At 67.3% G+C, this 57,328-nt stretch carries 52 protein-coding genes (2 of these 52 running past the window's edge); 19 read left to right on the top strand and 33 right to left on the bottom strand.

Features of this window, described 5'->3' with window-relative positions; translation table 11 throughout:
* A protein-coding gene (gene recD / locus JWS14_RS09425; protein ID WP_206012996.1) for an exodeoxyribonuclease V subunit alpha crosses the window boundary here: on the top strand, positions 1-1,344 show its 3' portion. It extends 525 nt beyond the left edge of the window; 1,344 of the gene's 1,869 nt are visible here — the last part of the coding sequence; its start codon lies off the left edge, out of view; the stop codon is at positions 1,342-1,344.
* Here recD and JWS14_RS09420 read toward each other — a convergent pair.
* From JWS14_RS09420 to JWS14_RS09405, 4 genes are all read right to left on the bottom strand, one after another.
* Positions 1,262-1,792 (bottom strand): DoxX family protein, encoded by a 531-nt coding sequence (locus JWS14_RS09420; protein ID WP_206012995.1) that lies wholly within the window; start codon positions 1,790-1,792, stop codon positions 1,262-1,264. The two genes, recD and JWS14_RS09420, sit on opposite strands and share 83 nt — an antisense overlap.
* An 18-nt stretch (positions 1,793-1,810) precedes the next feature.
* Positions 1,811-2,302 carry a DUF4188 domain-containing protein gene (locus JWS14_RS09415; RefSeq protein WP_206012994.1) on the bottom strand — a complete coding sequence of 164 codons (492 nt, stop codon included), beginning with the start codon at positions 2,300-2,302 and terminating at the stop codon, positions 1,811-1,813.
* A 131-nt stretch (positions 2,303-2,433) separates the two neighbouring features.
* Positions 2,434-2,922, bottom strand: coding sequence for a pentapeptide repeat-containing protein (locus JWS14_RS09410; protein WP_206012993.1), 489 nt, complete (start codon positions 2,920-2,922; stop codon positions 2,434-2,436).
* A gap of 128 nt (positions 2,923-3,050) precedes the next feature.
* Complete coding sequence (locus JWS14_RS09405; protein WP_206012992.1) at positions 3,051-3,440, bottom strand: excalibur calcium-binding domain-containing protein; 390 nt, start codon at positions 3,438-3,440, stop codon at positions 3,051-3,053.
* 302 nt (positions 3,441-3,742) lie between these two features.
* On the opposite strand from JWS14_RS09405, the gene JWS14_RS09400 reads away from it, so the two are divergent.
* On the top strand, positions 3,743-5,530 hold the full coding sequence (locus JWS14_RS09400) for a TerD family protein (protein ID WP_206015957.1): 1,788 nt from the start codon (positions 3,743-3,745) through the stop codon (positions 5,528-5,530).
* A gap of 7 nt (positions 5,531-5,537) precedes the next feature.
* On the opposite strand, the gene JWS14_RS09395 is transcribed toward JWS14_RS09400, so the two are convergent.
* Together JWS14_RS09395 and JWS14_RS09390 are read right to left on the bottom strand one after the other, a co-directional pair.
* Positions 5,538-6,464, bottom strand: a complete 927-nt coding sequence (locus JWS14_RS09395) for a polysaccharide deacetylase family protein (protein ID WP_206012991.1) — start codon at positions 6,462-6,464, stop codon at positions 5,538-5,540.
* Positions 6,465-6,486: 22 nt separating this feature from the next.
* Positions 6,487-7,980, bottom strand: coding sequence for a purine-cytosine permease family protein (locus tag JWS14_RS09390; RefSeq protein WP_206012990.1), 1,494 nt, complete (start codon positions 7,978-7,980; stop codon positions 6,487-6,489).
* 108 nt (positions 7,981-8,088) lie between these two features.
* On the opposite strand from JWS14_RS09390, the gene JWS14_RS09385 reads away from it, so the two are divergent.
* The 5 genes from JWS14_RS09385 to JWS14_RS09365 all read left to right on the top strand — a co-directional run bounded on the left by JWS14_RS09385 (position 8,089) and on the right by JWS14_RS09365 (position 16,893).
* The gene (locus JWS14_RS09385) at positions 8,089-9,594 is read left to right on the top strand and encodes a PucR family transcriptional regulator (protein ID WP_206012989.1); all 1,506 of its coding nucleotides are present in this window, start codon (positions 8,089-8,091) and stop codon (positions 9,592-9,594) included.
* 297 nt (positions 9,595-9,891) lie between these two features.
* On the top strand, positions 9,892-11,226 hold the full coding sequence (locus JWS14_RS09380) for an MFS transporter (protein WP_072940358.1): 1,335 nt from the start codon (positions 9,892-9,894) through the stop codon (positions 11,224-11,226).
* Positions 11,227-11,290: 64 nt separating this feature from the next.
* Positions 11,291-12,511, top strand: a complete 1,221-nt coding sequence (locus JWS14_RS09375; RefSeq protein ID WP_206012988.1) for a M24 family metallopeptidase — start codon at positions 11,291-11,293, stop codon at positions 12,509-12,511.
* Positions 12,512-12,585: 74 nt separating this feature from the next.
* Positions 12,586-13,398 (top strand): IclR family transcriptional regulator, encoded by an 813-nt coding sequence (locus JWS14_RS09370; RefSeq protein ID WP_206012987.1) that lies wholly within the window; start codon positions 12,586-12,588, stop codon positions 13,396-13,398.
* A gap of 66 nt (positions 13,399-13,464) precedes the next feature.
* Positions 13,465-16,893 carry a serine/threonine-protein kinase gene (locus JWS14_RS09365; RefSeq protein WP_206012986.1) on the top strand — a complete coding sequence of 1,143 codons (3,429 nt, stop codon included), beginning with the start codon at positions 13,465-13,467 and terminating at the stop codon, positions 16,891-16,893.
* On the opposite strand, the gene JWS14_RS09360 is transcribed toward JWS14_RS09365, so the two are convergent.
* The 10 genes from JWS14_RS09360 to glyA form a co-directional block, all read right to left on the bottom strand.
* A complete protein-coding gene (locus JWS14_RS09360; RefSeq protein ID WP_206012985.1) occupies positions 16,862-17,554 on the bottom strand; it encodes a hypothetical protein in 693 nt (230 codons plus the stop codon). The two genes, JWS14_RS09365 and JWS14_RS09360, sit on opposite strands and share 32 nt — an antisense overlap.
* 1 nt (position 17,555) lies before the next feature.
* Entirely contained in the window at positions 17,556-18,938 is a 1,383-nt protein-coding gene (locus tag JWS14_RS09355) for an L-serine ammonia-lyase (RefSeq protein WP_206012984.1), read from the bottom strand.
* Positions 18,935-19,354 (bottom strand): glycine cleavage system protein H, encoded by a 420-nt coding sequence (locus JWS14_RS09350; protein WP_072940372.1) that lies wholly within the window; start codon positions 19,352-19,354, stop codon positions 18,935-18,937. The genes JWS14_RS09355 and JWS14_RS09350 overlap by 4 nt, the downstream gene beginning before the upstream one ends.
* Before the next feature lie 152 nt (positions 19,355-19,506).
* The gene (locus tag JWS14_RS09345; RefSeq protein WP_206012983.1) at positions 19,507-20,166 is read right to left on the bottom strand and encodes an aminotransferase class IV; all 660 of its coding nucleotides are present in this window, start codon (positions 20,164-20,166) and stop codon (positions 19,507-19,509) included.
* A complete protein-coding gene (folP, locus tag JWS14_RS09340) occupies positions 20,163-21,059 on the bottom strand; it encodes a dihydropteroate synthase (protein WP_206012982.1) in 897 nt (298 codons plus the stop codon). Before folP ends, JWS14_RS09345 begins: the two co-directional genes overlap by 4 nt.
* An 89-nt stretch (positions 21,060-21,148) precedes the next feature.
* Positions 21,149-21,742 (bottom strand): sarcosine oxidase subunit gamma, encoded by a 594-nt coding sequence (locus JWS14_RS09335; protein WP_206012981.1) that lies wholly within the window; start codon positions 21,740-21,742, stop codon positions 21,149-21,151.
* Complete coding sequence (locus JWS14_RS09330; protein ID WP_206012980.1) at positions 21,735-24,611, bottom strand: 2Fe-2S iron-sulfur cluster-binding protein; 2,877 nt, start codon at positions 24,609-24,611, stop codon at positions 21,735-21,737. Before JWS14_RS09330 ends, JWS14_RS09335 begins: the two co-directional genes overlap by 8 nt.
* The gene (locus tag JWS14_RS09325) at positions 24,608-24,886 is read right to left on the bottom strand and encodes a sarcosine oxidase subunit delta (RefSeq protein WP_074933911.1); all 279 of its coding nucleotides are present in this window, start codon (positions 24,884-24,886) and stop codon (positions 24,608-24,610) included. Before JWS14_RS09325 ends, JWS14_RS09330 begins: the two co-directional genes overlap by 4 nt.
* A 30-nt stretch (positions 24,887-24,916) precedes the next feature.
* On the bottom strand, positions 24,917-26,170 hold the full coding sequence (locus JWS14_RS09320; protein ID WP_206012979.1) for a sarcosine oxidase subunit beta family protein: 1,254 nt from the start codon (positions 26,168-26,170) through the stop codon (positions 24,917-24,919).
* Complete coding sequence (gene glyA, locus JWS14_RS09315; RefSeq protein WP_241031303.1) at positions 26,170-27,492, bottom strand: serine hydroxymethyltransferase; 1,323 nt, start codon at positions 27,490-27,492, stop codon at positions 26,170-26,172. Before glyA ends, JWS14_RS09320 begins: the two co-directional genes overlap by 1 nt.
* 113 nt (positions 27,493-27,605) lie before the next feature.
* Here glyA and JWS14_RS09310 point away from each other — a divergent pair, with 113 nt between their 5' ends.
* Positions 27,606-28,277 carry a GntR family transcriptional regulator gene (locus JWS14_RS09310; protein ID WP_206012978.1) on the top strand — a complete coding sequence of 224 codons (672 nt, stop codon included), beginning with the start codon at positions 27,606-27,608 and terminating at the stop codon, positions 28,275-28,277.
* A 69-nt stretch (positions 28,278-28,346) separates the two neighbouring features.
* On the opposite strand, the gene purU is transcribed toward JWS14_RS09310, so the two are convergent.
* Entirely contained in the window at positions 28,347-29,195 is an 849-nt protein-coding gene (gene purU, locus JWS14_RS09305; protein ID WP_072951716.1) for a formyltetrahydrofolate deformylase, read from the bottom strand.
* A gap of 144 nt (positions 29,196-29,339) precedes the next feature.
* Entirely contained in the window at positions 29,340-31,802 is a 2,463-nt protein-coding gene (locus tag JWS14_RS09300) for a GcvT family protein (RefSeq protein WP_206012977.1), read from the bottom strand.
* Positions 31,803-32,000: 198 nt separating this feature from the next.
* Between JWS14_RS09300 and JWS14_RS09295 the strand changes: the two genes are divergently transcribed.
* Positions 32,001-32,801, top strand: a complete 801-nt coding sequence (locus JWS14_RS09295) for an IclR family transcriptional regulator (protein WP_072943993.1) — start codon at positions 32,001-32,003, stop codon at positions 32,799-32,801.
* A gap of 33 nt (positions 32,802-32,834) precedes the next feature.
* Here the strand turns inward: JWS14_RS09295 and JWS14_RS09290 are convergent, their stop codons facing one another.
* Together JWS14_RS09290 and JWS14_RS09285 are read right to left on the bottom strand one after the other, a co-directional pair.
* Positions 32,835-34,013, bottom strand: a complete 1,179-nt coding sequence (locus JWS14_RS09290) for an NAD(P)/FAD-dependent oxidoreductase (RefSeq protein WP_206012976.1) — start codon at positions 34,011-34,013, stop codon at positions 32,835-32,837.
* On the bottom strand, positions 34,013-34,375 hold the full coding sequence (locus tag JWS14_RS09285; RefSeq protein WP_072943997.1) for a bifunctional 3-phenylpropionate/cinnamic acid dioxygenase ferredoxin subunit: 363 nt from the start codon (positions 34,373-34,375) through the stop codon (positions 34,013-34,015). Before JWS14_RS09285 ends, JWS14_RS09290 begins: the two co-directional genes overlap by 1 nt.
* A 172-nt stretch (positions 34,376-34,547) precedes the next feature.
* Between JWS14_RS09285 and JWS14_RS09280 the strand changes: the two genes are divergently transcribed.
* The 6 genes from JWS14_RS09280 (at position 34,548) to JWS14_RS09255 (ending at position 43,351) form a co-directional block, all read left to right on the top strand.
* Positions 34,548-35,345 (top strand): IclR family transcriptional regulator, encoded by a 798-nt coding sequence (locus tag JWS14_RS09280; RefSeq protein ID WP_095865907.1) that lies wholly within the window; start codon positions 34,548-34,550, stop codon positions 35,343-35,345.
* 462 nt (positions 35,346-35,807) lie between these two features.
* Positions 35,808-36,968 carry an aromatic ring-hydroxylating oxygenase subunit alpha gene (locus JWS14_RS09275; protein WP_072944001.1) on the top strand — a complete coding sequence of 387 codons (1,161 nt, stop codon included), beginning with the start codon at positions 35,808-35,810 and terminating at the stop codon, positions 36,966-36,968.
* Positions 36,965-38,590: a BCCT family transporter gene (locus tag JWS14_RS09270; RefSeq protein WP_206012975.1), complete on the top strand. Its 1,626-nt coding sequence runs from the start codon at positions 36,965-36,967 to the stop codon at positions 38,588-38,590. The genes JWS14_RS09275 and JWS14_RS09270 overlap by 4 nt, the downstream gene beginning before the upstream one ends.
* The gene (locus JWS14_RS09265; RefSeq protein WP_206012974.1) at positions 38,587-40,107 is read left to right on the top strand and encodes an aldehyde dehydrogenase family protein; all 1,521 of its coding nucleotides are present in this window, start codon (positions 38,587-38,589) and stop codon (positions 40,105-40,107) included. Before JWS14_RS09270 ends, JWS14_RS09265 begins: the two co-directional genes overlap by 4 nt.
* Positions 40,108-40,163: 56 nt before the next feature.
* Entirely contained in the window at positions 40,164-41,732 is a 1,569-nt protein-coding gene (locus JWS14_RS09260) for an APC family permease (RefSeq protein WP_206012973.1), read from the top strand.
* Complete coding sequence (locus JWS14_RS09255; protein WP_206012972.1) at positions 41,729-43,351, top strand: GMC family oxidoreductase; 1,623 nt, start codon at positions 41,729-41,731, stop codon at positions 43,349-43,351. Before JWS14_RS09260 ends, JWS14_RS09255 begins: the two co-directional genes overlap by 4 nt.
* On the opposite strand, the gene JWS14_RS09250 is transcribed toward JWS14_RS09255, so the two are convergent.
* Positions 43,332-44,435 (bottom strand): alpha/beta hydrolase family protein, encoded by a 1,104-nt coding sequence (locus JWS14_RS09250; protein WP_206012971.1) that lies wholly within the window; start codon positions 44,433-44,435, stop codon positions 43,332-43,334. The genes JWS14_RS09255 and JWS14_RS09250 overlap by 20 nt on opposite strands.
* A 102-nt stretch (positions 44,436-44,537) precedes the next feature.
* Between JWS14_RS09250 and JWS14_RS09245 the strand changes: the two genes are divergently transcribed.
* The 3 genes from JWS14_RS09245 to JWS14_RS09235 all read left to right on the top strand — a co-directional run bounded on the left by JWS14_RS09245 (position 44,538) and on the right by JWS14_RS09235 (position 47,233).
* Positions 44,538-45,410, top strand: a complete 873-nt coding sequence (locus tag JWS14_RS09245) for an LLM class F420-dependent oxidoreductase (RefSeq protein ID WP_095865902.1) — start codon at positions 44,538-44,540, stop codon at positions 45,408-45,410.
* A gap of 191 nt (positions 45,411-45,601) precedes the next feature.
* Positions 45,602-46,690, top strand: coding sequence for a DUF2207 family protein (locus JWS14_RS09240; protein ID WP_206012970.1), 1,089 nt, complete (start codon positions 45,602-45,604; stop codon positions 46,688-46,690).
* 18 nt (positions 46,691-46,708) lie between these two features.
* Positions 46,709-47,233 carry a hypothetical protein gene (locus JWS14_RS09235; protein ID WP_206012969.1) on the top strand — a complete coding sequence of 175 codons (525 nt, stop codon included), beginning with the start codon at positions 46,709-46,711 and terminating at the stop codon, positions 47,231-47,233.
* 8 nt (positions 47,234-47,241) lie between these two features.
* Here the strand turns inward: JWS14_RS09235 and JWS14_RS09230 are convergent, their stop codons facing one another.
* Both JWS14_RS09230 and JWS14_RS09225 read right to left on the bottom strand, forming a co-directional pair.
* Positions 47,242-47,787, bottom strand: coding sequence for a dihydrofolate reductase family protein (locus JWS14_RS09230; RefSeq protein WP_206012967.1), 546 nt, complete (start codon positions 47,785-47,787; stop codon positions 47,242-47,244).
* Between the two features lie 30 nt (positions 47,788-47,817).
* Positions 47,818-48,666 carry a helix-turn-helix transcriptional regulator gene (locus JWS14_RS09225; protein WP_206012966.1) on the bottom strand — a complete coding sequence of 283 codons (849 nt, stop codon included), beginning with the start codon at positions 48,664-48,666 and terminating at the stop codon, positions 47,818-47,820.
* A 95-nt stretch (positions 48,667-48,761) separates the two neighbouring features.
* Here JWS14_RS09225 and JWS14_RS09220 point away from each other — a divergent pair, with 95 nt between their 5' ends.
* A complete protein-coding gene (locus JWS14_RS09220) occupies positions 48,762-49,724 on the top strand; it encodes an LLM class F420-dependent oxidoreductase (RefSeq protein ID WP_206012965.1) in 963 nt (320 codons plus the stop codon).
* A gap of 77 nt (positions 49,725-49,801) precedes the next feature.
* Here the strand turns inward: JWS14_RS09220 and JWS14_RS09215 are convergent, their stop codons facing one another.
* From JWS14_RS09215 to JWS14_RS09170, 10 genes are all read right to left on the bottom strand, one after another.
* The gene (locus tag JWS14_RS09215) at positions 49,802-50,053 is read right to left on the bottom strand and encodes a WhiB family transcriptional regulator (protein WP_241031302.1); all 252 of its coding nucleotides are present in this window, start codon (positions 50,051-50,053) and stop codon (positions 49,802-49,804) included.
* A gap of 32 nt (positions 50,054-50,085) precedes the next feature.
* Positions 50,086-51,285 carry an NAD(P)-dependent malic enzyme gene (locus tag JWS14_RS09210; protein WP_206012963.1) on the bottom strand — a complete coding sequence of 400 codons (1,200 nt, stop codon included), beginning with the start codon at positions 51,283-51,285 and terminating at the stop codon, positions 50,086-50,088.
* A gap of 67 nt (positions 51,286-51,352) precedes the next feature.
* Entirely contained in the window at positions 51,353-51,892 is a 540-nt protein-coding gene (locus JWS14_RS09205) for a DUF5134 domain-containing protein (RefSeq protein ID WP_095865896.1), read from the bottom strand.
* A gap of 32 nt (positions 51,893-51,924) precedes the next feature.
* Entirely contained in the window at positions 51,925-52,362 is a 438-nt protein-coding gene (locus tag JWS14_RS09200; protein ID WP_072944023.1) for a carboxymuconolactone decarboxylase family protein, read from the bottom strand.
* 47 nt (positions 52,363-52,409) lie between these two features.
* Positions 52,410-53,318 (bottom strand): alpha/beta hydrolase, encoded by a 909-nt coding sequence (locus JWS14_RS09195; RefSeq protein ID WP_206012961.1) that lies wholly within the window; start codon positions 53,316-53,318, stop codon positions 52,410-52,412.
* Positions 53,319-53,365: 47 nt separating this feature from the next.
* Entirely contained in the window at positions 53,366-53,776 is a 411-nt protein-coding gene (locus JWS14_RS09190; RefSeq protein WP_206012959.1) for a cupin domain-containing protein, read from the bottom strand.
* A 12-nt stretch (positions 53,777-53,788) separates the two neighbouring features.
* On the bottom strand, positions 53,789-54,610 hold the full coding sequence (locus JWS14_RS09185; protein WP_206012958.1) for a MoaF C-terminal domain-containing protein: 822 nt from the start codon (positions 54,608-54,610) through the stop codon (positions 53,789-53,791).
* A 63-nt stretch (positions 54,611-54,673) separates the two neighbouring features.
* Positions 54,674-55,936 (bottom strand): cytochrome P450, encoded by a 1,263-nt coding sequence (locus JWS14_RS09180; RefSeq protein ID WP_206012956.1) that lies wholly within the window; start codon positions 55,934-55,936, stop codon positions 54,674-54,676.
* 24 nt (positions 55,937-55,960) lie between these two features.
* Entirely contained in the window at positions 55,961-56,977 is a 1,017-nt protein-coding gene (locus JWS14_RS09175) for a PDR/VanB family oxidoreductase (RefSeq protein WP_206012954.1), read from the bottom strand.
* A 294-nt stretch (positions 56,978-57,271) separates the two neighbouring features.
* On the bottom strand, positions 57,272-57,328 hold the 3' end of the coding sequence (locus JWS14_RS09170; protein WP_206012953.1) for an ATP-binding protein. 2,265 nt of this gene lie beyond the right edge of the window; only the last 57 of its 2,322 coding nucleotides appear in the window; its start codon lies beyond the right edge, outside the window; the stop codon is at positions 57,272-57,274.

Here is a 57,328-nt window from a genome sequence, read left to right as displayed (position 1 = left end):
CCGGATCGGCAACGGATCGCGGCCGCGGTCGCGGCCACGCAATGGACGTCGGTGGTGGTCGGCGGACCCGGAACGGGCAAGACCCACACCGTCGCCCGGGTGCTGGCGTTGCTGACCAGGCAGCCCGGGCCGGGACGGCGTATCGCGCTCGCGGCACCCACCGGGAAGGCCGCGGCGCGGTTGCAGGAGTCGGTGCGCGAGCAGGCCGACGCACTCGGATTGCCGACCGAACTGAAGGCGATGACACTGCATCGGCTGCTGGGCTGGCAGCGTGGACGCGGCAGCCGCTTCCGTTACAACGCGAACAATCACCTGCCGTACGACGTGATCGTGGTCGACGAGACGTCGATGGTGTCGCTGACGATGATGTGCCGGCTCCTCGAGGCCGTCCGCCCGGACACACAATTGGTACTCGTCGGGGACCCGGATCAGCTGACGTCCGTCGACGCGGGCGCGGTCCTGGCCGATCTCGTCGCCAGGCCGGTGTCGGGCACCGAGAATCCGGTGCTCGCCAGGATCGTCGGCGACGACCTCGACGCCGCCGACGACCCACTCGAAGCCGCCCTGAGTGCGGGCGAACGGGACAGGTTGCGGGGCGGAGTGGTCCGGCTCAGCCGCGGGCGGCGCTTTGGCGGCGCCATTGCCCAGCTTGCCGTCGCGGTGCGGGAAGGCGAGCCGGACGAGGTCGTGGAGATCCTGTCGCGCGGTGCCCCGGAGGTGTCGTTCCACGGACCCGAAGATCTGGGCGCACTGCGGGCGGACGTGGTGGCGACGGCCGCCGCGGTCACGCGTTCCGCGGAATCCGGCGATGCCGCTGCTGCACTTCGACATTCGGAGGAGCACCGGCTGTTGTGCGCGCACCGGGAAGGTCCGTACGGCGTGCAGCGGTGGGCGCGGCAGGCGATGGAGTGGATCGGGGAGTCGACGGGGCAGCGACTGGACCCGGATCGCTGGTATCCGGGCCAGCCGCTGATGGTGACCGCCAATGATCACGAAACGAAGATCTACAACGGCGACACCGGGGTGATCGTGCGTCGGGACGACGATGAGCTGTTCGCCGCATTCGTTCGGGGCAGCGAACCGTTCCTGTTGCATCCGACGCATCTGTCCGCGGTGCAGACGGTGTACGCGATGACGATTCACCGCAGCCAGGGCAGCCAGTACGACACGGTGACCGTGGTGCTGCCCGGCGCGGCGTCTTCGCTGCTGACCCGCGAATTGCTGTATACCGCGATCACGCGTGCGCGAAAGCACGTGCGGATCATCGGGACCGAGGATGCGGTGCGGGCGGGAGTGCAGCGCCGGGTGCTGCGAGCGAGTGGGCTGCGGAGGGCGATTCCGTAGCCCGGCCCCGCACGGACGAGATCACGACGGCGACGGTCGCCGACAGGAACACGACCTGCAGAAGTGTGCGGGGGATCAGCGCTTCGAACGGTCCCGTCGACAGGCCTTCCGCGGCGGCGTACACGTTCGCCGGGAACATCAGGATCAGCAGGGCGGTGAGGCACCCGGCCGCCCACGGCGCGGTGCGCCGGATCAGCAGTCCCGCGGCGCCGGCCAGTTCGAGCAGACCGGTCAGGGTCACCAGCAGGCCCGGGTTCGGCAGGGACGGCGGAACCATGGCGACGAGTTCCGCCCGCAGTCCGAAGAAGTGGGCCATCCCAGTCAGTGTGAACATGGCCGCGAGCCCACCCCGCAGGGCGACAGGCCACGGCCGGAACCGGCGCACGCCGGCCGCGCCCGCGGCGAGCAGTGCCAGAGTGACGGTGACGAGGGCGATCAAGGGTTCCATGCCAGTCTCCTGAATCGATCAGTGTTCGTGGGTGTGACCGCTGCGCGACAGCCGGTCGCGGGCGGCGCTGAACTTCCGTGCGACGGGCACACGGGTGGTGGCCCGGGCCAGGCCCATCACCGGTGTGCCGACATAGATCGACTCGGCGCGGTCCACCGGATAGGTCTCGTGCCAGACGCCGACGGCACCGGGCGCCTTGCGGGCCCGCCGGTTGAACGCGGCCCAGGCCGGGCGGTGCTTCGCCTCACTGTCACTGGCGTAGGCGTACAACTTGTCGACGGAGTTCCAGTACTGAATCACCGTCGGTCCGCGCCCCTCGAATGTCAGACGGTAACCCAGCAGACCCGAATCGGGGTCCTCCGAGAGTTCGCGCAGCATCTTCGGCATCGCGACGAGAGTGGGCAACCACAGGTCGGGCCGCCACGGCCGGTTGATGGTCATCCCGATCAGGAAGACCACCAGTTCGCCGTCGTAGTGGTGCGTCGAACGGGTGGGTTCGATCGTCGTCATCTGACGCCTCCCAAGGTTGGATATTAGAACTATCTAATAATGGATAGTGTCAGTATCCAATGTCAAGGGTGCGGGCACACGAAAAACCCGGACCGCGCAGAGCGCGACCCGGGTGGCTGGTACGGAGTGGATTACGGCAACGGGACCTGCGGTGTCACCGGCACGACCGCAGCGAGCGCGCGCTCGTGGGCGTCGGTGGACCATTCGGGTTCGGTCGTGATGTTCAGGTCCCCGACGATCGTGCCGAAGAGGTCGATGTCCGTGCTGTACAGGATCACCGCGTTGCGCTGCGAGTCCGTGAAGTTCGTGCCGGTGATGTTCGCGTCACTCAGGTCGGCGTGCGACAAATCCGCGGCCGCGAAGTTGGTGCCGGTGAGGTTCGCCCGCTCCATGTTCGCGCCCGCCAGGTCGGCGAAGCTCAGGTTCAGGCCCGCCAGGTTCGCGGAACTCAGATCGGCGCCCGGGCAGGTCGTGCGGTCCTCGGGGCTCGGATTCGCCACGATCCTGCAGCCGTTGATCTCGGTGAGAACGTCCGCCCCGGCCGTGCCTGCGCCCGCAGAAAGTGCGGCACCTCCGGCCAGCGCGACCGCGCCCAGTGCCCTGAAATATGTCCTGCCCATGCCGGACCGCCCCCTCGCGTAGAACCTCAACCGTCATCGCCGAACTTAGTGCCGGCCGCCCTGCGCCGCACGGGGAACGGCGACACCGGCACGTTGAAGCGTAGACGGGTGGAGCGGTCGGTGATCGGCTACTCGCAGGCGATGCCGTCGTTGTCGCGGTCGAGGTGCGACGCGTAGCCGTCCTGTCCGCGGTAGATCGGAGCGACGCCGGCGTTGCGGGCCTCGGTGCAGTTCTTGTAGCCCGCCCGCGGTGCGGGGGCCTGCGGTGCCGGAGCCACCTGCGGCGCGGGGGCTGCCTGCGGAGCCGGTGCGACCTGCGGTGCGGGAGCGGGTGCTGCCGGAGCGGCGGGTGCGGGCGGCAGGAGTGGGTTCACGGCGTCGGCCGATCCGCTCGGAATCAGGGACGCGATCTCCGGGGGAAGGAAATCGAAGATTGTCGCCGCCTGCGCGGAAGGTGCGGCCGCCATCGATATGGCGGCACAGCCGAGGATGCCGAGAACTAGCCGTCGAGCCTTCATATTTACCTCGTTCAGGGGTGGGGCAGGGCTTCCGCGGAATGGTCGAGAAATGCCACGGCGGCCAACTCATTCGGTGTAGTGGGAATAGTAGCCAACGGGTAACGAACTACGAAAGTCGTTGAAGCGCAATGTTCCTCTGTGTCATTCACGCGAATGACACAACCCTCGACCTGTACTTGAACAGAAAACTACCGAGAAGTTCGGATCAAGCACGATATGAGCCGGAGATATCCGTGTCGTCGATCAGAACGGTGAGAAACGCGCTCTATAGTCGCTCTGTGCTGTCATCTGCCTCCTCGACCATGACCCGGCCGGTGCGATTGCCGACAGGGCACCGCTGGCTTGTCGTAGACGTCGAGACCTCCGGTCTTCGTTCGTCCACGCACAGAGTGCTCAGCGTCGCGGCGTTGGCATTGCGTGAAGACGGTTCGGTGGAGCGAGAATTGGTGACTCTGCTCAACCCGGGCTGCGACCCGGGGCCGGTTCATATCCACAATCTCACGCCACAGCGTCTGGCGGGGGCACCTCGCTTCGAAGAGGTCGCGAAAGATCTGCTGGAGCTTCTCGACGGTCGGACGCTGGTCGCGCACAACGCGTCGTTCGATTACGGCTTCCTCGATGCCGAGATACGGCGGGCGGGGATGACGATGCCGACGCGGCAGCGGCTCTGCACCCTTGCTCTGTCGCGACGCCTCGAGATCGACGTCCCCAACCACAAGTTGTCCACTCTGGCTGCGCACTGGAAGGTTCGTCAGAACCGGGCACACGACGCCTACGACGATGCCCTCGTGCTGACGGAGGTCTTCGCGCACAGCGCCTCGCTGGCAGAGTCTCTCCGACTGCCTCTGCCTGTCGTCGGCTGCGCCGATCGGCGGGCGGTGTACCCGGATCGGATTCCGCGCGTGGAGTCTCCGTGGCGGAATCCGGGTCGACTCGACCCCGGGACCGGACTGGTCCAGGGCATGAAACTGGTCATCAGTGGCAGTACGGATGTTCCCCGTCTTGCGCTCGCCGCACGGCTGGCAGCCGCCGGCCTGGACGTCATGAATTCGGTCAGCCGCCAGACGAGTGTCGTCGTCTGCAACGATCCGCATTCGTCGAGTGCAAAGGCGCGGCGCGCCGTGGCGGACGGGATCCCGGTCCTGACCGAGTCGCAACTCGGCGAGATGTTGCAACATGTGATGCCGGGTGAGCCGAAGGCGGCCGCCACACCGTCCGAAGGCCGGAAGTATCGACCTCCGGAAACTGTCGCCTCCGAGAAACCCTGGCACGGAAGGAGAGTACTCATCGTCGGTGGCTCGCATTCGGACTCCGTTCTGATGCGCTCCCGAATCGTGCAGCTGGGTGCCAAGCCGTCGGTCAATCTCTCCGCGGGAGTCACCGATGTCCTCGTTCTCGATGGTGGCGAACTCGATCCCCGCATGGACCGAGTCTCGGCACGTCAGCTGCCGCTGCTCACCGCCACCGATGTGAACACCGCACTCGACCCGGCGGCACCACGCGACGAGGTGCCGCAAGTCGAGGCGGTGGCGTCCCTCGAACCGATCCGACCACAATGGGTTGCGCCGTTGCTGGCACGCGGAGAGGTGATCGACCTGCCGCCGCAGACGACGTCGCTGACGGTCAACGCGTCGTGGCGCGCCCATGTCGAGGGCGACGCGTTCGACGTGGATGTGGTTGCGCTTCTTCTCGGCGAAGACGGCCGAGTCGGTTGCGACGAGGACTTCCTCTTCTACAACTCGCCGACGAGCGCGGACGGCACTGTGGAATTGTCCTGCGACGGCAGCAGCGAGCAGGGAGTTCGGATCGAATTGACTGCCCTGCACTCCGACTACCAGTGCGTGTCCGTATCCGCGGCGATCGGAGGCGATCGTACTTTCGGCGAACTCGGTCCGATCTCGGTGACCGTGGATGCTCCGGACCACACAATCGCAACGTTCGTACTGGACGCCGGCACGACCGAACGGACGATGCATTTCGCCGAGATCTACCGACGCGCCGGGCGGTGGCGCCTCCGCGCGGTGGGTCAGGGGTATGAATACGACCTCGCGACGCTCGCCACCGAGTACGGGGTGATGGTCGACGATTGAGGATCCCTCACCGTTCGGACCGGAGTGTGGCGCGGGCCGGGGGCGTCCGTCGGATTTGCACGTCGGGGAAGGTGGGGATCTCGAATCGGGTGTGGGTGAAGGGTTCGGTGCAGACGCGCTGGGCGTGTGCCGCGATCTCGCCGAGGGTGGTCACCCACATTCCGTCCATTGCCTTGACGTTCTCGACTAGCCGTTCCAGTGCTGCTGCTTTGGAGGGCCGTCCGGAGATGAACGGGTGGTTCGTGAGGACGAAGCACCCGCCTTCGGCGTGCTGGGCCTCCGCTTCCAGGGTCCACATCTCGAGGACCTTGGCGGGACTTTCGATGACGCCGCTGCCGGTGACACCCGGGTAGAACGCGTATTGCTCCCAGTCGTCGAGTGCCCAGTCGACGGGAATTTCGATCAGGGTCCGTCCCGATTCCGGGTTGGTCGCCATCAGGTAGGGTTCGTCGCCGTCGAGCAGGCTGGAGTCGTAGACGAAACCTCGTTCGGCGAGGAGTTCGGGTGTGTGCCAGTTCATTTCCCACCAGGGTGCGCGATAGCCGACGGGGCGGATGCCCGCGACCTCTTCGAGCGCGTCGAGTCCCCGGTCGAGGTAGCGTGCCTCGGTGGCCGCGTCGAGGCCCTTCATGGGTTCGTGCAGATACCCGTGGTGTCCGACCTCGTGGCCGCCGTCGATGATGGCGCGAACCGTGTCGGGATAACACTCGGCGGTGAATCCCGGCACGAAGAACGTCGCATGCACGCCCTGGCGCTCGAGCAGTCGCAGAATGCGGGGGACGCCGACGCGGGGCCCGTAGGACTGGTGGCTCATCAGCGACATTCGGTTCGCCGAGGTGGGATCGTGGGCGAGGACGCAGGATTCGGCATCGACGTCGAAAGTGAAGGCGGCGGCTGCGGTGTGGCCCTGCGGCCATGTGAAGTCGTTGTTCACGAGTGCTCCTGGTGTTAGGGGGTCAGTTGCCGGTGAGGACGTCGAGGGAGTCGGTGGTCGCGGCCGATCGTGTCGGGGATTGACCGGTGATGCGGTAAGGGCGGTGCGCGCGGGGGCCGAGGACTGCGTAGAGGGCGGCGGCGACTCCGCCACCTGCCAGCCAGGACAGGTCGAGCCCGCCGAGGGCGCGTGCCGCGAAGCCCTGTGTGAGGCTCGTGGCGCCGTACATGAACAGCCACGTCGCGGCGATTCCGGCGACGAAGCATCCCATCGTGGTCCAGTTGACGTCGGGCAGTCGGCGAGATCCGATCGGGTCGAAGAGCCGGCGTGCGTCGATCTGTCGTTTCTCGACCCGGAAGTAGTGGACGAGCATGATGCCTGCCCAGCTCGCGATCCAGGCCACGATCGCCGCCAGCCACGTCTCCAGCACGGTGGCCAGGCTCGATTGGAAGATGAAGAAGACGACCACGACCAGGGCGAACATGCCGACCAGCAGGTTCAGCTTCCGGCGGTGCACCTTGATGTCGAGGGCCTGCGCGGCGACCGAGAACGTGTAGATGTTGAGGATGTTGGTGGCGATCGGCCCGTGAATGACGAGGAACAGCACCGGCAGCGCCAGCGCGCCGAAGTTCGACACGATCAGCTCACCCGGATCCACGGAACCGTTGGTCGTGGCGAGGCTCGCGCCGAGCACTCCGAGCCACACCACGGGAACGAACTGACCGAGGGTGCTGGTCAGGTACAGCTTGCGCCGCGACACCGTCCGGCTCACGAACCGTGAGTAGTCGCAGGCGTAGGTGAACCATGTGATTCCCCAGCCGATTCCGATCACGGTCATCACCGTCGACATGGCCGCGATCCGGGTGCCGCCGTGCAGGACTTCACCGGTGGGCCCGGCATACGACCAGTCGATGTCGAGGTGGAACCAGGCGACGACGGACATCAGAACCAGTACCGCCAGCGTCGGGGGAACGGTCCAGCGCTCGAATGCGGCGATGACGCGGTACCCGAACCATGCGATGGTCACCTGGATCGTCATGATGACCGCTCCGACGAGGACCTTCGCTGCCAGGTTCCGCTCGTGCGGGTCGACGAGGTCCAACTTGCCGAGCAGTGCCATGACCAGGTCGAGGACGATCCAGGTGTTCACGGCGCACCACCCGACGGCCAGGCAGGCCTGGATTGCGGCCGGCAGATACGCGCCGCGCCGGCCGAACGCCGCCCGCGACAACACCATGCCGGTGACGCCGGTACGCTGGCCGAGGAGAACGAAAACGCCGAAAAGTGCCATGCCGACGATGTTTCCGGCGACAAGAACGATGAGCGTGTCGCGGAGACCGAGTCCGAGACCGATGCCGAGAGCGCCGAGAACCCAGTTGATGGGCGCGATATTCGCCCCCGCCCAGATCCAGAACTGGCCGGAGACACGCGTCGTGCGTGCTTCCTCGGGGATGGGTTGCAGTACTTCTTCGAAGTCGTGGATGTGAGGACTGTCGGTGGGAATGTTCTTGACCATCGGACTCCCTTTGTGAGGCCATGTGGGCTTCCCATCTTCCGGTGCGTGACCCACATCACACCATTTACACTTTGCCAATAAAATCGGGTTGTCAACGAACGGAATGTCATGTCGCTGTCGTTAGCCGACGTCCTCGCGCACCCGAGCCTGGCTGCCGGACGCCCCGTCGTTCGCGTCGGCGCCCAGCTTCTGACGCAACCGGTGCGCTGGGTGCATTCGAGCGAAGTCATCGACATCGCGCACCTTCTTCGCGGCGGCGAACTGCTGCTGACCGCAGGGTTCGCGCTCGCGTCCGCCGATCCGGACCGACTGCGGCGTTACGTGCGTGAATTGTCGGCTCGCCGCGTCGCCGGAGTGGCCATCGAGACCGGGACGCAACTGCCGCGGATCCCCGCAGAACTGATCGAGGAGGCGTCGGCGGCGGGGTTGCCGGTGGTGGAGTTGCGGGGGGTCGTGCCGTTCGTCGAGGTGGCCGAGGCGATCAACGGCCTGCTGGTCAACGAATCGGTGCAGCGACTGCGTCGTGGTGACGCCGTCGCGCACGCGTTGTCGGAGGAACTGGCGCGCGGTGGCGGTCCCGACGAGTTGCTTGCGGTGCTCGCGCGACTCCTGCCCGGCGACGTGACCCTGCTCGACGCGGCCGGCGACGTGATCGCGGCCCTCGGGGACGGGATCTCCGCTCCCGCTGCAGATTCGGGGCTGTTCTCGGTACCGGTGGCGGTTCAAGGTGTCGGCGTCGCGACGCTCGTGGTGTCTCCGGACGACCCGGCCGATCACGTCACCGCGGAGGCGATCGTCGAGCGAGCGCCGGCAGCGCTGGCGATCTCGCTCCTGCGATCCTTTCCGCCGTCGGCCTCGGTCCGCGCCGCGCAGGCGTTGCTGCGGATCGCCGGCCAGCCGAATCCTGCGCCCGAGCGTCTCGTTGCGGCGGCCCGCGCGGCGGGGCTGGCCGACGGGGTGTCGTACGTCGGGGTCGTCGGCCGTTCGGTCGACGGTCCGGTGGCTCTCGCCGCTGTCGATGCGACGCTGCATCGGTACTCGGCCGGAACGGTGTCGTCCGTGGCCGGCGACGAGTTGCACGCGATCGTCGTTGTCCGGGCCGACGACCGGTCCGGGTCGTGCGCTGCGCTGGTCGCGTCGTTGCGCACGACGTCCCGGGCGGAGCAGGCCCGGGTGGCGGTGGGGCCGGTGGTCACCGGTCTGACCGGATTGCCCGGGACGCTGGCGGAGGCGCGGTTCGTGCTCGACCTCGCGGGCGATCTGGGCATCGCCGACACCGCGGTGGTCGCCGCGGACCTCGTTCTCGAACGCCTGGTCCGGCGGATCGACGATCCTGCGTTGCTGGCCGCGTTCGTCCGGGAAGTTCTCGGGCCGCTGCTCGTGGTGGGTGTGGAACGTGGTCGCCGCCTGATCGACACGTTGGACGTCTACCTGCAGTGCGGGTGCAACAAGACCGAGGCGGCGGCCCGGCTGCACGTGCAGCGCCAGACGCTGTACCAGCGGCTCGAGCAGATCTTCGCGCTGCTCGGCGAGGATCCGACGGGTTCGCCGCGGCTCGCTGCCCTGCACCTCGCGACGCGCCTCTACCTCGGTGGTGTGGTCGACTCGAACTGACAGTCTGCGGGGTTGCGGAACCCACGCAGCGGATCGTCTGTTGCAACAGGGTTGCATTCTTGTGAACTTCACCGGGAATCGCGCACGGAGGTGGCTCGATCTCCGATTTGACGTGTTTACTGCCGTTTCAGGTCCGATTCATCCTCGACAACCCCGATTCGATTGCAATGGCGACGTGATCCGTTGACATGTGACGATGCGCACAATATCGTCACTAATCGAATTGCAGTTGCACTGACAGCAACAAATGCCATTCGTCGCAGTCGGCAGGCGCCGACGCCCCGAGAAGGAGTGGGCATGGCCCAAAACCTCAATTCCCCCTCAGCTGCGCAGCAAACGGACGAGGCCGGCGCGGTGAACCCCTCGCCCCGAGTGCTCCGGCGCGTCGTCGCTGCGAGCTTCGTCGGCAACTTCGTCGAATGGTTCGACTACGCCGTATACGGTTACCTCGCAACGGTTATCGCGGTGGTCTTCTTCCCCGAGGCCGCGCCCACGACGGGCCTGCTGGCCACGTTCGCCGTCTTCGCTATCTCGTTCGTCATCCGCCCGATCGGCGGCCTGGTCTGGGGTCACTTCGGGGACAAGATCGGCCGCCGCACCGCGCTGTCGCTGTCGATCCTCATCATGTCGGCGTCGACGTTCTGCATCGGCCTGATCCCCGGCTTCGATCAGATCGGGTACGTCGCGCCGGTCCTGCTGCTACTCGTCCGCATGGTGCAGGGATTCTCGGCCGCCGGCGAGTACGCGGGCGCCTCGGCGTTCCTCGCCGAATACGCCCCGGACCGCAAGCGCGGCCTCTTCACCAGTGTCGTGCCCGCGTCCACGGCCGCCGGACTGCTGTTCGGATCGCTGATCGCGGCACTGCTCACCGCGGTGCTCTCGACGGAACAGATCAACGGGTGGGGCTGGCGGCTGCCGTTCCTGCTCGCGGCGCCGATGGGTCTGATCGGCCGCTACATCCGGTTGAAGCTTGAGGACACCCCGAAGTTCCAGGAAATGGAACAGAAAGTGGAGGCCAACGCGCCGCTGTCGATCCTGTTCACCCATCATCGACGTGCGATCGTCATCGCGTTCGGGGTCACGTGCCTCAACGCGGTCGGCTTCTACCTGATTCTCAGCTACATGCCGACCTACCTGTCGGAGGTGTTGAACGTCGGGCACACGGCCTCGTTCGTCGCCGCGTCGATCGCCCTCGCCTGCTACATCGTCTTCATCTTCGGGATGGGTGCGCTCTCGGATCGATTCGGCCGCAAGCGAGTTCTCATAGGCGCGTCGATCTGCTTCGCCGTGTTCACCGTCCCGTTGTTCAGCGTGCTCGGGGCCGTCGGGATCGTGGGTGTCGTCGTCATCCAGATCGTGCTGTGCGCGTTCCTCACCATGAACGACGGCACCCTCCCGACCTTCCTGTCCGAGATCTTCCCCACCCAGGTCCGCTACAGCGGGTTCGCCTTCAGCTTCAACACCGCCAATGCCCTGTTCGGCGGCACCGCGCCGTTCGTCGCCACCCTACTGATCGAGATCACCGGCAGCCCACTGGCGCCCGCCTGGTACCTCGTCGCCGCAGCCCTCGTCGCCATGGGCTCGATGCTTATGGCCCGCGAAACCTCCCGTAGACCCCTGGCCGACGTCTGACCACCCGTACCTCCCACAGAAATGCGGCATCACGCGATGCCGCCGGCAATTCGAAAGGAACATCATGAACTTGGAGCGCATCAAGAGCATCCCGAACGGCGAGAAGGTCGTTCCCACGTTCTCCCCGGTGGAAATGGACCGCAGGCTCGTCGCGCTGCGTAAGCACATGGCGGACAACGGGGTCGGCGCCGTGCTGTTCACCAGCTACCACAACATCAACTACTACTCCGACTTCCTCTACACCGCGTTCGGCCGCCCCTACGCCCTCGTCGTCACCCAGGACAGCTCGACCACCGTGTCCGCCAACATCGACGCCGGCATGCCGTGGCGGCGCACGTTCGGCGAGAACGTCGTCTACACCGACTGGCGACGCGACAACTTCGAGTACGCAGTGCAGCAGGTGCTGGCGAACCAGGGTATCTCGCGCGGCACGCTCGGTGTCGAGGACGACCACCTCACCCCAGACCTGCGGTCCCGCGTCGCCGCGGTCCTGCCGGGAATGACGTTCACCGATGTCGCCAAGGCCACGATGCGGCACCGCATGGTGAAGTCGCCCGAGGAGATCGAACTGATCAAACACGGCGCCCGGATCGGCGACCTCGGCGGCGAGGCGATCCGCGACGCCGTCACGGAGGGCGTCCCGGAGTACGAGGTGGCGATTGCCGGGTCGAACGCGATGATCCGGGAGATCGCGGCCACCTTCCCGCACGCCGAACTGCGCGACACGTGGGTGTGGTTCCAGTCGGGTGTCAACACCGACGGTGCCCACAACTGGGCCACCAGCCGTCGCGTCGAGCGCGGAGACATCCTGTCGCTGAACTGTTTCCCGATGATCGCCGGCTACTACACGGCGCTCGAGCGCACGCTGTTCTACGGTGAGCCGTCGGCGGAACATCTGCGACTGTGGGAGGTCAACGTCAAGGTCCATCGCCGCGGCCTCGAGCTCATCAAGCCGGGCGCGGTCTGCAAGCACATCGCGGCCGAGCTGAACGAGATCTACGAGGCCGAGGGTCTGCTGCCGAACCGCACGTTCGGATACGGGCACTCCTTCGGCGTGCTCTCGCACTACTACGGGCGCGAGGCGGGCCTCGAGCTGCGCGAGGACATCGACACCGTCCTCGAACCCGGGATGGTCGTGTCGATGGAACCGATGATCATGGTTCCCGAGGGAATGCCCGGTGCCGGTGGCTACCGCGAACACGACATCCTGGTCGTCGGCGAGGACGACGCCGAGAACATCACCCGGTTCCCGTTCGGACCCGAACACAACATCTTCGGCGTCTGACCGGTACGCCGACCCTGCCGCAGGTGTGGCAGGGTCGGCAGAGGTACCAGCCGAGTCGAAGGAGCGCAGCGGACATGAGTGTGGACGACGTCGATCAACTCGGCGATCAGAACGGTGACACGAAGCCGTCGCCGTCGGTTCTGCTCAACGGGCTGCGCGTTCTGGAGGCGTTCTCGATCACCGAACCGGTACTCGGCGTCACCGAGATCGCGCGGAAGGTCGATCTGCACAAGAGCAGTGTGTCCCGGATGCTCGCGACCCTCGAGAAAGCGGGATACGTCGAACGGGAGGAGGGGACCGGGCGGTACCGGCTCGGTCTCGGCGTGATCGGCCTGGCCGGGCCGTTGCTGGCGAACCTCGACGTTCGGCGGGTGGCGCTGCCCGAACTCGAAGGCCTGACGCGGCGGACCGAGGAGACGAGTGCCCTGATGGTGTGGAACGGCCACGAATCCGTCGTCGTCGAACAGGTTCCGAGTCCCAAGCAGGTCAAGCACACGGCCGCGGTCGGCACGCGATACGACACGTATGCGAGTTCGTCGATCCAGGTCTTCCTGTCCGACATGCCGCGCGCCGAGGTGGAGCGGCTGTTCGAACGGCGGCTGCTGCTGGGGCCGGACGACGCCGACTCGGTGGGCGAGTACCTCGACGAACTGGGCGAGATCCGTGATCGCGGGTACGCCGTCAACGACGGCCGGACATCGATCGAGGAGGTCGGCATCTCGGCGCCGGTTCACGACCACCGCGGCGTCCTCGTCGGCGCGGTGATGCTGTCCGCACCACGGTTCCGGGTTCCCCACACCATGCTCGACTCGCTCGGCCGCACCGTCGCCGAGTCGGCCCGCACGGTGTCCGCGCGGCTCGGTGCACCTGCCGCGACGCGCGACTGACGACCCGATCTCCGGGTGTCCCCGCGGACTATCCTGGGTGGAGCGTGTCGGAGGTGGTGCAGGCCGATGGCGAACGACGATCCGTGGGCAACCCAGCGTCAGCCGGAGATCACGTCCGAGCTGGCAGCGGCAGGGTTCGACGATGCCGTGGAAATCGGCCGCGGCGGGTTCGGGGTCGTGTATCGCTGCCTGCAGGAAGATCTCGAGCGCACGGTCGCCGTCAAAGTCCTGACGTCGAACCTCGATCCCGACAACGTGACGAGGTTCGTGCGGGAGCAACGGGCGATGGGCCGGACGTCCGGGCACCCGAACATCGTCGCGGTCTACCAGGTCGGGGTCACCCGGAGCGGTCGCCCGTTTCTCGTCATGCCGTACCATTCGTTCGGTTCCCTCGACGCGCAGATCCGTCGTTCGGGCCCTCTCGGGTGGCAGGAGGTGCTGCGGCTCGGGATCAAGATCTCCGGCGCCCTCGAGACCGCGCACCGCGGTGGGATGCTGCACCGCGACGTCAAACCGGCGAACATCCTGCTCACCGAATACGACGAACCGCAGTTGACCGACTTCGGTATCGCCCGCGTCTCGGGTGGATTCGAGACGACGGCAGGGTCCATCACCGGCTCCCCGGCGTTCACTGCGCCCGAGGTACTCGAAGGCAGGCCGCCGACGGTCGAGTCGGACGTCTACAGCCTCGGGTCCACGCTGTTCTGCGCGCTGACCGGTCATGCCGCGTACGAGCGCCGCAGCGGTGAACAGGTCGTCGGTCAGTTCCTGCGGATCTCCACGCAGGCGGTCCCCGACCTGCGGGACGCCGGAATCCCCGACGACGTGTGCAGCGCAGTCGAACATGCCATGGCCCGCGCGGTCGAGGACAGGCCGGGCGGTGCCGCCGACCTCGGCAACGAGCTCCGCGCCGTCGAGCGTCGCAACGGTGTGGCCGTCGACGACATGTACATCCCGATTCAGCGGGCGCCCGAGCAGCCGCACGATCATGCGGGCGAGTCCACCCCGTCCCGGCGCCCCGGGCTCCCATACAACGTGCGGACGCCGCCGACCCCGCCCGCGCCGGTGACGAAGTTCCGCCCACCCACGACTACCCGGCAGCTCGTGCCTCGCCGCCGGCTGCTCGCCGCTTTGCGCGCGGGACGGGACCGCAGGCTGACACTCGTCCACGCGCCTGCCGGGTTCGGCAAGAGCAGTCTCGTCGCCCAGTGGCGCGACGACCTGGTCGAGGCCGGGACCGCGGTCGCGTGGCTGACCGTGGACCGGGACGACAACAACGTGGTGTGGTTCCTCTCCCATCTGGTCGAGGCGATCCGGCGGGTCCGCCCGGACGTCGTCACCGACCTGGGGCAATCCCTGGAAGAGCACGGGGACGTGGTCGAACGGTTCGTCCTCACGTCGCTGATCAACCGGCTTCACGACAGCGCGCAGGCGCTCGTAGTCGTGATCGACGACTGGCATCGCATCTCCGACTCCGGGCCGATCGAGGCGATGACGTTCCTGCTCGACAACGGCTGTCACCACCTGAAGATCGTCGTCGCGAGCAGGAACAGGTCGGGGCTGCCCCTGAGCCGGATGCGGGTGCTCGACGAACTCAACGAAATAGCCTCCGAAGACCTGTGTTTCGACTTCGGTGAATCACAGAACTTCCTGGCGGACCGGGTGCAGGTTCCGCTGAAGGACACCGAGATCGAGCAACTCCGGGAATCGACCGACGGCTGGATCGCGGCACTGCAGCTGGCCTCACTGTCGTTGCGCGAAGCCGGGAGTCCGGAGAACCTGATCGAACAGCTGCGGACGGGGACCGACGCCATCGGTGAGTATCTCGCCGAGAACGTGCTCGACGCCCTCGAGCCGGACATGCTCGACTTCATGCTCACCACCTCGGTCCCCGACAAGGTGTGCGGCGACCTGGCGTCGGCGCTGGGCGGTGTGCGGGACGGGCAGGCGAGACTCGAGCAGGTCGCCGCACGCGATCTGTTCCTCGGCAGGACGGGGGACGACCGTCAGTGGTATCGCTACCATCACCTGTTCGCCCAGATCCTTCATCAGCGCCTCGAGCGGGATCACCCCGGGCGCATCACCGATCTGCACCGCCGGGCGTACGACTGGTTCCGGGAGCGGCACCTGCTGGGCGAGGCTGTCGACCACATCCTCGCGGCCGGTGAACCGCAGCGAGCGGTGGAACTGCTCGAGGAGGACGACCTCTACCTCCTCGATCGGTCGCAGATGTCGACGCTGCTCGGCCTGATCGGGAAACTGCCCGCCGACCTGGTGGCCGCCAGCCCGCGGCTGCAACTCACCATCGGATGGGCGAACTGCGAACTCCAGCGACTCGAACTCGCGCAGGCCGCCCGAACCCGCGCACTCGAGCAGATCGACGCCGGGGAGATGTCCGAGAGTCGCGCCGCCGAGCTCCGGGTGGAAGCGGATGTCCTGCAGGCCGACATCGAGGCGACCGCCGACCGCATCGAGGGTGTGCGCGAGCTCGTCGCCGAATGCCTCGCCCGTCCCACGGAGTATCACCCCTTCGTGGTGTCGATGGCCGCTCTCATCGAGACGTTCGTGGACACGTGTGAATTCCGGTTCGAGGACGCGTACCGCAGGCAGAGCTGGGCGGCCCCGTACCACCGGCAGAACACGGGGCCGTACTCCGTCGCGTACGGGTACTGTTTTGCCGGGCTCGCGAAGTTCGAACAGCTCGACGTCGGCGGTGCCATGGAGCTGTACCGCAAGGCGTGCCGGCTGGTCCGGGAGGCGGAGAATACGCAGTCGCAGCATGCGCGGCTCACGCGTACGCTTCTCGCCGAAGTCCACTACGAGCAGGGCCGGATCGACGAAGCGGACGAGTTGCTCAACGAGACGTTCGACCCCGCCGCGCTCGGTGGCGCAGCGGATTTCATGATCCGGCACTACTGCCTCAGGGCGCGGATCTTGGCGTTGCGTGGCGATCCCGGCGCCGCGGCACGACAGCTCGACGAGGGGGTTCGGACTGCCGAGACGTTCTCCCTGCCTCGTCTGCGGGCCGCCGTCGACAACGAGCGGGTGCGGATCGGGCTGCCCCCGGCGCCCGGGTTCGTGCCCGTCACGCGCGAGACCCGGCGTACCCCGACGGACGGGCTCGACCTGGCGACGGCGCAGCTCGAGGAAGAGGCGGCCATCATGTTGCTCGAGGCGCAGGGCGATTCGGCGGCCGCGGATCGGGCGTGCGAGTGGGCGAACGACTGGGTGCGGCAACTCGACGGCACCGGGCGGCGCCGGGCCGGGCTGCAGGCGGTCCGGTTGCTGGTGTCGTGCCTGTGGGCGGCCGGACGTCGTGACGAAGCGCAGGCGACGCTTCTTCCCGCGGCAGTGGAGTGCGCTCGGCACGAACTGATCCGATTCCTACCCGACGGCGGCCCGAACGTCGTCGCAGCGCTGTCGGCGCTGCGGGAGAGCGGTCATCAGGGCCTGCCGCGGACGTTCACCGATGCAGTGCTCGCGGCAGTCCACTAGCGCCCTCCGGCGAACAGAGGCGCCACGGTTCCAGCAGGGTTTCGTAGTGTGCCCTGGTGAAATCGTGTGTTCCGACGAGATCCGACACCGCGTGCGCAGCCGCCGCGTCGCGCACGGCGGTCGCGAGATCGGCACGCATCCGCTCGTCCTCGCGCAGGGTCACCCCGTCCATGTAGTGGCGTTCCCACGCGGCGTCCTGGGCGCGGTACCAGGACCTGATCCGGCCGGCTTCCGACGCCGCGTCTCGTGCGCAGATCCAGGCGCCGAGCCGCCGGCGGCCGTCGACGGCGCTGCTCGTCCGCGTCAGTGCTCCGAACTGTTCGTCGACGAGTGCTGCCGCATCGACGGCGTGCCGCACGACGTCCTCCCAGTTCGGACCGAAGGCCTGTTCGCATTCGTCCTCGGTCACGGTGAACGAGTCGAGGGCGGACAGCGCGTCGTCCAGCACATCGAGGCGGAGAAGGTACGAGTCCGGCAGGGCGCTTCGGCTCAGTAACTGGAATGCCACGAACGCGTCGCCGCGCACCGGCGCGCAATGCACGAGAATGTCGAGCACCGACATTCGGGTTTCCGGCGCGTACGCACCGCGCGCCGGAACCGGGTGCTGCCGGATGAAATGAGCGGCGCGGGCCGGGAGAAGTCGAAGTTCGTCTGTGATCATGTCAGCACTCGACGTAGTTGACGGGAACGTTGACGGCGAGACCGCCGGTGGACGTCTCCTTGTACTTCGACAGCATGTCAGCGCCCGTCGAGCGCATCGTCTCGATCACCTGGTCCAGGCTTACGCGGTGGGTCCCGTCGCCGCGCAGGGCCATCCGGGCGGCGTTGATGGCCTTGCCTGCCGAGATCGCGTTCCGTTCGATGCACGGAATCTGGACGAGGCCTTCGATGGGGTCGCAGGTGAGGCCGAGGCTGTGTTCCATGGCGATCTCCGCGGCGTTTTCCACCTGTTCCGGTGTGCCGCCGAGGATCTCGGCCAGTCCTGCCGCGGCCATCGACGCCGCCGAGCCCACCTCGCCCTGGCAGCCGACTTCGGCGCCCGAGATCGACGCCCGCTCCTTGTACAGGGATCCGACCGCGCCGGCCGCGAGGAGGAACCGGACCGCGGTCTCGTCGGGGTCGGCCCGGCCGGCGGGCGTGTAGTGGACGGCGTAGTGCAGGACGGCGGGGATGATGCCCGCGGCGCCGTTGGTGGGGGCGGTGACGATGCGCCCACCCGAGGCGTTCTCCTCGTTGACCGCGAGCGCGACGAGGTTGACCCAGTCCTCCGCGAACGCGGGATCACGATGGGGGTCTTCCTGATCGAGCCGGAGATACCAGTCACGGGCGCGCCGCCGGACGCGCAGCGCACCGGGAAGGAGTCCGTCGCGGGAGATGCCGCGTCGCTCGCACTCGACCATGACGTCGCGGATGTGGAGCATCCGGTCGCGGATCTCCGCGGCCGCGCGGGTTTCGCTCTCGAACTCGAGCATGACCTGGCTGACGCGGCATCCGTGCCGCGCGCAGATGTCGAGGAGTTCCTTCGCGGACCCGAACGACGACCCGCTCGCCGGCGTCGGCCGGTGTTCCGTGCTCTCGGCTTCGGTGACCACGAATCCGCCACCGATCGAGAAGTACGTCTCCCGATGGATTTCCACGTTCCCGGCCGCATAGGCCGTCACCGTCATCCCGTTCGGGTGGAACGGCAGGATCGTCAGCGGATGAAGCACGATCTCGTCCTCGGCCAGCGCGATGTGGTGCGAACCGCCGAGCGCGATGCGCCGCGTGGTCCGCATCGCCTCGAGTCGCTGCTCCATCTCCTCGGTTTCGATCGTCTCGGGCCGATACCCCTCGAGGCCGAGCAGGACTGCGGACATCGTCCCGTGGCCGGCGCCGGTCGCGGCGAGCGAGCCGTACAGGTCGACGCGGACGCCGGTGACGTCCTCGAACGCGCCGAGCGTGTGCAGGTCGGACACGAAACGCGCGGCCGCGCGCATGGGTCCGACGGTATGGGAACTCGAGGGGCCGACACCGACGGAGAACAGGTCGAACACGCTGATGGTCACAGGGTCACCGTCTCGTTGAGTTCGGTCGCGTACTGCGCGGGGGTCAGGAGGCCGTACGTGGACGACGACGGCACCGGCAGGATGGCGAACAACCATCCGGCGTGGAACGGATCTTCGGCGACGAGCGCCGGATCAGCGGTGGCGTCGCGGTTCGTCATCGTGATCAGACCGCCGATCGGGGCGTACACGGTGATGGCCGTCCGCGCCGACGACCAGATCACAGCGCAGGGGGAACCCGCGTCGACAGTGCTTCGCACGGCAGGCAGGTCCACTCCGACCACGTCGATGTCGTCGAGTGCGCGGTCGGTGACGCCTGCGCGCAAGGGGAAATCGGAAAAGTTCGCACCCGGCGTCAGCGCCACCCAGCTGTGTGTGGCCGTATACCGTCGGTCCGAGGGAATCTTACGAGCTCTCATGCCTTTTCCTTTGACAGTCGGGCCTTGCGGTCGCGGACTACTTGCCTGCGATCCAACAGATTCGAGATTGATATATCAGTCAGTGCAATAACGGTAGGTCAGTATGCGGCATGGGTCAAGAGGGGATCGGGAAAACGTTGGGAAATGTGCGGCTACGGCCGGAGCGTCGCGGGCAGCACACCTTTGAGAGAACTCATCACGACGAGAGCCTCGGCACCCCGGAGGTCGCTCGGCGTCAACATGCGCTCGTGCATCAACCCGCGGTCCAGCTGCCACGACCGCTCGACACCCGGCAGACATCCCGACGACAACGGCGGCGTCCACCAGGCGCCGTCGATCCGGGCGGCGAGGTTCGCGATCGTGGTCTCGGTGACATGCCCGAATTCGTTGACCAGCACGACGTCGTCGGCATCGGGATTGCGGTGACGCCTGCGGTCGTACCGCTCGCGCAACGTCGTCTTGTGCCCGAGGAGGATGTCGAGGGAATCGACGGGCTCGTCGTCGAGGACGAGGGATACACAGGCAGGCGCGACCGGGGGAGCGAAGACGTCGACGTCCACGCCGCCGTCGCGGTGCAGGCGCACCCGGACCCGGGCCGCTCCGGCGCACGACAGCTGGTGCGCGAGGTGGCGCCGGACCTCTCGTTCCCCGAACTCGTACCCGAGGACCGCCGCGGAACGGGCCAGACGCGACAGGTGACGGTCGAGATGCCGCAAGCCCGTGCGGGGATCGTGATACATCGTCTCCATCAGCTGAACCTCAGCTGTGTCGATCGTCGCGAGCCCCACTGCGGCGGACACGGAAGTGTTCACAGGGCGGAGTCTCGATTCGGCGCGTGACTGGAGGTGGCGGGACCACGATATACGAGTGCGCGGAGCACCGCGACGGCGTCGACCGTCTCCGCGACGTCGTGGACGCGGAGGATGGCGGCGCCGTTCTGGGCGGCGATGAGGGCTGCAGCGACGGATGCGGCCTGGCGGTGGTCGACGTCGCGGCCGGTGATGGCGCCGAGCATGCCTTTGCGGGAGAGTCCGGCCATGACGGGGAGGCCGATCTCGGTGATCTGCCGGAGTTCGCTGAGTAGTTGAAGGTTGTGGGTGAGGGTTTTGCCGAATCCGAAGCCCGGGTCGAGCAGGATGTGCTCGGACGGGATGCCGGCGGTCAGACACGCCTCGATCCGGGTGAGGAGGAAGCGTCGGACCTCGTGTACGACGTTCCGGTATCGGGGTGCATGTTGCATGGTGGTGGGGTCGCCGAGCATGTGCATGAGGCAAACCGGGACCTGCAGGTCGGCGGCGGTGTGCAGGGCGCCGGGGAGCTGGAGGGCGCGGACGTCGTTGATGAGGGTGGCGCCGGCGGCGACGGCGGCGCGCATCACCTCGGGACGTGAGGTGTCGACGGAGATGGGGACCGTGGTGTGCCGCGCGAGTGCCTCGATGACGGGGATGACGCGGGCGATTTCGTCGGCGACCGGAGGTGGGGTGGATCCGGGGCGGGTGGATTCGCCTCCGATGTCGAGGAGGTCGGCGCCGTCGGCGACGAGTGACAGTGCGTGGTCGACGGCGCGGTGGTGGTCGGTGTAGCGGCCGCCGTCGGAGAAGGAGTCGGGGGTGACGTTGACGATGCCGCAGACCAGGGGGGTGTGGCGGGTGAGGGCGTCGAGCAGCCGGTGGGGGCCGGTGGCGGTGAGAGTGGGGGACGGCATCGGGGTGCACCTCCTTGTGGGTGGAAATCGGCCCCGGGGGACGGCGCCATGTCGTCCCCCGGGGCCGAAGATTGCCTGCGTCGCCGCGTTTATTCGGGGTGAGTTCCGTATTCTTCGGCGGCGTCGATCAGCCACGCCGCGAGGTAGCGGGCGAAGGAGGCTCGTACCAGGATGCGGTAGTCGGTGCCGGTGTCGTCGAGTGCGATCAGCACGACACCGGCGAGTCCGAGCATGGTCTGCACGGCGGTTCCGGGGCGGAACACGGTGGGGTGCAGGTCGATCGAGCAGCCCTTCGCGAGGATGTCGCGGGCGTGCGCTCCGGTGAGCCGGAGGGTGGTGCGCTGTCCGGAGACGTCGATGGCGGCGCCGCCGTGCGGGGTGACCGCGGTGCGGAGTTGGGTTTCGAGGGTTTCGGGTGCCTGGGTGCGGGTGGTGATCAGGAATTCGTCCGGGCCGAGCCAGATCGCGGTGGCGGTGTCCCCGGTGGCGGCGGTGGATGCGGTGGTGGGCAGGTCGACACCGAGGACCGCGGCGGCGGCGGCCGCACCGGGTCCGGTGGGGTCCACCCAGAGGTCGATCATGGTAACGAACGGTTCCTCGGTGATGCGCACCGACTCGGGCAGGTGCGCGAAGGTGTGGTTCCAGCTGTGCAGGGGGCTCAGCGGGGTGAGGGTGTCAGCCATCGCGGCGTGCTCCTTCGGGGTCGACGAGGACGGTGCCGGTGACGTGCACGGCGACCAGGTTTCCGTCCACCGGGACGTGCAGGGTGTCGCCGATTCGGGTGTGGCCGCCCTTGACGAGGGCGAGGCCGAACGGGCGGCCGAGTTCGGCGCTCATATAGCTGGAGGTGACGTGCCCGAGCATCGGGACGGGCGGCGGTGGCAGGGTGCCGTCGGGGCGGTGTTCGATGATCTGCGCGCCCTCGGGGAGGACGGTGTGTTGGTCGAGGGGTAGCAGTCCGACGAACTGTTTGCGCAGCGGGTTCTGGTTTTCCTGCCGGGTGAAGGAGCGTTTGCCGATGAAGTCGGCCTTCTTCTTCGACACCGCCCAGCTCATGCCGAGGTCCTGGGGGGTGACGGTGCCGTCGGTGTCCTGCCCGATGATCGGGTAGCCCTTTTCGGCGCGCAGGACGTGCATGGTTTCGGTGCCGTAGGGGGTGATGTTGTGTTTGTCGCCGGCGGCGATCAGGCGGGCCCAGATGGCGGGGGCGTGCCAGCCGCCGACGTTGACCTCGTAGGCGAGCTCGCCGGAGAAGCTGACCCGGGCGATGCGCACGTGCACGCCGGCGAGGGTGGTGTCGCGCCAGGCCATGAACGGGAAGGCGTCGTTGGTGACGTCGAGGTCGCCGAAGACCTCGCCGATCACGTCGCGGGATTTGGGTCCGACGACGGGGAAGGTGGCCCAGTGTTCGGTGACGGAGGTGAGCCGGACCTGCAGGTGCGGCCATTCGGTTTGGAGCCATTCCTCCATCCAGTCGAGGATTTTCGCGGCGCCGCCGGTGGTGGTGAACACCTGGTAGCGGTCCTCGGCCAGGCGCATGATGGTGCCGTCGTCGATGACCATGCCGTCGACGCCGCACATGAGTCCGTAGCGGACCATGCCGACCTTGAGGGTGCTCATCATGTTGGTGTAGAGCATGTCGAGCAGCACCCCGGCGTCGGGTCCCTGGACGTCGATCTTGCCGAGGGTGGAGCCGTCGAGGATGCCGACGCCGGCGCGGACGGCGGCGCATTCGCGGAGCACCGCGGTGTCCATGTCCTCGCCGGGGTGTGGGTAGTAGCGGGGGCGTTTCCATTGGCCGACGTCCTCGAATACGGCGCCGCGGCCGAGGTGCCAGTCGTGCAGGGCGGTGACCCGTTCGGGGTCGAAGAGGGTGCCGCGGGCGCGGCCGGCGAGGGCGGCGAACGGGACCGGGGTGTAGGGGGGCCGGAAGGTGGTGGTGCCGAGGGTTTCGATCGGGCGGTGCAGGAGTTCGGCGGTGATGCCGGAGGAGATGACCCCGGACGTTTTGCCCTGGTCGTGGGCGGTGCCGATGGTGGTGTAGCGCTTGATGTGTTCCATCGACGTCATGCCGGCGCCGACGGCGCGGGCGAGGTCGGCGACCGTGGCGTCGCGTTGGACGTCGACGAACTGGGTGTCCTGCCCCGCGGGGTCGGGGACCCGCCACAGCACCAGCGGCGGCAGGCCACCGTCGTCGGCAGAATCAGCACCGCCGGAGTTGTCGGCGGTCGATGCCACGTCCGGGGTGGTGAAGCCCAGCGCGCCCAGAATCTCCCGGCCCGCGTTCTGGCCGTCGTGCAGGCAGCCGGGGAGGTCGAGGATGCCGTTGGCGGAGCCGGCGACGGTGACGCCGTCGAGGGTCTCGCCGGGCACGAACGCACCCAGGGTGTCGTCGTACTTCAGCTTGCCGCGGGCCTGGGAGAACAGGTGCACGGCCGGGTTCCAGCCGCCGCTGACGAGCAGGGCGTCACACGCGAGCGGGATCGGGGTGCCGGTGGTGTCGTCGCGGGAGGTGACGAGGGCGTGGCTGACCCGGCCGTTGCCGCGGGTGCCGGACACGACGGATGCGGTGCGGACCGGGATGCCGCGGGCCTCGCATTCATGCTGCCAGCGGGCGGGGGCGGTGTCGCGGGCCTCGACGACCGCGTTGATGCGGACCCCGGCGTCGTGCAGGTCGATCGCCGCCTGGTAGGCGCTGTCGTTGGTGGTGAACACGACGGCCTGGGCGCCGACGGTGACGCCGTAGCGGTGCAGGAAGGTGCGGGCGCCGTGGGCGAGCATGATGCCGGGGCGGTCGTTGTCGGTGAAGACGACGGGGCGCTCGTGGGCGCCGGCGGCGAGGAGGATGTGCCGGGCCCGGATCCGCCAGATGCGTTGCCGGCTGACCGCGGCGGGGGCCTGGCCACCGAGGTGGTCGGTGCGGCGCTGCAGGGCGAGGACGAAGCCGTCGTCGTAGTGGCCGAACGCGGTGGTGCGCTGCAGGTGCAGCACGTCCGGGTAGGTTGCCAACTCGGCGACGGCGGCCGCGGCCCAGTCCAGGGCGGGGGCGCCGTCGATCAGATCGGTGGAGCCGAGGAGGTCGCCGCCGGCTTCGCTCTGCTCGTCGAGCAGCACCACCCGGGCGCCGGCGCGGGCGGCGGTGAGGGCGGCGGCGAGCCCGGCCGGGCCGGCGCCGGCGATCAGCAGGTCGGTGTGGTGGTGGGTGGCGTCGTATTTCGCCGAGTCCGGGATGGTCGCGAGCCGGCCCTGGCCGGGGATGCCGCGGGCGACGAGGCCGTCGAACAACTCGATGGTGGTGGCGAGCAGCATCGGCTCGGGGAAGGGTTCCTCGATCTGCACCAGGCCGCCGGTGTCCTCGGCCCAGGCGGCGGTGATGCCGCGGGGGCGGCCGAGTTTGATGCTGGTGGTGACCTGGTGGATGCCGTTCGCGAGCAGCGCGGAGCCGAGGGTGTCACCGGGGTGACCGGTCAACTCGCGGCCGTCGAAGGTGAAGGTGTGGGTGGTGGTGCGGTCGAGGCGACCGCCCTGGCGGGTGCGGAAGGGTGCGTTCACGATATCGTCGGCTTCTGCTCGGCCACGCGGTAGACGCTGTGGAATCGGTAGGTGGCGGTGTCGCGGACGGCGTTGAACCAGCGCCGGCAACCGGCGGCATGGGACCACCGTTCCGCGAACAGGCCTTTCGGGTTGGCGCGGAAGAACACGAACTGCGCCCACTGTTCGTCGGTCAACGCGGCCGGGTCTTCGGGGTAGTCGACGTGGGCTTGGCCGCCGTAGTGGAACTCGGTTTCCTCACGCGGCCCGCACCACGGGCATTCGATCAACTGCATGCTGACTCCTGGTTGGTGTGCGGGGGTGGGTTAGTGGGCGACGGCGGCGGCGCCGTGTTCGTCGACGAGGGCGCCGGTGACGAACCGGTCGAGGCTGAACGGGGCGATGTATTCGTGCGGTTCGTCGTGGGCGAGGGTGTCGGCCAGGCACCAGCCCAGTCCCGGGGTGGCCTTGAAGCCGCCGGTGCCCCACCCGCCGTTGAGGTAGACGTTGTCGTAGGGGGTGCGGCCGACGATCGGGGAGGCGTCGGGGCAGGTGTCGACGATGCCGCCCCAGGTGCGCAGCAGATGCGCCCGGGCGAAGACGGGGAACAACTCGACGGCGGCGGCCATCTGGCGTTCGATGATGTGGAAGGCGCCGCGTTGGCCGTAGCCGTTGTAGGAGTCGACACCGGCGCCCATCACCAGTTCCCCCTTGTGGGCCTGGGAGACGTAGACGTGGATGGCGTTGGACATCACGATCGTCGGGTGCACCGGCTCGAGGAGTTCGGAGACCAAAGCCTGCAGCGGGTGCGATTGCAGGGGGGTGGCGATGCCGAGCATGTCGGTGAGGGTGGAGGTGTGCCCGGCCGCACACAGCGCGACCTGCCCGGTGGCGATGTCGCCGCGGGTGGTGCGGACCCCGGTCACCTTGTTGCCGTCGGTGACGAAGCCGGTGACCTCACAGTTCTGGATGATGTCGATGCCGGCCTGGTCGGCGCGGCGGGCGAACCCCCAGGCCACGTAGTCGTGCTTGGCGATCCCGGCGCGGGGTTGGTACGTCGCCCCGAGCACCGGGTAGCGGATGTCGGCGGAGATGTTGACCAGCGGGCAGAGTTTTTTGACCTCGTCGGGTCCGACCCATTCGGCGTCGACGCCGTTGAGTTTGTTGGCCTCGACCCGGCGGACGCTGTCGCGGACATCCTGCAGGCTGTGGGCGAGGTTGAGGACGCCGCGCTGGCTGAACAGGATCGGGTAGTCCAGGTCCTCCTCGAGGCCCTCCCACAGTTTCAGGGCGTGCTCGTAGATGCGGGTGCTCTCGTCCCACAGGTAGTTCGACCGGATCAGGGTGGTGTTGCGGGCCATGTTGCCGCCCGCGAGCCAGCCCTTCTCCAGCACGGCGACGTTGGTGATGCCGTGGTTCTTGGCGAGGTAGTGCGCGGTGGCGAGGCCGTGGCCGCCGCCGCCGACGATCACGATGTCGTAGGACTTCTTCGGTTCCGGGTTACGCCACAGAAAGTCCGGGTGATCGGGCAGGTGCGCACCGGGCGGGGTCGCTGCAGTGCCGGAGCTCAGGGTCGTCATCAGTTCGTCTCCGTGAGGTCGGGGTAGAGCGGGAACGCGGCGGCGAGGGCGTCGACCCGGGCCCGCAGCGCGGTCAGGCCGGCCTCGTCGGTGGCCGGGCGCAGCGCGTGGCTGATGATGTCGGCGACCTCGGTGAACGCGGCCTCGTCGAAACCGCGGGTGGCCAGCGCCGGGGTGCCGATCCGCACCCCGGAGGAGATCATCGGCGGGCGGGGGTCGAACGGGACGGCGTTGCGGTTGACGGTGATTCCGACCCGGTGCAGCCGGTCCTCGGCCTGCTTGCCGTCGAGTTCGGACTCACGCAGGTCCACCAGCACCAGGTGCACGTCGGTGCCGCCGGAGACGACGTTGATCCCGGCGGCCCGCGAATCGGTTTGCAGCAGGCGGTCGGCGAGGATCTTCGCGCCGGCCAGGGTGCGCTGCTGACGTTCGGCGAATTCGGGTTCGGCGGCGAGCTTGAACGCGACGGCCTTGCCGGCGATCACGTGCTCGAGCGGGCCGCCCTGCTGGCCGGGGAACACCGAGGAGTTGAACTTCTTCGCCAACGCCGCGTCGTTGGTGAGGATGACGCCGCCGCGGGGCCCACCCAACGTCTTGTGGGTGGTGGAGGTGACCACGTGCGCGTGCGGGACGGGGGAGGGGTGCAGTCCGGCGGCGACCAGGCCGGCGAAGTGCGCCATGTCGACCATCAGGTAGGCGCCGACCTCGTCCGCGATGGCCCGGAACCGGGGGAAGTCGAGCCGGCGGGGGTACGCGGACCAGCCGGCCATGATCAGCTTCGGGCGGTGCTCGCGGGCCAGGCGTTCGACCTCGTCCATGTCGACGAGGTGGTCGTCCTCGCGGACGTGGTACGCGGCGACGTCGTACAGCTTGCCGGAGAAGTTCAGCTTCATCCCGTGCGTGAGGTGACCGCCGTGCGCGAGATCCAACCCGAGAATGCCGTCACCGGGGGTCAGCAGCGCCGCCATCGCCGCGGCGTTGGCCTGCGCCCCCGAATGCGGTTGCACATTCGCGAACCCCGCACCGAACAGGGCGGTGAGCCGGTCGATCGCCAACTGCTCGATCACGTCGACGTGCTCACACCCCCCGTAATACCGGCGGCCCGGGTAGCCCTCGGCGTACTTGTTGGTCAGCACCGACCCCTGCGCCTGCATCACCGCGAGCGGCGCGAAATTCTCACTGGCGATCATCTCCAGGGTGCCCTGCTGCCGCGCCAACTCGGCCCCGATCGCCGCATGCACGGCCGGATCGAGATCCACCAACCGCCGAGTCAACGTCGGGTTTGCTGCCGCCTCGGTGAGGTTTGCGGTGTCCACAGTCATGGTTCGCCTTTCTAGAAGGTCAGTTGACTTCGAACTAATATATCAACTGGAAAGTAGAGTAAGGTCAGGATCGGATAAAGGTCAATAGCTCCGGAAAATCAGGGAGACGAAACATGAGCCTGGCGCATTCCTCGGTCGCGGACACGGCATCGAACGGCGGCACCAACGCTGAACGCGCGTACGAGATCATCCGCGAACGCCTGGTCATGCTCGATATCCGGCCGGGTGAGCCGATCAACGACGACCGCCTCGCCGAGGAACTCGGTTTCGGCCGCACCCCGGTGCGCGAGGCCCTCAAGCGCCTCGAACGCGAACGCCTCGTCGTCGCCTACCCCCGCCGCGGCACCTTCGCCACCGCCGTCGACATGACCGACCTCGCCGACATCTCCGAGATCCGCAAACGACTCGAACCGACCGCCGCCGCCCGCGCCGCGCGCTCCGCGACCCAGGACGCCCGGGCCCGACTCGCCGCGCTCGCCGCCGACATCGCCGAGATCGCCGACACCGAGGACCCCCGCGAGGTGCTGCGCAAGGACGTCCACGTGCACCGCGAGATCTACCGGGCCTCGGGCAACCCGCACCTCGAGGACATCCTCGTCAGCCTCGACGCCCACGCCACCCGCATCTGGTGCCTGTTCCTCGACCGACTCCCCGACGTCGCCAGCCACGTCCGCGAGCATGCTGCCTTGCTGCAAGCCATCGTCGACGGCGACGAGGACACCGCGTCCGCACTCACCCTCGCGCATGTCGCCGGTTTCGAGCAGGCCATCCGCAAACTGCTGTAGGCGCTCCGCGCCCGTGCGCCTTTCTGGTTGTTCCCGCTACCAGAAAGGCGCACGGGCGGCGAAGCCGCCTCAACTGAAGACGACCGTCCGGTGTCCGTGAAGCAGGACGCGGTTCTCGCAGTGCCAGCGCACGGCCCGGGAGAGTGCGAGGGCTTCGGCGTCCTGCCCGACGGTGGCGAGTCGCACCGGGTCGAAGGTGTGGTCGATGCGGATGACTTCCTGCTCGATGATGGGCCCTTCGTCGAGGTCGGGTGTCACGTAGTGGGCCGTCGCGCCCACCTGCTTGACGCCGCGATCGAACGCCTGGTGGTAGGGCTTGGCGCCCTTGAAACCGGGCAGGAACGAGTGGTGGATGTTGATCGCACGCCCGCGGAGCGCCCGGCATGCGTCGTCCGACAGCACCTGCATGTAGCGGGCCAGCACCACGAGGTCGGCGTCGTACCGGTCGACGAGCGACAGCAGTTCGGCTTCCGCCTCCGGCTTGGTCGTGGGGGTGACGGGAACGTGAACGAACGGCAGGCCGGCGGCCTCGGCCATCGGCCGCAGCACCTCGTGGTTGGAGACGACGGCGACGAGTTCGGCGCCGAGATTGCCTGCCCGCCAACGGAAGATGAGGTCGTTGAGGCAGTGGCCCATCTTCGACACCATCACGATGACGCGGGGCAGATCGCTGCCGTTGAATGTGAACGTCATGCCGAACTTCGCGGCCACGTCGGCGAATTGGGCGGTCAGGTGCTCGATGTCGACGTCGCCCGCCGACACGAACGACGTGCGGAGGAAGAAGGCGTCGCTGCGGGTGTCGTCGAACTGCTGATGTTCGGCGATGTCGCAGTTCTGCTCGAAGAGGAAGGAGCTGATGGCGTGCACGATCCCGGGACGCTGGGCGCAGCTGAGCGTCAGGGTGAAGGTCTGGGGCATGGGGTCTCCTCGAAGCGGAACCGTTGAGGTGTCAGTTCTATAGAACTGATATATCAAGAATGCTATTGCAGAGTGGAGAAGCGGGTCAAGGGGCCGGGGCCACCACCTGGCTGAGCGAGGCGGCGGACCCGGCGCCGGTGTGGTTTATGCTCGGATTTTTTTCATTTCGGGGTCGACGAGGGGTTCGGCGACGATGGTGGCGGGGATGCGGGTGCCGAAGTAGTCGATCTCGACGGTGGTGCCGGTGCCGGCGGTGGCGGGTAGCCAGGCGTAGGCGATGGGGGCGCCGACGGTGTGGCCGTAGGCGGCGCTGGTGACGTAGCCGGCGGGTTGGCCGTCGAGGTAGACGGGTTCGTGGCCCAGCACCACCGAGGTGCGGTCGTCGATCATCAGGCAGGCGAGGCGCCGCGTGACGGTGTCGTCGGACACACCGTCGAGTGCGTCGCGGCCGACGAAGTCGCCCTTCTGGGGGCGGACGGCGAACCCGAGTCCGGCCTCGTAGGGGTTGTGTTCGGTGGTCATGTCGGTGCCCCAGGAGCGGTAGCCCTTTTCCATCCGGAGGCTGTTGAATGCGGCCCGGCCGGCGGCGATGATCTCGTACTGCTGTCCCTCCGCCCAGAGCACGTCCCAGAGGCGTTGGCCGTTGTCGGCGGTGGTGTAGAGCTCCCAGCCGAGTTCGCCGACGTAGGACAGGCGCATCGCGGTGACCGGGATGCCGCCGATCCGGACCTGCTTGGAGCGGAAGTATTTGAAGTTGTCGTTGGAGAAGTCGTCGCGGCTGATGGCCTGGACCAGGTCGCGGGCGCGGGGTCCCCACAGGCCGATGCAGCAGGTGCCGCCGGTGATGTCGCGGATCTGGACGGTGCCGTCGGTGGGGGCGTGGCGGCGCAGGTAGTCGAGGTCGAGGTTGCTGTTGGCGCCGATCTGGAAGACGGTGTCGGCCAGGCGGGCGACGGTGAGGTCGCTGCGGATGCCGCCGGCGGTGTCGAGGGCGAGGGTGTAGGTGACCGCGCCGACGGTTTTGTCCATCTTGCCGGTGGTCAGCGGTTCGAGCAGGGCCAGGGCGCCGGGGCCGGAGACCTCGAGCCGTTTGAGGGGGGTCATGTCGTACATCGCGACCGAGGTGCGGGTCTTCCAGGCCTCGGCGGCGGCGATGGGGGAGTGGAACATCGCGGCCCACGGTTCGCGGGCCGGCGGCTGCCACTGGGCAGGAAGCTGCTCGAGCAGGTGCGCGTTGGCCTCGTACCAGTGCGGGCGTTCCCAGCCGGCGCCCTCGAGGAAGACGGCGCCGAGTTCGCTCTGCCGGGCGTGGAACGGGCTGACCCGGATGCCACGGGGGGATTGCTTCGGTTGCAGGGGGTGCATGACGTCGTAGATTTCGACGAAGTTCTGCTGGGAGGTTTCGCTGACGTAGTCGGGGTCGAGTTGGATGTCCTCGAACCGGTGCACGTCGCAGCCGTGCAGTTCGACCTCGGAGCGGCCGTCGACGAGCAGTTGCGCGACGGCGCGGGCGACGCCGGCGGAGTGGGTGACCCACACGGCCTCGGCGATCCAGAATCCGGTGATGTCGGGGGATTCGCCGATCAGCGGGCCGCCGTCGGGGGTGAAGGAGAACACCCCGTTGAAGCCGTGCTCGATCTTCGCGGTCTCGAGGCAGGGCAGCAGCAGCTTGGACTGCTCCCACGACGGTGCGAAGTCCTCTTCGGTGAACGCCAGCATCGAGGGCATGGCGGAGTCGGAGATGTCGGCGCTGTCGGTCAACTCGCGGGTGTTCACCGGCATCGGGCGGTGCGCGTAGGTGCCGATGCCGAGGCGGTCGACGTGCTCGCGGAAGTAGAGGTCCTGGTCCTGGTGCCGCAGGATCGGGAAGCCGGCCTCGGCGAGGGTGGTGTTGCGGCCGACGAGTTCGGGGATCTGGTCGGTGGTGGCGTACTGGTGCGCCAGCGGCAGGAGGGGCACGTCCATGCCGACGAGTTCGCCGAGTTCGGGGCCCCAGAATCCGGCGCAGGAGACGACGATGTCGGCGGGGATGGTGCCGTGGTTGGTGGTGACGCCGGTGACCTTGCCGCCGGCGTGCTCGATGCCGATCACCTTCGTCGAACCCTGGAACACGGCGCCGCGGGCCTCGGCGCGGCGGGCGAGGGCGACGACGACGCGGGCGGCCTTGGCGAGTCCGTCGGTTTCCACGTACAGGCCGCCGAGGACCCGCCTCTGGTCGAGGAGGGGGTGCAGTTTCGCGCACTCGGCCGGGTCGAGGATGCTGCCGTCGATGCCCCAGGAGGTGGCCCAGCCCTGCTTGCGGTGCAGGTCCGCCAACCGTTCCTCGGTGGTGGCGATCTCGAGGCCGCCGAGCTGGTTGAAGCACCACTGGCCGTCGACGTCGAGGCTCAGGAATTTCTCGACGGTGTAGCGGGCGAGTTCGGTCATCGTCTTCGAGGCGTTCGTCTGGAACACCAGCCCCGGCGCGTGGGAGGTGGAGCCGCCGGTCAGTGGCAGCGGCCCCTGGTCGAGGACGGTGATCTTGTCCCAGCCACGAGCGGTGAGCTCGTCGGCCAGGTTCGCACCGACGATGCCGGCTCCGATGATCACGACGCGCGGTGAAGTCATGACGGTTCTCCTGATTGGGTGGGTGCTGCGGGAAGTCGACGGGTTGACGCTGCGGGCGCGCAATATCGCGACGGGGTCGGTAATTGATATATCAACATATTGGGCTCGGGAATGTCGGAGAGTCGATCACGTGACGTGAATTTCCGGCGCGGAGGCCTGCCACGCCATGGGACGAAGTCGCCTATCCTGAGAATTGCGATGAATGAATTGGACGATAACTCGAATGGGGATCGGAACCGTCCTGCCGGCGCCGTGCAGTCGGTGGACCGTGCGCTGGCAGTGCTCGAAATCCTCGCCAGGCTCGGCACCGCGGGCGTCACGGAGATCGCCGACGAATTGGGAGTTCACAAGTCGACGGCGTCGCGACTTGTCGCCGTTCTCGATTCGCGCGGATATGTGTCGCAATTGAAGAATCGGGGAAAATTCCGGCTCGGGAATTCTCTGGTCCGCCTCGCCCGCACCGCATCCCCGGACGGTGACCTGGTGCGACAAAGTCAGGAATTGTGCGCCGAACTCGCGGAAACGGTCGGTGAGAGTGTCAATATCTCGATTCTCGACGGTGACCGTTCCGTGAGCGTCGTCAAAGCGGACGGGCCGTCCGGAGTCGGAACCAACACGTGGGTGGGGCAGAGCAGCCCCGCCCACGCGACGTCGAGCGGGAAGCTGTTGCTGAGCGAACTGTCCGACGCCGAGATCGCCGACAGTGTCGGGGGCAGTCTCATCGCCCTGACCCCGCGCACGATCACCCACCTGGCGACGCTGTCCGAGTCGATCGCCACCATCCTCGACCGCGGCTGGGCTCAGTCCGAGGAGGAGCTCGAGGTCGGCATGAACGCCGTGTCCGTGCCGATCCGTGACTACACGGCGAGAGTGATTGCTGCGCTGAGTGTTTCCGGTCCCGCATACCGGCTGTTGCCGGAGCGTTTCGACGAGGTCGCCCGGGCGGCGCTCGATACCGCCCAGCGGATCAGCAGCCGGCTGGGCTACGCCGCGCCGTAGCGTCGCTCGAGTCGTCACCGTCGGATCCCGCCCTCAGGCTCGCGACTTCGCGAGTTGCTTCTTGTACCGCGTGAACAACCGGGGATTGTTCATCGCGAAGACCCCGACGGTGTCGCCGTTCCGGTCGTACGTGGCCACGAACGAGCCCGTCCCGGGATCGCCGTCCACGAACCGGACTTCGTCGGTCGCGTTCCGGGTGCCCGCGAACTGCAGCATCTTGCCGTACTGGTGCGACCAGAAGTAGGGGATCGCCGCGGGGCCGGGTGTCGACGCGAGGATCGTGTCGGCGACCGCGCCCGCCTGCGCGACGGCGTTGCTCCAGTGCTCGCTGCGGTGATGCGACTGGTGGGTCTCGTCGAAGGACTGTGCGCAGTCGCCGATCGCGTAGACACCGGGAACGTTGGTCCGGCACTGGGCGTCCGTGACGAACCCGTCGTCGACGAGCAGTTCGGAGTCGCCCGCCCACTCGACATTCGGTACCGCGCCGATCCCGACCACCACGGTGTCGGCGGGCAGGATCGTGCCGTCGCGGAGTTGGACGCCGGTGACGGTGTCGTCTCCGAGAAGCCGCTCGACGACCGCGCCGGTCAGGAGCCGCACCCCGTTCACTGCATGCTGTCCGGCGCAGATCGCGCCGAGTTCGATGCCGAGTGGTCCGGCAAGAGGTGTCGGCGACGCCTCGACGACGGTCACGTCGAGTCCCATCCCGACAGCGCTGGAGGCGACCTCCGCACCGATGAAACCGGCGCCGACGACTACGAGATTCTCGGTGCGACAAAGTGATTCACGCAACGACAGGGCATCTTCGACGGAGCGTAGCGTGTGGACGCCCGCGAGGCCGGTGTGGCCGGGCAGGGTGCGGGCACGGGCGCCCGTTGCGACGACGACCGCGTCGGCGTCGAGGTAGGAATCGTCGCCGAAGATCACCCGGTGACGTCCGTCGGGGGCATGCAGGAGCCCGGTCGCCGTCCGGTTGCGGTGCCATGCGACGTCGAGGCCGTCGTCGTCGGTGGTCATCAGTGACAGGTCGGCGTCCGAGAGTGCGCCGGTCAGGTACTCCTTCGACAGCGGTGGCCGGTCGTAGGGCAGACTCGACTCGCTGCCCGCCACCGTGAGGGCACCTGCGTAGCCCTTCTCACGCAGGGCGCGCACGACGGAGAGACCGGCGAGCGACGCGCCGAGGACGATGACGGATTCGGGGATCGCGTTCATCAGTGCTCTCCGTTCGCCACGTGGAGTACGACGGTGCCGTCGACGACCGAGACTGCGTGGGTGCGCACCGGGATCTTGGCGGGCGGACCGGACGGCACGCCGGTACGCAGGTCGAAGCAGGCCTCGTGAAGCGGGCACTCGACGGTGCAGCCCTCGACCCAGCCGTCGGCGAGCGACGCGTCCTGGTGGGTGCAGGTGTCGTCGATGGCGTACAGGCCGTCTTCGGTGTGGAAGACGGAGATCGGGGTCATGCCGGGCGGGGTGACGGTGGCGACTTCGCCGACCGGGAGCGCGATGAACTCGCACACCGGAACCGTGATGCCGGTGTCGACTGCAGCTGGGGAATCGCTATCGAGAATCACTCGATACCTCCGAAGTGTTGGGGAGGAAGGACAAGAGTGGAAGTGCAGTTGTTGCGCTATACGCGACGACTTGCGAGGCGTGCAACACAATGCTCCAGGCTGCCTCCCCGTGGTGTCAAGCGTTCGCGTGTAAAAACTGCGTACCGGATCGGTGGAGGCATAACCTCGGGGCATGACCGATTCGGAGGCCCAGGGGACCGAAGCGCGCGGAAAGACGGTGCACGCGGTCGAACGCGCCATCGACGTGCTCGAGATCGTCGCGTCCGAGAGGCGCATCGGTGTCTCGGAGATCGCCCTGCGCCTCGGCGTGCACAAGTCGACGGTCTCCCGGCTGATCACATCCCTGCAGCAGCGGGGTTTCGTGGAGGAAGCCGGCGTGCGCGGCAAGTACCAGCTGGGATTCGCCGTCGTCCGGCTCGCCGAGGCGACCGTGGCGCAGAGCGGGCTCGTCGAGATCGCGCAGCCGGAATGCGATCGGCTGGCCGACGCCTTCGGGGAGACCGTCAACCTGGCCGTCCTCGACGGGGCCGGCACGATCAACGTGCTCGAATCGCGCAGCGACCGGCGCGTCGCCCTGCGATCGTGGGTGGGTCAGGTGAGTCCCGCGCACGCCACCGCAACCGGAAAAGTGCTGGTCTCCGAGCTGACGCGCGGCCAGCTGCAGAGCCGGCTGGGACCGGATCTTCCCGCACTCACCCCCAACACCATCACGGACCTCCACGCGCTCGGCGTCGAACTCGCGCGGGTGCGGTCGCGCGGGTGGGCGTCCACGGCGGAGGAACTGGAAGCGGGGCTGCACTCGGTGGCGGTGCCCGTGCGCAGTCAGGTGACGAAGCGGATCGTGGCGTCCATCTGCGTGTCGGGCCCCGAGTACCGGCTCGCCAGGGACCGCTTCGAGGCTGTCGCCCTCGAGCTCGCGGGCGCCGTCGCGCGCATCGAGGCCCAGCAGTCGGACGGCGCGGCATCGTAGCAGCGTAGACGCCATCTGTGGGGCGGTGCCCGAGGGCGGTCGCGGACGCCTTCGTGGCCCGTCGACGGCCGGAAATCGATCGGACAATTCGGGCGCCGCGGCACCGGCCTCATCCTTCCGTCTCCGGAAGGCCTTCTCTCCCAACGCGGAACGTTCTACCCGTCGGTAATTCGGGCATTTCGTTAATGCCGTGTTTCGGGGGCGTCACGCCCACGAAAGAACTCCCGAATGTGATGTTTGACACTCCCATCTGCGACAGTCTAAGTTGTGTAAATCGCTTAGCGTTGCCGATGACGCAACAAGCCCGGGATCGCGACGGCCCTGCGGAGAGCAGTCTCCGCAGCCGACCGGATCCATGCGCGTCGTTTCGCCGGGCGGATCCGCGCCCCCACACGCCCACAGATTCCAGGTCACAGCCCCGACCGAACGCATCTTTCCCGTAACGAAAGAACGGTGACATCTATGTCCGCTCCGGACGTCCAAGCCCCCGCGCCCGCCCCGGCACTGATCCCCACTCTGGGGGGTCGCTACTACACCGACCCCGACATTTTCGTGAGCGAGCAGGAGAACGTCTTCGAGGCGATGTGGTTCTGCGCCGCCCGCACCGCTGATCTCGCCGATGCCGGCGCCTTCAAGAAGGTCACCGTCGGCCGGGAGAGCGTCCTCGTCGTCCGCGGCCGGGACGGCGCCCTCCGGGCGTTCCTCAACATCTGCCGGCACCGCGGCGCCATGCTCTGCACGGAGGACGAAGGCCAGGTTCGGCGGAACCTGCAGTGCCCGTACCACGCGTGGACGTACGGACTCGACGGCAAACTGGTCGCCGCGCCGAACATGGCCGCGCTGCGCGACGAGACCGGAGCCGACATCGACCGGGTGCGGTACGGGCTGGTGCCGGTCGCGCTGCGCGAGTGGCTCGGTTACGCCTGGGTGTGCCTCGCGGACGAACCGCCGTCGTTCGAGGACGAGGTCATCGGTTCCGTCACCGAACGGCTCGGCGATCCGGCCGCCATCGACCGGTACGAGATCGGAACCCTGGAACTCGGCCGACGGATCACCTACGACGTCGCGGCCAACTGGAAGCTGATCATCGAGAACTTCATGGAGTGCTACCACTGCGCCACCATTCACCCGGAACTCACCGAGGTGCTTCCGGAGTTCGCGGACGGCCTTGCCGCACAGTACTTCGTGGGGCACGGTGCCGCCTTCGGCGATGAAGTCGAGGGCTTCACCATCGACGGAAGCGGCGGATTCGAGGCGTTGTCCGGCATCAGCGACGACCAGGACCGCAAGTACTACGCCATCACCGTTCGGCCGCAGGTCTTCGTGAACCTCGTGCCCGACCACGTCATCTTCCACCGCATGTACCCCATGTCCGCGGACCGCACCATCGTGGAATGCGACTGGCTGTACGCGCCGGACGTCACGGCGTCGGGACGCGACGTCTCCCGCTCGGTCGAATTGTTCCACCGGGTCAACCAGCAGGACTTCGATGCGTGCGAGCGGACGCAGCCGACGATGTCGTCGAAGGCTTACCGCGACGGGGGTGTGCTGGTGCCCGCGGAGCATCACATCGGCGAATTCCACGACTGGTTACTGACCCGGCTGGGTGGGGACGCGAAATGACGTACGCCGGCGAGCAACCGAGGGTGATCGACCCTCCCGAAGTGCAGGCGCCGGAACCGGAGCGCGCGACACCCGCCCACGCCGCGCCGCGGGGCGGTGTCGACAAGGTGGTGTTCGGCGCCGCGGCGGGAGTCGGGGTGGGCATCATCCTGTGGGGCCTGCTGGCGCCGGAGAACCTCGCGCTCGTGTCGAACGCGGCCCTCGGGTGGCTCGTCGCCGACATGGGGTGGCTGTTCATCACCGCGGCCACCGGGTTCGTCCTCTTCTCGCTGTTCCTGGCGTTTTCCCGGTACGGCCGGATTCCGCTCGGTAAGGACGGCGAGAAGCCGGAGTTCCGGACGGTCAGCTGGATCGCGATGATGTTCAGCGCCGGCATGGGGATCGGGCTGATGTTCTACGGCGTCGCCGAACCCCTCGCGCACATGGTGAGCCCGCCTCCTGGGACCGACGGCAGCGCCGGGTCGGCGATGGCCACGACGATGTATCACTGGGGACTGCACCCGTGGGCGATCTACGCGGTGGTCGGATTGTCGATCGCCTACGGCTCCTATCGGCGGGGCCGCAAGCAACTCATCAGCTCTGCGTTCGTCCCGCTCCTCGGCCGTCGCGCCGAGGGGGCGGCGGGCAAGGTGATCGACGTGCTCGCGATCATCGCGACGATGTTCGGCACCGCCGCGTCGCTCGGCCTCGGTGCCCTCCAGATCGGGTCCGGGCTCGAGATCATCGGCTGGATGGGCGAGGTCGGCACGTTCGCCCTGGTGGCCCTCGTCGGATTGCTGACGTTCGCGTTCGTTGCCTCGGCGGTGTCCGGTGTGGCCCGCGGAATCCACTGGTTGTCCAACATCAACATGGTGCTGGCCATCGTGCTGGCCGTCTTCGTGTTCGTCCTCGGCCCCACGGTGCTGATCCTCAATCTGCTGCCCACCACCATCGCCGACTACAGCGCGCAACTCGCGACGATGTCGGGTCGCACCGCCGCGAGTGCCGGCGACGACACCGCGTCGTGGCTGTCGTCGTGGACGATCTTCTACTGGGCGTGGTGGGTGTCGTGGACCCCGTTCGTCGGCATGTTCCTGGCCCGGATCAGCCGCGGCCGCACTATCCGGCAGTTCGTCGTCGGTGTGATCGTCATTCCCACCTCGGTCAGCCTCGTGTGGTTCGCGGTGTTCGGAGGTTCCGCCATCGGGGTGCAACGTGACGGCACCGATGTGGCGTCCCAGTCGTCGACCGAGGGACAGTTGTTCGGAATGCTCGACCACCTGCCGCTCGCCGGTGTCTCCACCGTCCTGGTCATGGTGCTGGTGGCATTGTTCTTCGTCTCCGGAGCCGACGCGGCATCGCTCGTGATGGGCACCCTGTCGGAGCGGGGGACCCGGCACCCGAGCAAACGGATCGTCGTGTTCTGGGGCACGCTCACCGGCGGCACCGCGGCGCTCATCCTCTGGACCGGCGGCACGGACGCCCTTCAGGGGCTGCAGACCATGACGATCATCGCGGCCGCGCCGTTCCTGCTGGTGATGATCGGACTGTGCGTCTCGCTGTACCGGGACGTCTCCCGTGATCCGCTCATCGTCGGCCCAACGAAAGAATTTGCACACGAAAGGGTTTCGGACACACTATGAAGATGTCGGCGCTATCTGCTGATCTCGACGTCCAGAAATTGTTCGGCACGGTGAATTTCATCGCGGGGGAGTGGGTGGCTGCGACATCGGGGCGCACCCGCGACTGCATCGACCCGGCAACCGGCAACGTGATCGCCACCGTCGACGAGGCGTCGCCCGAAGACGCCGGGCGAGCAGTGCAGGCGGCCCGGGCGGCCTTCGATGCCGGGGACTGGCCGGAGACGCCGGTCGCCACGCGATCGTCGCTGCTGTCGCGTATCGCCGAACTCCTCGAGCGCGACAAGGAGGAACTGGCGCGCATCGAGACGGTCGACACCGGTAAGACGTTGGTGGAGAGCCGAATCGACATCGACGACGTCGTCTCCGTGTTCCGGTACTACGCCAGGCTGGCCCTCGTCTCGAGCGACCGCGTCGTCGACGTGGGTGACCCCGCCGTCGTCTCCCGCGTCGTTCGCGAACCGATCGGGGTGTGCGTCCTCATCGCACCGTGGAACTACCCGCTGCTGCAGATCTCCTGGAAGGTGGCACCGGCGTTGGCGGCCGGCTGCACGATGGTGCTCAAACCCAGCGAAGTCACGCCGCTGAGCACGATCGCGTTCACCCGGCTGATCGAGGAGGCCGGTGTGCCCGCCGGGGTGGTCAACCTCGTGCAGGGCAGCGGCGCCGACCTCGGCCCCGCCCTCACCGACACCGGCGACGTGGACTTCATCTCGTTCACGGGCGGACTCGCCACCGGTACCACCATCCTGGAGACGGCCGCGAAACACGTCACGAAGGTCGCCGTGGAACTCGGCGGGAAGAATCCGCACCTCGTCTTCGCGGACGCCGACTGGGAGTCGTCGGTAGACCAGGTGCTCACCGGAGTCTTCCTGCATTCGGGTCAGGTGTGCTCGGCCGGGACGCGCCTGATCGTCGAGGAGTCGATCGCCGACGAGTTCGTCGCCGCGCTCGTCTCGCGCGCCGAGGCCATCCGCGTCGGCCCGGGACTCGACCCGGCCAGCGAGACCGGACCGCTCGTGTCGGCGGCGCAGCGCGACAAGATCGAAGCCTATGTCGCACTGGGTATCGCCGAGGGAGCGACGCTCCGGACGGGCGGCTCCCGGCCCGCCGATCCCGCGCTGGACGGCGGCAGCTACTACCTGCCCACCATCTTCGACCACTGCGACCGCACGATGCGGATCGTGCAGGAGGAAACGTTCGGGCCCATCCTCACCGTCGAGCGATTCACCACCGAGGAGGACGCGGTCCGACTCGGCAACGACACCGAGTACGGCCTCGCCGCCGGGGTCCGGACGTCGGACGCCGCCCGCGGCGAGCGGGTGGTGCGCCGTCTGCGCCACGGAACGGTGTGGCTCAACGACTTCGGCTACTACACGGCGGCGGCGGAGTGGGGCGGATTCAAGAAGTCCGGCAACGGACGCGAACTCGGGCCCGCCGGGGTCTCCGAATACCAGGAAGTCAAACACATCTGGAACAACACGACCTCACCTCACGCGGGGTGGTTTACCGCGACCTGACGTGCACTCGGCAGGGCCCGCGAGCAGACCCCATCGACTTCTCAGGAAGTGATCGAATGACCAGACCCGACAACACGACCGGCGATCAGGACAGTGGACTCGAAGATTTCGGATACAAGGAGTCCCTGGATCGCAGTATCGGCAAGTTCGCGAGCTTTGCCGCGGGCGTCAGCTACATTTCCATCCTGACCGGCACTTTCCAATTGTTCTACTTCGGTTTCGGCACTGCAGGCCCCGCATATTTGTGGTCGTGGCCGCTGGTGTTCCTCGGCCAGCTCTCGGTGGCACTGTGCTTCATGGAGCTGGCCGCCAAGTATCCGATCGCCGGTTCCGTGTACAACTGGGCGAAAACGCTCGGCAGCAGAGTGGTGGGGTGGTCGGCCGGCTGGCTGATGCTCACCGCGTCGATCGTCACCCTGTCGGCCGTTGTGCTGGCGCTGCAGCTCAATCTGCCTCGGCTGTGGAGCGGCTTCCAGATCGTCGGCGACGGTACGGGGGAACACGACTTCGCCACCAACGCCGTCATTCTCGGGACCGTGATGATCGGCTTCACCACCGTCGTCAACGCGCTCGGTGTCCGTCTGATGGCGATGATCAACAGCGCCGGGGTGTTCATCGAACTCATTGCCGCGGTGCTGATCGCGATCATCCTCGCCGCCAACGCGACCCGCGGCCCGCAGGTGTTCTTCTCCACCCACGGCTACGGCGCCGGTGAAAGTGGAGGCTATCTCGGTGCGTTCCTGGTGGCCACTCTCGCGTCGGGATACGTGATGTACGGCTTCGATACCGCGAGCTCGCTGGGCGAGGAGACGGTGGAACCCCGCCGCACCGCCCCCAAGGCGATCCTCCGTGCGATCCTCGCCTCGTTCGTGATCGGCGGCGCGATCCTCGTCTTCGCCGTGATGGCGGCGCCCGACCTGGACGATCCGAAGATCGGCGCGTCCGACGGCAGCCTGCAGTACATCGTGGAGCAGGTGATGTGGGGCCCGCTGGGAACCATCTTCCTGATCTGCATCGTGATCGCCGTGACGGTCTGCTCGCTGGCGGTGCACACCGCCGCCATCCGGCTGACCTTCGCCATGGCCCGCGACAATGCACTTCCGTTCGGGGAGCGGCTCGCCCGCGTTCACCCGAAGACGCGGACACCCGTCGTGCCCGCGGTGACGATCGGAGTGGTGGCCGCGCTGATCCTGGTGGTCAACATCGGTCAACCGCACATCTTCACCGTGTTGACCTCGATCGCGATCATCATGATCTACCTCGCCTACCTGATGGTGACCGGCCCGATGCTGAAGCGGAGGCTGCGCGGCCAGTGGCCGCCGCGGGACCTGAAGGAGGGCGGCTACTTCACGATGGGCAGATGGGGTCTGCCCGTCAACATCGTCGCCGTGGTGTGGGGAATCGGCATGGCCGTCAACCTCGCCTGGCCGCGTGAAGCCGTCTACGGGGAGCCTTGGTACAACACGTGGGGCGCCTTCGTCTACATCGGCGTCATCCTCGGGCTCGGACTGCTGTGGTACCTCACCACCGGCCGGCACCACATCGGTACCTTGACGTCACACTCCGTGGCCGCCGCACCGGCCGCACCGCAATCCGAACCGATCGACAAGGAGCTTGCTCGATGACCGAAAGTGAACTGCGGAGCACTGCACTGGAATTCGACTACGTGATCGCGGGTGGCGGCAGTGCGGGGTACGTCCTCGCGGCCCGCCTGAGCGAGGACCCGTCGGTGACGGTGTGCCTGCTGGAGGCGGGACCGTCGGACGTCGGGGACCGGGCCATCCTCGAGTTGTCGCAGTGGATGCACCTGCTCGACTCCGGGTACGACTGGGACTACCCGGTCGAGCCGCAGGAGCGGGGCAACAGTTTCATGCGGCACGCCAGGGCCAAGGTCCTCGGCGGGTGCTCGTCGCACAATTCGTGTATCGCATTCTGGCCACCGGCCGAGGTGCTCGACGACTGGGAGGCGATGGGTGCGTCGGGGTGGGGTGCACGCGACATCCTGCCGTACGTCGGCCGGCTGGAGAACAACGACGCCCCCGGTGACGGCCACGGCCGCAGCGGTCCGGTGCGGTTGCGTGACGTCCCACCGAACGATCCGTGCGGCCACGCGGTTCTCGACGCTGCCGCCGCGGTCGGTCTGCCGACCGTCGCGTTCAACCGCGGCGGAACGGTGCTGAACGGGGCCGGCTGGTTCCAGATCAACGCGTCCGAGGACGGCACCCGGATGTCGTCGTCGCACGCCTACCTGCACCCGATCCTCGGCACCCGCCCCAACCTCGAGGTCCGGACCGGCTGCTGGGTCAGCGAGATCCTGTTCGACGATCAGCAGACGGCGACGGGCGTGCGCTACCAGCGCCCCGACCTCACCGGGTACGACACGGTGTCGGCGCGCCGCGAGGTGATCGTCACCGCCGGCGCGATCGATACCCCGAAACTGCTGATGCTCTCGGGTATCGGTCCGGCAGAGCATCTCGTGGAGTTCGGAATTCCCGTCCGCGTCGATTCGCCCGGGGTCGGGGCCAACCTCGACGACCACGTGGAGGGTCTGGTTTTCTGGGAGGCGTCCCGGCCGATGGTCACCGAGTCGACGCAGTGGTGGGAGATCGGTCTGTTCGCCACCACCGAGGAGGGGCTGAACCATCCGGACCTGATGATGCACTACGGCAGCGTGCCGTTCGACATGAACACCCTCCGGTGGGGCTACCCGACCACGGACAACGGTTTCTGCCTGACACCGAACGTCACTCAGGGCCGCTCCCGGGGCATGGTGCGGCTGCGCTCGCGGGACTTCCGCGACCGCGCGAAGGTCGATCCCCGGTACTTCACCGACAGCGACGGTCACGACGACCGGGTGATGCTGTCCGGGGTGAAGCTGGCCCGGACGATCGCCGAGCAGAAGGCGCTGCGCGGGTGGATCGCCCGTGAACTGGCGCCGGGACCGGATGCGGTGACCGACGACGAGATCCTCGACTACATCCACAAGACCCACAACACGGTGTATCACCCGGCGGGCACGGCCCGGATGGGCGGTGTCGACGATCCGATGGCGGTGCTCGATCCGGAACTGCGGGTCAAGGGGGTGCGGGGTCTTCGGGTTGTCGATGCGTCGGCGATGCCGAAACTGCCGCACGTCAACCCGAACATCACGGTCATGACGATGGCCGAGCGCTGCGCGGACCTGCTGCGCGGCAGTGCCGGGGCAGGGCTGCGGTCGGCGGTGTCTACGCTGTCCGAGGTCTGATCCGGGCATCGATCGCCCCGGTGATCCTTCGCCAGATCTCGCTCGCGGGATCGATGACGGCGAAGTGATCGCCGGGGCCCTCGATCAGGGTGACGTCGTCGGGAGCCCCCGCTGCGGTCGCGTGGTATTCCCTGCTCATCTCCAGCAGATCCGGTTCGTCGCCCAGGCCGCACGCGACGAGTTGCGGGACGCCGAGCGGCAGCCGATGGAGCGGTGACGACCGCTCGTACGCTGCCCGGTCTTCGGCCCAGTGGCCGCCGACGGCGTTCACCACCGCACCCTCGCCGAGTCGGCGTTCGTCGGCGAGTCGCAGATTCAGCACCCCGGCGAGGCTGACCGCCAGCGCCGGACACACCGCTGCCTCCTCGGCCGCGGCATCGGCGGCGGCGCGCAGGGCGAGTTGCCCGCCGGCCGAGTGGCCGAGGATCACCACGCGTCCCACATCAACCTCCGGGACGGTCCCGGCGGCCTGCAATGCGGCGGCGGCGTCGGACGTCATCGCGGCCCACCGGTCCTCGGCGGGGCGCCGGTACTCGACGTTCCACGTCACGTACCCGCGGGCCGTCAGGTCCACCGCCAGACCGTCCATCAGGTCGAACTCCCAACGGGGACGCCAATATCCGCCGTGGATCAGCACGGCGACGGGGAACGGTCCGGTGCCGTCCGGGACCCGCAGTTCGGCGCGCTGATCGGGGTCGTCGCCGTAGTGGACGATCGTCCCGGGGCGGAAGCGGTGGTGGTACCAGCTGTCGACCGCGAATCGGAGTCCGTCGAGTCCGCGCCCGCGGATGTGGGCCCGGATCCCGTCGGAGCGGTCTGGCTCGCAGTCCCCGAAATCGACGCGGATCGCGCCGCAGGCCGGTGCGGTGAACGAGGCCCCGGCGCCGGGCACGACGACGAACTCGCCCCGGCCCGCCGCCGTCCGCACCGCGCGCTGCAGATCCGCGGTGTCCGCGGCGAACGTCACCTCGCCGGTGAGGCCGCGCGCATCGAGCGCCCGGCCGAGGAGTTCCGCGGCGGTTCCCCTGTGCGCGACGGTCCCGGGTGCGAAGACGACGTCGAGTCGGCGAGCGGATTCGGTCACCGGGTCACCGTACGTATCCGTGAGGACATCTGGCGAGGGCACGTGTGGGTGGTACTGACGATCCCTGGGTAGCGGGCGGCAACAGGTTTAGCGTGGAGAGCTATGGAACTTGGACTGCACATCGCCGACTTCACCTTTCCCGCCGGACCGTCGAACCTCTCGGACGACCTGCGCCGCATTGCCGTCACCGCCGAGGGCGCGGGTTTCTCCAAGCTCAGCGTCATGGACCATCTCTGGCAGATCGAACCGGTAGGACCGATCGACACCGAGATGCTCGAGGCGTACACCACCCTCGGATTCCTCGCTGCCGTCACCGAGAAGGTGGACTTGCTGGCCTGGGTCACGGCCACGGTCTATCGCGAGCCGGGCCTCCTTGCCAAGGCCGTGAGCACGCTCGACGTCCTGTCGAAGGGTCGCGCGTACCTCGGGATCGGCGCCGCCTGGAACGAGGACGAGAGTGTCGGCCTCGGTCTCCACTTCCCGCCGACGGCCGAACGCTTCGAACGGCTCGAGGAGACACTGCAGATCTGCCTGCAGATGTGGAGCGACAACGACGGACCGTTCGAGGGAAAGCACTACCAGCTCGGCCGCACCATGAACGTTCCGCAGCCGCTACGGCGCCCACACCCGCCCATCCTCATCGGCGGCGGGGGCGAGAAGAAGACGCTCCGGATGGTCGCGCAGTACGCACAGGCCTGCAATCTGTTCGGTGGACCCGAGGTCGCCCACAAGCTGGACGTGCTGAGGGAACATTGCAGTGCGCTCGGTACCGACTACGACGCCATCGAGAAGACCGTGATGTTCCCGCTCGACCCGGGTGCGGACGGACAGAATGTGGACACCTTGCTCGGTCAGCTCGAGGACCTGTCGAAGCTCGGCATAACCCACGTTCACGGATGGGTGCCGCAGGTCGCGTCGATCACGCCCCTCGAGATCCTGGGCGACCGCGTCGTCCCGGTGATCGCGGACTGGTGAATCGCGTTCGCCGCCACCGACCGGACGGAGGTGTCGGCGCAACACACCGTGCGCGGGAGCGTCGTCCCCGATGGGGTGAGGATTCGTGCACCTCGAGGTGGGGTTGGTAGTCCCTGTGTCATCTGGTTGCCGGGGGTGAGTGTGCCGAGGATTGCGATATCAGCGAATATCCCCGGCAGCGAGGTCAGCGAATGTACGACAACGGCGATGAAAACCAGCCCGATTCCGGCGGGGAGGGCCGCAGCGCGGCGCAGGGTCGCGCTGCGGATGCGGCGAGGATGCGCGTTGCCGGTGCCGTACTCCTCGGTGCCTCGGCCTGCACAGGACTGCTGTTGCCCCTGGTGTGGGGGCCGACGTCGAATGCGCGTGGACTCGCCGCGATCGTCGGCGACTCGTTCGTGCTCGCCGGGGTCGCCGTGGGGATGTCGGTCGTCGCGTGGGGCGCGGGACGTCGGTGGTCGCGAAGTGCCCGCGAGGAGCTTCCCGAGGCGCCGGTGCGGTACGGACCCGTTCCCGGTCTCGGGCCTGCGCAGACCGAATACGTCGTGCGGAAGTGGATCGGCGACAGCGCGCCGACGGCGACACTGCTCCACCTGGCCGAGCAGTCGGCAGTCCGGCTCACGTTGGTCGACGACGGTCTGTGGCAGATCGAGGGGATCGGCACCCCTCAAGGGTGGAGGCAGATCGACCCCATTTCCCGGGTGTTGGCCGATTCCCTCGGAATCCGTTCGACGGGTGCGGTATTCGTCGCCGATGGCTCGCCGACATCCGGCTACGCGGTAAGAGAGGGCATGCGCGCGATGTCCGACGCATGCCGGTCGTGGGCGGCGCAGGATGATCTGCTCGTACCCTCGATCAGGACGTGGATCGGGCGGGCAATGGCATGCCTGTGCACGGTTCTCGCCGCGCTCGGATTCCTCGGCGCACTCGGTCCCACGCTTTTTGGGGCTCCGTTCGTCGCGTTCGTCGCCGGCTCCCTCGGCGTGTTCGCGGCGGGAACGGGCCTTCGGCACACGCCGACGGGGCGGCAAGTATCGGCGGCCGCCGCTGGGTTCGAACGCGTGCTGTCGGGTCGGTCGAAGACGATCGGGTCCGCCGCGGTCCGTGAGTGCTTCCTCGCCGCCGTCCCCTACGCCTTCGCCTTCGGTGTTGCCGACCGGTGGTCGGCGCAGTACCGCCGCGTAACCGGACGTGCCGCCCCAAACCCCGACTGGTACCCGTCGCCCACGCTGTACGACGACGAGACCGGCCTGCAGTGGGCGGCGAAGCCGCATAATTGAGGGTGCGAGGTGAGACCGGTGCGACAGACACCCTGGTTGGCGGCGACGGCATTCGTCGGGTCCGTTGCTGTCCTGCTCGCAGTCCATACCGGCGGCGGCGCGTCGAGCGAACCCGACCGGGAAGCGACGCGCATGCTCGATCCCGCTGGACCGGTCCTCTTCGTCACTCCGCCGAGCGGGCAGCCGGGCGACCGCATCCAGTACCACGCGACAAATCTTCCGACGTGTGGCGGGCCGTGGTCGGTGGAGTTCGGAGATCGTGTCCTGGGCGAGACCCGTCAGGTCGGCAGCGTCGCGGACTTCCGCGCGACGGTGCCGAACCGCGGCAGTCGCGGTTTCCAGGTGGCCGGGCTGCGGTGCGTGCCGATCCCGTCGATGGTGGTGCAGACGACGTTCGAGGTACTCCCCGTGACACGCTCGTCGGAGCCGACCACCACTTTTTTGCTGCCGCCACCACCAGAGCTGCCGACGCGGACGAAGAGACCGACACCGACGACCACCACCACCACCACGCTCACAGCTCCTGCTGACGCGGAGCGGTAGGTGCGGCCTCAGACGGTGTAGTGCAGCAAAGAGACGCCGTTCTGGAAGCCGCGGGCCTCTACTAACTGCAGCCTCGGCGTCTCGTAGCCGTCGGGGAACAGCCTTCGTCCCCGACCCTGGACTACCGGGTACACGAACAGCCGGTACTCGTCGACCAGGCCGGACTCGATCAGGGCATGGGTCAACGTGATGCTGCCCGTGACGACGATGTCGCGGCCCTCCTTCCCCTTCAGTGCCCTCACCTGGGCGATCCAGTCGCCCGTGAGCACGGTCGAGTTCCCCCATTCGGGGTCGGACATGGTGGAGGAGACGACGTACTTCTGAATCTGGTTCAGTTCATCGGTGATCCCGGTCTGGTCGTCGGTCTGTCGGGGCCAGTAACTGCGGAAGTCCTCGAACGTCTGCCGACCCAGCAACATGGCGTCCGCGCGCTCGGACTGCCGGTTGGTCGCTTCCAGCAACTGTGGATCCTGGTCCGCCGGGTCGAACCAGTCGCCGAGCATTTCGATCGAGCCGTCGAGGGTGATGTTCTGGGTGATCGCCAGTGTTCTCATACGAATACTGACACCGCCACGACCGCAAAATCATCGCGGGCCGGGCGCGGTCGGCAGCCTCGATGCCGTGATCTCGTCGGCTGGTGTGAAGGTGGACATCGTGATCTCCGAATGAACGCCGGCGTTCAGGTGGGTCACGTGGAACTTCAGCGGCCCCGCAATGGGGTGCTCGAAGCGCCGAGTTGTGACGGGTTCGCGGGTCACGTCGCATCGATTCCACAGCTGCTCGAACAGGGGCGATTCGGCAGCCAGTCGCTTCACCAGGGATTCCCACGCCGGCTCGCCGAGGTGCTCCGCCCACGCGGCGCGGAAGCCCGCCACAATACGGGGCACGTGCTCCGCCCAGCCGACGGTGCGCGCCCGCCACTCAGGGTTCAGCAGATTTTGGACGACAAGATTGCGCTCGCCGGAAGGAATAGCGTCGAGGTCGCCCATCAGCCAACAGTAGCCCCGGTTATATGCAAGGACGTCGCAGCGCGCATTGCTCACTATCACCGGATACGGGTCGAGCTTGGCCATCATTGTCTTCATCGACGGCGTAACGGCATTGCACTCCGTCGCGCTCGGCGGTTCTGTCACGCCGGCCAGCGTCAACAGGTGTGCGTGCTCGTGCAGATCCAGCCGTAGCGTCCGCGAAATCGCCGTAAGCACGTGCTCGGATGCCTTGATATCGCGACCCTGTTCGAGCCACGTGTACCACGTCACTCCGACGCCGGCGAGTTGGGCGATCTCCTCGCGTCGCAGTCCCGGGGTCCGGCGGCGCCCTCCGGTGGGCAGCCCGACCTGCTCCGGCGTGATGCGGGCGCGGCGACTCTTCAGGAAAGCGCCGAACTCGCCGCGACGGGCACGGACTTCAGGACGTGCGTTCACATTCTTCATGGAAGCCGAACCTGGGAGGACGACGATCCGGGTGGCGCGAATACCAGGATAAATTCACTCCTGGTACCAGGAAGACGATAGTTCATTCTGGACTCATGAGACTTGGACTTCGACTGCCCCAGCGGGTAGGTACTGATTTGCGTCACGACGTCACGGAAGTTGCCGGCGCTGCCGAACGTGCCGGGTTCGACAGTGTCTGGGCCTGGGAGAGACTGTTGTTTCCGGTGGCGCCCCGCGATTCTTTCACTCCGGGCGCGCCGTGGCCGTCCGCGTATCGGCAAGCGGCTGACCCGCTGACCGTCCTCGCTGCGGCAGCGGTGGTGACCGAGCGAGTCCGACTGGGCACCAGTGTGATTGTTGCCGGCCTTCATCAGCCTCTCCAACTCGCGAAGAGATTCGCGACCCTCGACCAGATCAGCGGCGGGCGTGTGGTTGCGGGGTTGGGAACAGGCTGGGCGGTAGACGAGTTCGAGGCGGTCGGCATGGCCAAGTCCGAGCGCGGCCGACTGCTCGACGAGACCCTCGACGTCTTCGACGCAGCCTGGGGTCCGGATCCAGTGAACTATCGCGGGCCCCACACGCTCATCGACAACGCCTACGTCCTGCCGAAGCCGGCTTCGCCGATTCCGGTCATCTTGGCCGGCGATGTCGATGTCAGCGCCGCCGGAGGTCCCAATGCGCGTGTGCTGGAACGGATTGCCCGACGTTCCGACGGTTGGATGCCGCTTTTCCCGACCCCCGGCGCTGCCGGTGCTGAGAAGCTTCGCACGGCGTGGGACCTGATCCGCCAGTCCGCGGCCACGGCAGGGCGGGACCCGTCCGAGATGGAAATGATCGTGGTGGGGAACGTCGCGTTCTCCGAGACTCCGCTCGACGACGATCGGATCGGCTTTTCGGGCACAACCGCGCAGATTCTCGACGACATCGCCTCCGTGGCAAGTGCGGGCGCAGACGAGTTGATCCTCGATCTGCACCTGCAGGACTGGTGGCGGAACACACGTCAGATGCTGGACAAAGCTCTCGAGATTCGGGAGCTCGTCTCGGCGGCGGGAATCTGAGTCTGAGCCCGCGCGCCGGCGGGTGACGCGCCTGCCGATGTGGCGTTCACGCGCGTCACCTGGTCCGGTCTCCCTCGTCACGATGCGCTGCATCGCTCGAGAATCTCTTTGCGTTCCCATTCGGTCAAGCCTCCCCACACTCCGTACGGCTGTGCGGTCTCGAGCGAGTACCGGCGGCAGTGGTTGCGGGCGACGCAGCCTCCGCAGATGCCGCGGGCGATGTCCTCTCGGAGATAGCGGGCGTGGTCTGTTTCGCTCTCCGGAGCGAAGAAGAAATAGTCGCCCACCGAAGTGCAGCTGGCTGATTCGCGCCAGCGGGTCGGATCCACTGTCGGTCGATCGTGACATATCGGGACAGTCGTCAGTGCCATGCGGTGACGCGGTCCGCCCGCGCAGCGGCGGCGACTGCCTCCGCGACAGCGGGGGCGACGCGAGGATCGAGCGGGCTGGGAACGATCTTGTCCACAGCCAGCTCGTCACCGACGACCGAGAGGATCGCCTCGGCGGCGGCGAGTTTCATGCCCTCGGTGATGCGCCGGGCGCCGGCGTCGAGGGCGCCCTTGAACACACCGGGGAAGGCGAGCACATTGTTGATCTGGTTCGGGAAATCACTGCGCCCGGTGGCGACGATCGCCGCATGCTTGCGGGCGACGTCGGGGTGGATCTCCGGGTCCGGGTTCGACAGCGCGAACACGATGGAGTTCTCCGCCATCGTCGCGATCAGCTCCTCCGGGACGGTGCCCGCGGACACCCCGAGGAACACGTCCGCGCCGTCCAACGCCTGGGCGACGCCACCGCGGCGGGCGGCTGGATTGGTACGCGCGGCCAGATCCACCTTCACCGCGTTCAAATCCTGACGATCCACGGAGACGATGCCCTTCGAGTCCAGCACCGTCACGTCCGCGATCCCGGCGGCGAGCAGGATGTTCGCGCACGCCACACCGGCGGCGCCGGCACCGGAGATCACCACGCGCAACCCGCGCAGGTCCCGGTCCTGGACCTTGACCGCACCCTTCAGCGCAGCGAGGACGACGATGGCGGTGCCGTGCTGGTCGTCGTGCATGACCGGGCAGTCCAGCGCCTCGATGACGCGCTGTTCGATCTCGAAGCAACGCGGCGCGGAGATGTCCTCCAAATTCACGGCACCGAAGCTCGGGCGCACCCGGATCAGGGTCTCGACGATCTCGTCGGGGTCCTGGGTGTCGAGGACCAGCGGGATCGAGTTCAGGCCCGCGAAGTTCTTGAACAGGGCCGACTTGCCCTCCATCACCGGAAGAGAGGCACGGGGGCCGATATCCCCGAGACCGAGCACCGCGGAACCGTCGGAGACGACGACCACCAAGCGACTGGTCCAGGTGTAGCGGTCGGCGAGGGTCTCGTCGGCAGCGATGGCGCGGGAGACCTGCGCCACCCCCGGGGTGTAGGCGATCGACAGATCCCGCTGAGTGTCCAGCGGGGCGGTCAGCTCGACCGAGAGCTTGCCGCCGAGATGGCCGGCGAAAATCTCCTCGTCGGTCAGTTCGACCGTCGGAGGTGTGGTGGGTTCGGACACGAGGGGCACGGAAACTCTCTTCTCTGAACGACTTTGCGAAGTGGGCGAGGACTCTGCTCGGGACCCCTCTGTGGTGTCAGACGGCCATCGGAGCCATGCCCAGGATCATCAGTGCGGAACCCGCCGCCGCGGTCTTGACGCCGGAACGGCGCTCGCGGCGCGGGGTGGAGCGGAAGAGGTGCAGGGTCAGCAGCGCCCAGCACACGAGCACGACGAGGGGAAGCCAGCCCGTCGAGATTCCTGCGCCACCGTGATGGTGGCCGGAGGGTGCCTGCCCCGGCCCCGGCCCCGGCGCCGACGCCGCCGGGGCGGGAGCGGACGTCGGGGCCAGGAGCAGCAGGACCCCCATCGCCGTGAGATCGACCGCGCAGGGAATCGCGGTCCGGCGGTGCATGGTCTCGCCGGTGACGAACACGGCGAGCGCGATGAGGACGGCACCCCCGAGCAGGTGAATCCCCGTCGGCACCCCGGGGATCATCATCGCGACCATGGACACCGCCATTGCACCGTGCCCGATCCGTACCCGGCAGTCCGTTCCGTGCGCCCGCCACATCGGGACGAGGGCCCCGACCGCTCCGACGAACATCGCCGCGTACGCGACTGGGATATCGAACATCGTCACACTCAGCGACCGGCAGAATGCACGCTCTACGGCGCCACTGGGTAGTGGCTGGTGATGGCAACCCGGTTCCAGGCGTTCATCACGATCGCGAGCCAGGTGATCGCGGACACCTGGTCCTCTGTGAGGGAGCCGTCGTCCCAGGTGCGCCGTTCCGGAACGGCGAGACCGGTGACCTGTTCGGCGAGGGCGAACGCGGCACGCTCCTGGTCGCTGAAGTACTGCGCCTCCCACCACGCCGCGACAACCGCGAGCCGATCTGCCTTCTCTCCCTTGGCCAGAGAGTCGCGGGTGTGCATGCGAAGGCAGAAGGCGCAGCCGTTCAGCTGGGAGACGCGGATCTTCACCAACTCCACCAGGAGCGGATCCACGCCCGCCAGGTCCAGAGCGGACTTCACTTCCGCGTCGAGCTTCACCAGGCCCTTGTAGACGGTCGGGTGCTGCTTGCCGATATTTACGCTGCTCATAATGTTCCTTTTGAGTAGGTTGTCGAACGGTTGTGGGACAGAATGTTTCAGTCGATCGCCCGGTTGACGTGAGCGACGATCACCTCGTACATCCGCCGTGTTATCTCGGTCTCGTCGGTCATGATGTCGTAACCGTGGTCGACACCGCGCACCTCGACGTATTCGGCGAGCGCGCCGACCGCCTCGAGCCTGTCCGCGTATCGCTTGGCTTCATTGCGCAGTCGGTCGAACTCTGCGGTTATGACCAATGCCGGTGCGATACCTGCGATGCCGTTGGCGTTGTCTCCCCATGCCGGCGAGACGAACCGGTGGCTACGCTGCGCGCGATCGGGCGTGTAGGCGGTGTCGAACACCTCACACAACCAGGGCTGCAGGACGGCTTTCGAGCCCAGCGGTGATGGCTTGTGGGAGGGAGGCGTCACGATGTCGAGCGGCGGGTAGTGCAGAATCTGCAACGAGATGGCGGGGCCGTCGTTTTCCAGCGACATCCGCGACACGGCTGCTGACAGATTGCCTCCTGCGCTCTGGCCGCCGACGCACAACCGCGTGCCGTCCCAGTCACGTTCCGGCGCTGATGCCCACTGAACTACGTCGTAGAACTGCTCGGCGGGCGTGGGAAACCGCTTGTGCGGCGCCAACGCGTAATCCGTGTTGAGCACATAGACATTGGCGTGGGCGGCAAGGAAGCGGCACCAGGCGTCGTCCTGTTCGCGGTGTCCCACCACGAAGCCGCCACCGTGAGCATTCACATAAACCCCGGGGTTGCCTGTCGGCGACTGCGGGGGATAGATGGTCGCAGCGACCGGACCGTGGCGCGTCTCGATGCTGACGTCAGTTGTGCGAATGGTGATTTCAGGGAACCGGGGTTCGCCGGCGGGGTGGATCGCAGAGTTGATCTTGGCGGCGAACCGGCGGGCAATGATGTCGGCCACCGCCCGTCGCGACAGTATTGACATGAATCCTCATTTCGTTTCGATTGCGCGACGTGGGGTCGCAGCCGCGCTCAGCCCTGGTGCTGACGTGCGCTGGGGTGGCGCAGATGATCGCGGGCAATGATCTCTTCCGGTTCGAGCATGGTGATCATGTCCACGTCGGGAGCGCAGATGCACACGGCGACGAACCGGCTCCAGGCCTGTGGATCGGGATTGGAGACCTGGTAGTGCACGACGTCACCGCCGGGTTCCCAGAATGCCTCGCCTGCAGCAATCAGCCTGGGTTCTTCGCCTTCCAGCTCGAAGAAGATGCTGCCCTCCAGTACGTAACCGAACACCGGTCCGGAGTGGCGATGCGGCGCGAGTCCGGGGTCGGCCGGTGGGAGTTCGACGAGTTGTGTCATCGCGTGCGAACCCTCGGGAATGGCGGGCGGGGTGGCGCAGAGCAGGTCGGTGACCTTGACGTTTCCTTTTGCCAACATGGGCGTGTCCTTTCAGGAGTGAGTGGTTCGTAGGGTGTGACTGAGTAGCTCGCCTACTGCGCCGAAGGTGAAGTGCGTCGGCAGCTCACCTGTCTCGTCCAGTCCGAAGAGGGCTCCGTACGATCGCAGAGACGTGATGTCGCGGTGATCGGCAATGGTGACCGACGCGCAGGGGGTCACCTTTTCCCGCGAGGCAAAGACGTAGATTCCGGGGCGTAGTTGATAGGTCGTGCACTCGTCGGTGTCCGCAAGGCCGGCCGCGGGCCCGGCCAGGCAGTGCCACGTGTACGAGTGCGGTCCGAGGTAGACGTGCTCGTAGCTGTGATCGTCGCTGTAGGTCCACAACACTCGCCGACCCAGGAGTGCGGTCGTGGGTGCCGGTTCCGGTCCGCGCGTCTCCAGTCCCTCGATGCGGCCCTGCAGGAAGTTGTGCTGCACCCGGGTCCGGCCTTCGGCCGGATCTCCGATCGTGCTCACGATGGCCAGGCTGCGTCCGTGGTCGAAGTCGAGGACGAGGCTGACTGCTGTATTCGGCACGTCGTCACGATGATGGAATTGTGTGTACACCAACCCTTCTGCGACGTCGAAGGCCTCGTAGTCGTCCGTTCCGGAGACGACTGGGTGCGGGTCGCCGGGCCCGGGCTCGTAGCTCCATTCGACGGTGGCCGTGCCGAAACGATGCGACACCCGGCTGCCGTGGGAGTTGGTGAACACGATGTCGCGGCCGGCCACACTGCTCGACCTGACGGCTTTGTTGCCGTCGAATCCTGGCGCGAGTCCGTCCAGTGGCGGCCAGGTCCTGGTATCAGAGAAGTCGATGGAGTTGGTGGTCATGCGTGCTTTCTCCGTTCGTAGCGTTCGGGAGTACTCGAGAGCGCTCGGCGCGCGAGGCGCCGCTCAGGTGAGGATCGGGTTCTTCTCGACGTCCCAACTGACGTGCAGCGACTCCGGGCCCCGAAACGAGGTGTTCGGAACGTAGTGGAACTCCTGGTGGTCGAGAGTCATGTGGGGCAGGCGTCGCGTCAGTTCCTCCAGATAGATGACCATCTCCAGTCGGGCGAGATGGTTACCCAGGCATATGTGCGTTCCCGCGCCGAATGCGATGTGTGCCTTGGCGTCTCGGTCGATGTCGAATCGTTCGGGATCGTCGAACACGGAGCCGTCCTGGTTCGCCGACGCGATCACCATGAGGATCTTTCCTCCCGCGGGAATCGTCACGTCGCCGACCTGCACGTCTTGCTTCGCGACTCGGCGCCAGGCGGCCACCGACGGGTTGAGTCGCAGGCACTCCTCGACCGCCGCGGGGATCAGAGATGGGTCCGCACACAGGCGATCCCACTGGTCGCGGTTCCTCAACAGAGTGACGACCGCGTTCGCGGTGGCATTGGTCGTGGTCTCGTGGGCCGCCATCGCGCCGCCCATGACGTTCGTCTGCAGCCACGTGTCGGAGATGACGCCCGGGTGCTCGCGCTGCATCGTGATCGCGTGGCCCAACCACCCCGGTGGATCGTCGAGTTCCTTGAGCTTCCCGATGACGCGCTCACCCATCTCCCAGAACTGGCCCAATCCGTCGGCGGCACGGATCTGCTCCTCGGGAGTAGGCCGTCCCCACACGAATTCGGTCATGGACGTGGCCAGCTTGCGTACGGTGTCGACGTCCTCCTCGGGAATCCCCAAGAACTGCAGAGCGACCAAACAGGGTATGTCCCAGAGCATATCGGCGACAAGATCGGCATGACCCCGATCGACGAATTGATCGATGTAGGCGTTCGTCGTGTCCCGAATGTAGGGAGTAAGAGGGTCGATCCGGTCTGGCATGAATGCCGGAGCGTTCAGCCGGCGGTACTGCCGATGCATGGGCGGGTCGGAATCCGCGAGGACGGGGCAGGGCGCGAAGTTGTACTTGCCGAGCTGCGCGCCCGCCTCCTCGGAGGGAGGGGTGACCGGCGTCAGGGTGATGGCCGCAGAGAACTGATTGAATTGGCTGAAGACCGATTTCACGTCTTCGTGCCGCGTGACGACCCAGTAGTCCGAGTCGTCGTTGTAGAACACCGGTTGGCTCTCGCGAGCCCACGCCAGCGCGGCTCCCGGATTCTCCTGATATTCGCGGTCGAAGAACGAGAATCCAGCGGCGGTATGAGCGACCGGGCATCCAGTCATTGTTTTCCTCTCTTCGGTGGGCTGTCAGAGGTCGAGTTTTATCTTTGGACACGCGGCCCTACTGATGCAGATCATCAAGGTGCTGTTTTCTTCCTGCTCTGCGGGGCTGAGAACTGAATCACGATGATCGGCCAGGCCCGACACGATATTTGTTTCGCAGGTCCCGCACGTTCCCTCGGAGCAGGAGAATGGTGCGGGTATGCCGGCGGACCGTGCGACGTCGAGAATTGATTGATCCGATCCGACCGAGACGGTGATACCGCTCCGCACGAATTCGACTTCGAATTCATCGAGGACGGGCGCGTCCGTTGGAGTCTTCGGAGTGAACCGCTCCAGGTGAATGTCGCCGATATTGTCGAGCTCGGCGCCCATCGCCTCCACAGCACACAGCAGACTCTCCGGTCCGCACACGTATACCGCGGTATCGGGAGTGACACCCGCGAGGATGTGAGCGAGATCGATGCGCCCGTGGATGTCTGCCGGAACCAAGGTCACGCGGTCGTGGTGAGCCTGTGTCAGGTCGTCTGCGAATGCCATGTTGCGTCGACTACGGCCTCCATAGATCAAGGACCATTCGGCTCCCGCTCGATCGACCGACGTGATCATGGGGAGGAACGGGGTGATTCCGATTCCTCCGGCAATGAACAGATACCGGGGTGCGTCGACGAGGCGAAAGTTGTTGCGTGGCCCACGGACGGTGATGCTTTCGCCTTCGCGCAACTCGTGATGGAGGCGTGTGGAGCCGCCTCGGCCGTCGGGTTGGTACAGGACGCTCACCTGCCACGAACGACGGTCACTGGGTTCCCCGCACAGGGAGTACTGCCGGACCATGTCCGGTCCGAGTACGACGTCGATGTGTGAACCCGGCGTCCAGTCGGGGAGGTCTCGACCGTCGGCGCGGACGAGGGTCAGTTGCGTGACGGTGTCGGTGATCGGCGTCTTGGCCTTGATTTCCATCGCGAGGTCCTCGCGTGCCTGATTCTCGGTGTCCGCTCGCCGAGGCTGCTGGCCGGAGTGTCGGGCCTCGAACTGCGATGCCATGGGGACTCCTTCGAATTTCGGCCGGATGCCCCGGCGTGGACTGTGTTGCACCGAGCCACGTCGGCGACGCGTTGGACTCGCGCGTGGTCGATTGACCCGTTGTGATCGGCCGCACTGTCGGGCTATTCGCATGGGATAGGTCACAACGTGTGGCCCGTTGTAATCTGCCGCACCGTGCGATCACGCACATGGGGCAGATCACGGTAGGGGGTACGGAAGTTGCGGATGTGCGTACCGGGTGCGTTCAGTAGCAAACGCGGCGAAGCGGTTCTGACCTGCGAGTTCGTGGTCCGGTCAGCGGGACTGTCCGATGTACCACGAGGCGATCTGGCTGCGTGAGACGAACCCGAG

Origin of the sequence: Rhodococcus koreensis, from assembly GCF_017068375.1 — a bacterium.
GTDB lineage: Bacteria > Actinomycetota > Actinomycetes > Mycobacteriales > Mycobacteriaceae > Rhodococcus_F > Rhodococcus_F koreensis.
The sequence above is the reverse complement of the archived record's forward strand: the minus strand, read 5'-3'. Positions and strand labels throughout refer to the sequence as shown.

Bases quoted from the DNA above. Each gene is read 5' to 3' on its own strand.
- JWS14_RS09200 (WP_072944023.1), bottom strand. From the start codon at position 52,362: ATGAGCAGCGTAAATATCGGCAAGCAGCACCCGACCGTCTACAAGGGC.
- JWS14_RS09335 (WP_206012981.1), bottom strand. From the start codon at position 21,742: ATGGCTGACACCCTCACCCCGCTGAGCCCCCTGCACAGCTGGAACCAC.
- JWS14_RS09365 (WP_206012986.1), top strand. From the start codon at position 13,465: ATGGCGAACGACGATCCGTGGGCAACCCAGCGTCAGCCGGAGATCACG.
- JWS14_RS09325 (WP_074933911.1), bottom strand. From the start codon at position 24,886: ATGCAGTTGATCGAATGCCCGTGGTGCGGGCCGCGTGAGGAAACCGAG.
- JWS14_RS09180 (WP_206012956.1), bottom strand. From the start codon at position 55,936: ATGACTGGATGCCCGGTCGCTCATACCGCCGCTGGATTCTCGTTCTTC.
- JWS14_RS09380 (WP_072940358.1), top strand. From the start codon at position 9,892: ATGGCCCAAAACCTCAATTCCCCCTCAGCTGCGCAGCAAACGGACGAG.
- JWS14_RS09290 (WP_206012976.1), bottom strand. From the start codon at position 34,013: ATGAACGCGATCCCCGAATCCGTCATCGTCCTCGGCGCGTCGCTCGCC.
- JWS14_RS09230 (WP_206012967.1), bottom strand. From the start codon at position 47,787: ATGAGAACACTGGCGATCACCCAGAACATCACCCTCGACGGCTCGATC.
- JWS14_RS09405 (WP_206012992.1), bottom strand. From the start codon at position 3,440: ATGAAGGCTCGACGGCTAGTTCTCGGCATCCTCGGCTGTGCCGCCATA.
- JWS14_RS09300 (WP_206012977.1), bottom strand. From the start codon at position 31,802: ATGACTTCACCGCGCGTCGTGATCATCGGAGCCGGCATCGTCGGTGCG.
- glyA (WP_241031303.1), bottom strand. From the start codon at position 27,492: ATGACTGTGGACACCGCAAACCTCACCGAGGCGGCAGCAAACCCGACG.
- JWS14_RS09415 (WP_206012994.1), bottom strand. From the start codon at position 2,302: ATGACGACGATCGAACCCACCCGTTCGACGCACCACTACGACGGCGAA.
- JWS14_RS09410 (WP_206012993.1), bottom strand. From the start codon at position 2,922: ATGGGCAGGACATATTTCAGGGCACTGGGCGCGGTCGCGCTGGCCGGA.
- JWS14_RS09275 (WP_072944001.1), top strand. From the start codon at position 35,808: ATGTCCGCTCCGGACGTCCAAGCCCCCGCGCCCGCCCCGGCACTGATC.
- JWS14_RS09390 (WP_206012990.1), bottom strand. From the start codon at position 7,980: ATGGTCAAGAACATTCCCACCGACAGTCCTCACATCCACGACTTCGAA.
- JWS14_RS09280 (WP_095865907.1), top strand. From the start codon at position 34,548: ATGACCGATTCGGAGGCCCAGGGGACCGAAGCGCGCGGAAAGACGGTG.
- JWS14_RS09400 (WP_206015957.1), top strand. From the start codon at position 3,743: ATGACCCGGCCGGTGCGATTGCCGACAGGGCACCGCTGGCTTGTCGTA.
- JWS14_RS09185 (WP_206012958.1), bottom strand. From the start codon at position 54,610: ATGACCACCAACTCCATCGACTTCTCTGATACCAGGACCTGGCCGCCA.
- JWS14_RS09360 (WP_206012985.1), bottom strand. From the start codon at position 17,554: ATGATCACAGACGAACTTCGACTTCTCCCGGCCCGCGCCGCTCATTTC.
- JWS14_RS09265 (WP_206012974.1), top strand. From the start codon at position 38,587: ATGAAGATGTCGGCGCTATCTGCTGATCTCGACGTCCAGAAATTGTTC.
- JWS14_RS09385 (WP_206012989.1), top strand. From the start codon at position 8,089: ATGTCGCTGTCGTTAGCCGACGTCCTCGCGCACCCGAGCCTGGCTGCC.
- JWS14_RS09270 (WP_206012975.1), top strand. From the start codon at position 36,965: ATGACGTACGCCGGCGAGCAACCGAGGGTGATCGACCCTCCCGAAGTG.
- JWS14_RS09420 (WP_206012995.1), bottom strand. From the start codon at position 1,792: ATGGAACCCTTGATCGCCCTCGTCACCGTCACTCTGGCACTGCTCGCC.
- JWS14_RS09295 (WP_072943993.1), top strand. From the start codon at position 32,001: ATGAATGAATTGGACGATAACTCGAATGGGGATCGGAACCGTCCTGCC.
- JWS14_RS09375 (WP_206012988.1), top strand. From the start codon at position 11,291: ATGAACTTGGAGCGCATCAAGAGCATCCCGAACGGCGAGAAGGTCGTT.
- JWS14_RS09195 (WP_206012961.1), bottom strand. From the start codon at position 53,318: ATGTCAATACTGTCGCGACGGGCGGTGGCCGACATCATTGCCCGCCGG.
- JWS14_RS09175 (WP_206012954.1), bottom strand. From the start codon at position 56,977: ATGGCATCGCAGTTCGAGGCCCGACACTCCGGCCAGCAGCCTCGGCGA.
- purU (WP_072951716.1), bottom strand. From the start codon at position 29,195: ATGCCCCAGACCTTCACCCTGACGCTCAGCTGCGCCCAGCGTCCCGGG.
- JWS14_RS09260 (WP_206012973.1), top strand. From the start codon at position 40,164: ATGACCAGACCCGACAACACGACCGGCGATCAGGACAGTGGACTCGAA.
- JWS14_RS09190 (WP_206012959.1), bottom strand. From the start codon at position 53,776: ATGTTGGCAAAAGGAAACGTCAAGGTCACCGACCTGCTCTGCGCCACC.
- folP (WP_206012982.1), bottom strand. From the start codon at position 21,059: ATGCCGTCCCCCACTCTCACCGCCACCGGCCCCCACCGGCTGCTCGAC.
- JWS14_RS09220 (WP_206012965.1), top strand. From the start codon at position 48,762: ATGAGACTTGGACTTCGACTGCCCCAGCGGGTAGGTACTGATTTGCGT.
- JWS14_RS09225 (WP_206012966.1), bottom strand. From the start codon at position 48,666: ATGAAGAATGTGAACGCACGTCCTGAAGTCCGTGCCCGTCGCGGCGAG.
- JWS14_RS09245 (WP_095865902.1), top strand. From the start codon at position 44,538: ATGGAACTTGGACTGCACATCGCCGACTTCACCTTTCCCGCCGGACCG.
- JWS14_RS09350 (WP_072940372.1), bottom strand. From the start codon at position 19,354: ATGAGAGCTCGTAAGATTCCCTCGGACCGACGGTATACGGCCACACAC.
- JWS14_RS09255 (WP_206012972.1), top strand. From the start codon at position 41,729: ATGACCGAAAGTGAACTGCGGAGCACTGCACTGGAATTCGACTACGTG.
- JWS14_RS09205 (WP_095865896.1), bottom strand. From the start codon at position 51,892: ATGTTCGATATCCCAGTCGCGTACGCGGCGATGTTCGTCGGAGCGGTC.
- JWS14_RS09370 (WP_206012987.1), top strand. From the start codon at position 12,586: ATGAGTGTGGACGACGTCGATCAACTCGGCGATCAGAACGGTGACACG.
- JWS14_RS09310 (WP_206012978.1), top strand. From the start codon at position 27,606: ATGAGCCTGGCGCATTCCTCGGTCGCGGACACGGCATCGAACGGCGGC.
- JWS14_RS09240 (WP_206012970.1), top strand. From the start codon at position 45,602: ATGTACGACAACGGCGATGAAAACCAGCCCGATTCCGGCGGGGAGGGC.
- JWS14_RS09320 (WP_206012979.1), bottom strand. From the start codon at position 26,170: ATGACGACCCTGAGCTCCGGCACTGCAGCGACCCCGCCCGGTGCGCAC.